A 56,130-nucleotide genomic window follows, 5' to 3' on the forward strand; every position below is an offset into this window, starting at 1 on the left:
GTCCACCTCGACCCGCTCCTGCATCACCACGCAGTCGGCCCCGTGGGGGAGCTCACCGCCGGTAAAGATCCGCGCGCAGCTGCCCGGGGCCAACGGTACGGCCGGAGAGCCGGCGGCGATGCGCTGACTCACCGGCAGCCATTGCCCGGCATCGCGGTGATTCAGGGCGTAGCCGTCCATGGCGCTGTTGTCGAAGCCGGGAACATCCAAGCGGGCGGTGACCGCCTCGGCCAGCACCCGCCCCGCGGCCGACTCGACGGCGAGCTCCTCGGCCGCCGTGGTCACGACGCCGTCGAGCAAGGCCGCCAGCGCCGCCTCGACGGGCTTGAGTTCAGCCATGCTGGCCTCGCTCGGGAATGACCAGGTTGGCGAAGTTGCAGGGTTTATGGCGGCTGTCGAGCTGCTCGGCGAGGATGCCGTCCCAGGCGGTGCGGCAGGCGCCGGTGGAGCCGGGCAGGCAGAACACCACGGTGGCATTGGCCAGCCCGCCGAGGCAGCGGCTCTGGATGGTGGAGCTGCCGATCTCCTGCCAGCTGAGGTGGCGGAAGAGCTCGCCGAAGCCCTCGATCTGCTTGTCGAGCAGCACCGAGACCGCTTCCGGCGTGGAATCGCGGCCGGTGAAGCCGGTCCCTCCGGTGGTCAGGATCACCTGGACCTCGGGGTCGGCGATCCAGCCCGCCACCACGGCCCGAATGCGGTAGACGTCGTCGATGACGATCTGCTTGTCGGCGAGCCGATGGCCGGCGCCGGTGAGGCGCTCGACCAGGGCCTGGCCGCTGCGGTCGGTCTCGTCGGTGCGGGTGTCGGAGACGGTCAGCACCGCCACCCGCAGCGGAATCATCGGATCGCTCATCTTATTTCTCGCCCTCGTTCGACGCCTGCGCCTTCTTGCGTGCCTGCCGCTCCTCGAAGGCCGCGAGCTGCTCCGGCGTGGCTTCCTGCTGGTACTTCGCCTTCCACTCGGCATAGGGCATGCCGTAGACATGGTCTCGCGCCGCCTCGTAGTCGAGTTCGGCGCCGCGCTCCTCGGCGGCGGCGACCAGCCACTTCGAGAGGCAGTTGCGGCAGAAGTCGGCCAGGATCATCAGCTCGATGTTCTGTACGTCCTTGTTGTCGTCGAGGTGCTTGAGCAGGCGACGGAAGGCCGCGGCTTCCAGCTCGGTGCGGGTGTTGTCGTCGAGATGCTGCATGGCGTGTCTCCCTGCATCTTGGTGGTGTTCGCAATGCTGCCAGCATAACAAAAGACACCGCCCGAAGGCGGTGTCGAAGCGTCGCGATGAAGCTGGTGGATCATCCCGAGCGGGGTGTCGGTTCTTCGCTGCCGCCGGAGGGCTGGCCACCGGCGGCGAGTCGTTCCTCGGGAATCGCCTGGTCCTTGACCTCCTCGTACCAGAGGTTGTGGTGGTCCCTGGCCCAGGTCTCGTCGACATAGCCGGTGGCCATGCCCTCCAGCGAGCCCTCCGAGCCGATGGTGCCGATGTAGATATGGCCCAGTGCCACGGCGGTCAGCCCCAGCGCGCCCACGGCGTGGATGATGTTGGCCCACTGCATGGTGTCGCGGCCCTGGCCGTAGTTGGGGAAGTCGAGCACGAAACCGCTGGCGATCACCACGATGCCCACCGTGGCCAGCAGCCAGAACCACACCTTCTCGCCGCCGTTGGCGAAGCCGGCATCGACATGTGCCTTGCCGACCATGCCGCCGCCCTTCTTGAACCACTCCAGGTCATGCTTCTTGGGCCAGTTGTGCTTCAGCACCCGGGCCAGCAGCACGATCAGCAGGATGCCGAACAGCGGGCCCAGGTAGTTGTGCGCCACCTTGGAGGCCGAGATCATGCCGGCCCAGACGGCGTCGCCGAACAGGGGGCGGAAGACGAACTTGCCGTAGAGCAGGTTGAGCCCGGTCAGCGCCAGGACGATGAACAGGGTCGCTACCGTCCAGTGGATCGCACGGACGACCAACGGCCAGCGCAGCAGCTTGCGACCGGTGCGCGGCGCACTGAGGTCCTTGCGGCCGACGATCACGTAGAACAGCGCGATCACCACGAGCATGCCGCCGATCGCGATCAGGCCGAAGGGCGAGACCCAACGGTTGCGCAACTGCCGCCAGGTCTCGCCGCTGGCGTTGACCAGGTTGTAGGTGGACTCGGCCCGGCTGTCACGGAAGTTGGGCCCGGTCTCACCGCTGCGTACCTGGCGCCAGGTCTCCGGCGACACGCCGCCGACCGCGGTGGCCGCCTCGCGGTCCGGGTCGGCCTGGGCCAGCGCCGGCTGGGTGACGCCCAGACCGACCAGCAGCACCAGGGCCAGCGCCGCCATCCGCCAGAGACCGGGCCATGCATGGGAAACGAACATGGTGCCTCCTTACCCCTGGTGGGTGGCGTCATAGGCGAGGTTGTCGGCGTCGGCGCGGGGGTTGCCCGACCAGGCGCCGTCCGGGTGGCCGCGCTGGACCACGCGCTGGCGGAAGATGTCGGCCACCGTCTGGGCATCGCCGGCGAGCAGCGCCTTGGTGGAGCACATCTCGGCGCACAGCGGCAGCTTGCCCTCACTGATGCGGTTGGCGCCGTACTTCTGGTATTCCTCCTCCCTGGTTTCCGCCGGGCCGCCGGCACAGAAGGTGCACTTGTCCATCTTGCCGCGCTCGCCGAAGGCGTTCTGCTGCGGGAACTGCGGGGCGCCGAAGGGGCAGGCATAGAGACAGTAGCCGCAGCCGATGCACAGGTCCTTGTCGTGGAGCACGATGCCGTCGTCGGTCTTGTAGAAGCAGTCGGTGGGGCAGACCGCCATGCAGGGGGCGTCGTCGCAGTGCATGCAGGCCACCGAGATCGACACCTCGGTGGGTTCGCCGTCGTCGAGGGTCACCACCCGGCGCCGCTGGATGCCCCATTCGACCTCGTTGGCGTTCTTGCAGGCGGTGACGCAGCCGTTGCACTCGATGCAGCGTTCCGCGTCGCACATGAATTTCATCTGAGCCATGGGAATCTCCTGGTTACGAGCGCAATCAGCTGGCCTTCTCGATACGACACAGGGTGCACTTGGTCTCCTGCATCTGCGTCACCGAGTCATAGCCGTAGGTGGTGGCGGTATTGGCCGCCTCGCCGAGTACATAGGGCGCGGAACCCTCCGGGTAGCGGCCGTGGAGGTTCTCGCCCTGGAAGATGCCACCGAAGTGGAAGGGCATGAAGGCTACCTCGCGGGCGACCCGTGGGGTAACCAGCGCCTTGACCCGCACCCGGCCGCCCTCGGCGCCCTCGACCCAGACGTCGTCGCCGTCGGCCACCGCCAGTTCGTTGGCCAGCGCCGGGTTGATCTCGACGAACATCTCCTGCTGCAGCTCGGCGAGCCAGGACATGGAACGGGTTTCCTCGCCGCCGCCCTCGAACTCGACCAGGCGGCCGGAGGTCAGGATGATCGGATAGCGATCCGAGTTGTCGTTGTCCTGGATGCTCTTGTAGAGCGTCGGCAGCCGGTAGTGGGAGGTCACGTCGTCCCAGGTGGGGTAGTCGGCGACCAGGTCGCGGCGGCTGGTGTAGAGCGGTTCGCGATGCTTGGGGATCGGGTCGGGGAAGGTCCAGACGTTGCAGCGCGCCTTGGCGTTGCCGAAGGGCGCGCACTCGTGGGCGATGGCCACCCGCTGGATGCCGCCGGAGAGGTCGGTCTTCCAGTTCCTGCCGTCCGCTTCCGCCTGCTCCTCCGCGCTGAGGTCGTCCCACCAGCCGAGGTCCTTGAGCATGGCGTCGGTGAACTCGGGATAGCCGTCGTTGAGCTCGGAGCCCTCGCTGAACACGCCGTCGGCCAGGATGTTCTCGCCGTTGCGTTCGATCCCGAAGCGGGCGCGGAAGGTGAGGCCACCCTCGGAGACCGGCTTGCTGGTGTCATAGAGGATCGGCGTGCCGGGATGGCCCATCTCGGCGGTACCCCAGCAGGGCCACGGCAGGCCGTAGTAGTCGCCGTCGGCGGGGCCGCCCTCGGCCTGCAGGGTGCGGAAGCTGAAGGTGTGCCAGTTCTGCTGGTGGGCCTTGAGACGCTCCGGACTCTGGCCGGTGTAGCCCACGGTCCACATGCCGCGGTTGAACTCCCGGGTGATATCCTCGATGAGCGGCTCGTCGCCGTTCATCTCGTAATTCTTGACCAGCTCGTCGCCGAAGCCCAGCTTGCGGGCCAGCAGGTACATGATCTCGTGGTCCGGCTTGGACTCGAACAGCGGCTCGATGACCTTGTCGCGCCATTGCAGCGAGCGGTTGGTGGCGGTCACGCTGCCGGTGGTCTCGAACTGGGTGGCCGCCGGCAGCAGGTAGACCCCGTCGCTGCGGTCGTGCATCACCGCGGCCACGGTGGGGTAGGGGTCGACGATGACCATCATCTCGAGCTGCTGCATGGCCTTCTGCATCTCGGGGCCGCGGGTCTGGGAGTTGACCGCGTGTCCCCAATAGAACATCGCCTTGAGCCGGGTACGCTGGGAGATGGCCTCCTCCTCCTCGAGCACCCCGTCGACCCAGCGCGACACCGTGATGCCATCGCTGTACATGGGCAGGCCGTCGGCGTACTCGGTCTGGTCGAAGCGGCTCTTGAGCCAGTCGAGATCGAGGTCCCAGACGCGTGCCCAGTGCTCCCAGGCTCCCTCGGCCAGGCCATAGTAGCCGGGCAGGGAGTGGGACATCAGGCCCAGGTCGGTGGCCCCCTGGACGTTGTCGTGGCCGCGGAAGATGTTGGCGCCACCGCCGGACTTGCCGATATTGCCGAGCGCCAGCTCGAGGATGCAGTAGGCGCGGGTGTTGTTGTTGCCGGTGGTGTGCTGGGTCCCGCCCATGCACCAGACGATGCAGCCGGGTCGGTTGTCGGCCAGGCGCTGGGCGGTGTCGCGCATGACCGCCTCGGGGACGCCGGTGATGCGCTCGACCTCGGCGGGCGGGAAGTTGGCCACTTCCTCGCGTACCTCGTCCATGGCGTAGACACGCTGGGCGATGTACTGGCGATCCTCCCAGCCGTTCTCGAAGATATGCCACAGCAGGCCCCAGATGAAGGCCACATCGGAGCCGGGGCGAATGCGCACGAAGCTGTCGGCCTTGGCCGCGGTGCGGGTGAAGCGCGGGTCGACGACGATGATCTGGGCGTGACTGCGCTCCTTGGCCAGCAGGATGTGCTGCAGGGCCACCGGGTGGGCCTCGCAGGGGTTGGAGCCGACGAACATGATCGCCTTGCTGTTCTGCATGTCGTTGAGCGAATTGGTCATCGCCCCGTAGCCCCAGGTGTTGGCCACCCCGGCGACGGTGGTGGAGTGGCAGATGCGCGCCTGGTGGTCGGTGTTGTTGGTGCCGGCCAGGGCGGCGAACTTGCGCATCAGGTAGGCCTGTTCGTTGTTGAACTTGGCCGATCCCAGCCAGTAGATGCTGTCGGGGCCGTGCTCCTCGGTCAGTGCCAGCACCCTGTCGCCGATCTCGTCGATGGCCTCGTCCCAGCTCAGCCGCTGCCACTCGCCGTCGACGAGTTTCATGGGATACTTGAGACGCCGGCTGGAATGGCCGTGCTGGCGGAGCGACGCCCCCTTGGCACAGTGGGCGCCGCGATTGATCGGGTGATCGAAGGCCGGTTCCTGCCGGGTCCAGATGCCCTCCTGGACCTCGGCATAGACCCCACAGCCCACCGAGCAGTGGGAGCAGATGGTGCGCTTCACTTCGACCTCGGCATCCGAGGCCGGCGTCTGGTCGGCGGCCTCGGCGCGGCGCATCATCGGGGCGCCCATGAAGCCGGCGGCGGCCAGGCCGCCGGTGGTGGCACCGCTGCGCTTGAGGAACTGGCGGCGGGATATGCCCAGCCCGGCAACCTTCGGGGCATCGCTTTTACGAGTCAGACGCATGGCTGTGATCTCCTGGCTGTCGAGCCGTCAGTCCCGCAGGGTGGCGTAGAAGGCGCGGATATGATCGGTCTCCCGGTATTGGCGGGAGGTGTCGGCCAGTGGTCCGGCGGCGGTCTCGGCCTGGACCAGGGTGACATGACCGACGGCGGCCGCTGCCCCGGCGGCGGCGGTACCGACTCCGAGGGTCTTGAGGAAACGGCGCCGCTGGGGGTTGCGAGTCTTGTTCATGGGAGTCTCCTCTGTCATGCCGTGGCCTTGAGCTGGTGTTGTTGTCGTGTTCATGGGCGCTCTCGCGATGATGGCGTTCAGGGCTCGACGAGCCTGACGGGGTCCTGCGCTGCCTCGCTGGCGAGCAGCGCCTCTTCCGTGTCGGTGAAGGCCCGGCCGAGACGGCCGAGCCGTGAATAGAAGGGCGACGCGACCGCGGCCAGGTCGGCCAGGCAGTGCCCGGCCCAGGGCGCCAGGTGGGTCATGAAGAACCGCGCCTCGGCGGGGGAGCGGGCCTCGATGAGCAGGGCCATCACCTCGCAGAGCGCGGCCAGGTGATCCTCCGGATCGCGGGTCCGTTCGTTGCGCTCGACGCCCAGCGCCTTGAGATCCCGGCGCAGGGTCACCAGCGCCGTGTCCATCAGTTCGCCGTTGCGGTACCAGGAGGCGTAGGGGGTCACGTCGCCCTGGATGACGCCGACGAGATGGCGGAAGTGGGCGCGGGTCAGTTCCTCGACGGCGGCGTCGCGTGCCGAGGCGATGAGCTCGCGCCAGTGAGTGGCGAGGGGGCTGTCGTCGTCCTCGACTTCCAGTCCGGCGAGCCAGTCGAGCAGGACGTGGTCCGGTGCCTCGCGCAACAGCCGCGCCAGCAGCCGGTAGACGTCGGCCCGCAGGGCATGGAACTCGTCGAGCTCGGTCGGGGGAAGGAGAGTGTCGGTCATGGGCTCACACCTTCAGTTGCGACTCGGGATCCCGCGCCAGTTCCCGCCACACATCCCGCACGCGGCAGTCCTCGCACATCTCCAGACGGGACAGGGCATCGCCGGCGAAGTAGGGATGGTCGGCGAGCTTGGCCTTGATCGTGGCGATGGTGCCGGCGGTGGCGAAGGGCTTGCCGCAGCGGATGCAGTCGAAGGCCTCCTCCTCGTGGCATACCCGGCGCTCGCTCCGGGCAGGGTCGGCCAGGAAGCCGGGGAGCAGGGTGATGGCATCCTCCGGGCAGGCCTCGGCACAGAGCCCGCACTGCACGCAGTCGGCCTCGCGGAAGCTCAGCCGCGGGCTGTCGCCGCCGGCCGCCAGGGCGGGGGTGGGGCAACCCGCCACGCAGGCCATGCACAGGGTGCAGGCGGCACTGTCCACGTCGAGACCGCCATAGGCGGCCCCCGCGGGCATCGCATGGCGCCGGCCGTCGGGTTTGCCACACTCGAGTAGTCGGGTCAGCACGGCGTTCAGGTGATCGCGCTTGCCGGCGGTATCGAAGGCCAGGGGTGTCTCGACCAGGGGCGGATGCGCCGGCAGGGCGTCGCGGCCGGCCGTGTCGCCGGCCTCGAGGCCGGTGACGCGCTCGGGCGAATGTCCCAGCGCCTCGAGCAGGGCCCGGGCCAGGGCGAGCTGGTCGTCGATGAAGGCGGTCAGCCGCTCGGGCATCCGGGGATGGCGCTGGACGCGTACTTCGGCGGCGCCGCCCGCCAGGGCGGTCAGCCATTGATCGTGGCCTGCGGCCCCCAGCTCCTCGAGCGGGACGTCGAGAACATGGCCGGCCGGATCGTCGTCGCTGGCCTGGTGGTCGGCTGCGACGAAACGCACTACCGGCAGGGTGCCGCCGGCCTGGCGATAGGCCTCGAGCCAGGCCAGCAGGGTCTCCTGCTGGCGATGCGTTTCCGGCAGCCGAAACTGGATGGCCCCCGTAGGGCAGGCACTGCTGCAGCTGCCGACGCCGTGGCAGCGGAAGGGGTCGATCTCGATCCAGGCCTCGATGCGCCCCTGCCGGCTGGCGATGGCATCGGCCGGGCAGACCTCCAGGCAACGGGTGCAGCCGGTGTTGCCGCTGGAGGAGTGCGCGCAGAGATCGTGGTTGAGCTGGAAATAGCGTGGCTTGTCGAACTCGCCCACCAGGTCGGCGAAGGCCTCGAGCCGGGCTGCACGATCGGGCTCGGCCCAGCGCAGGGTGACATAGCCGGGAGGCGGTAACTCCAGCGCCAGGATCGGAGTCTCGCCGAGGTCCAGCACCAGGTCGAAGTACTCGCGGTCGACCAGTGCCCGGCCCAGGTTCAACGGTTGCTCCCGGCCGAGCGTGACCGAAAAGCGTCCCAGATAGCCCTCCACGCGCAGGCTCGCGGCCTGCTCGCGGGTCAGGGTCTGGCAGGCTAGGCTGCGTGTGTCGGCGAGCAGGGTCTCGTCGTCGGCTTCCGTTTCCGGATCGGCGGGTCCGGTGATGGCGAGCGTGAGCGAGGCCAGCCCCCGCCCCCGGAGTTCCCGGGCGGCCCGGCGAGCGTCCCGCTCGTTGCCCAGGATCAGGGCGTGTCCCGCGCTCACATAGGCGACGCTGGACGGGGTGAGGTTGATAGGCCAGGAGATCCGGCGGTGCGCCGCCTCCCGCGCCAGACGGTTGCCGGTGTCGTCCACCGGTAGCATCTCGATGCGCTGGTTCATGCCACCTCACGGTCAGTGATACTTTGTTATTGTCTGGTAATGCTAATGTTGCAGTCTGGTTGGTTTTCGGCATCCTGCCAGACCATCCTTCGTCTAATCCTCCCTCGATGCGCCAGCCCCGTCGGACGAGTCGGCCTCCCGTCGAGCGTCGTCGGCGTTCTCGTCGGCACAGGCGGGCGTTTCCCGGCGACGCTCCGCTCCGTCTTCGGCGAGCTCGGCATCGTCGATCGCCTCGGGGGCATCGTCTGCCGTCTCGGGTTCGCTCGCCTGGCGGGTCCACTGCCTCAGACGCTGGGCCAGTTCGCCGGCCAGGGGCTTGAGGCGTTCCCGATAGTCGGCGTCGTAGTCGTCCAGGCCGTCGCGGATGCCGTAATGGTCGCCGGAGAACATCCGTCGCAAGGCGCGCCGGCGCAGGCCGTCGCTGACCCCCTGCCTCAGGAATGCCGTGAAGTCGCTGCCGGGGGGGAGGGTGTCGGGGTCGGGCAGGGTGTGGTCGAGACTGCCGGGCTCCGGGGGCGGGGGGGCCGGCGCCTCGGGGTCGACCGTCTCGATCTCCGGTGCCTGCTCGACCGCAGCGCGTGCCGTGTCGGGTGCCTCGACGCCATCGGTTTCCTCGCCCAGCTTGCGGCGCGACCAGCGGCTCAGGCGGCTCATGCGCTCTGCTCCCGGGCACGGCCCGCCCCCGGGCGTTTCTTCTTGCGTCCCTCGTCCGGGGCCTCGCCATGACGGGCGAGATAGGCCTCGAGCCAGGCCTGGAGCGCCAGCGGCATAGCCACCTCCAGCACCTGCTGCTCACCATCGAGCCAGGAAGCCGCGACGTCCTGGCTGGCCGTGATCGCCGAGGGACGAGGCTCGCCACTGCTCTCGCCGCAGCGCACGAACAGCTGGGGCGTGCCGGCGTCGAGGTTGAAGCGGTAGGCGGCGCGCTCGGTGAGGTAGAGCTGCAGCGTCAGCACCCAGGGACCGCCATCCCCGGGGGTCAGGTCGACGATCCGCCATTGGGTGGAGGGGAAGCCCTTGACACGCCGGGACTCGCTCGCCAGATCGAGACTCAGGGGGCGGTGGCTGCTGGCGTGGGTCATGGATGTCGCTCTCGCCAAAGTTGTCATTTCAGTAAAGACACTAGGCGGAGGGAATGCCATCATCGTCAATCAACGCTTTGTCCAGGAGCCGTGATGCACGACATCAGCCTGAGCCAGGCGCGCCTGCCCGCCACCCTGGAGATCGAGGTGCTCGACGAATACGGCGAGCCCCGTCGCCAGGCGATCGCCGCCGAGCGCGCCCTGACCGTCTACCTCAACAGGCGCGAGATCGTTACCCTGATGACCCTGGGGGCCGACCCCGAGGCCCTGGTGGTGGGCTACCTGCGCAACCAGGGATTTCTCGCCGAGCGCGAGCACCTCGCGGCGGTGCATGTGGACTGGGAGGTGGAGGCCGCCGCGGTGGTCACGCGGCATCTGCCCGAGGACCTCGAGGAACGATTGGGGACTCGTACCGTGACCACCGGCTGCGGCCAGGGCACGGTGTTCGGCCGCCTGCTCGAGGCCACCTCGCTCAAGGCCCTGCCGGCCACCCGGTTGCGCCAGTCGGTGCTCTACCGCCTGCTCGAGAACCTCGGCGCCTATAACGAGACCTACCGCAGCGCCGGCGCCGTGCACGGCTGCGCGCTGTGCCGGCAAGATGTGGTGCTGGACTTCGTCGAGGACGTGGGGCGTCACAACGCCGTCGATACCCTGGCGGGGCGCCAGTGGCTGGGGGAGGCGGCAAGCGCCGATGCGGATATCTTCTACACCACCGGCCGATTGACCTCGGAAATGGTGCTCAAGGTGGCCCAGATGGGCATCGCGGTGCTGGTGTCGCGCTCCGGCGTGACCCAGAAGGGGGTGGAACTCGCCGAGCGCTTCGGGGTGCTGCTGATCGCCCGGGCCAAGGGGCGTCACTTCCAGGCGATCAACGCCGGCGAGCGCCTCGACCTGGACGCCGTGCCCCCGCGGCGACCGGGCGACCGCCGCTAGGAGCCTACCTGGTCGTTCATGGAGAGTTCTCGCCCCGGGTGCAGACGGAGAGCACCACGGCATCCTCCTCGCTGAGCGACACCAGGGCGTGGCCCATGTCGCTGTCGAAGTAGATGCTGTCGCCCTGCACCAGCTGGAGTGGCTCGTAGAACTCGGTGTAGAGCAGGATCTCGCCGTCGAGCACCATCAGGAACTCCTCGCCGTCGTGGCGCACCCACTCGCTGAATTCGTCGAAGCTGCGCGCCCGCACGATGGTCTTGAAGGGGATCATGCGCTTCTGGGCCAGTTCACAGCTGAGCAGCTCGTGCTCGTAGGTGGGGGTGGGGTGCTGCTGGCCGTGGCCACGACGGGTCAGGTCGCGCCTGCCCATGGTGCGCGTCTGGGCCCGGGGCGGAGAGAGCAACTGCGGCAGGTCGATGCCGAGCCCGCCGATCAGTTTCTGCACGGCGGTAAAGGTGGGGGAGATCTGGTCGTTCTCGATCTTGGAAAGCGTCGAACGCGCCAGCCCGGTGCGCTGGCTCACGTCCTCCAGGGTCCACTGGTTGGCGAGGCGGATCTCCTTGAGTCGCTCACCGAGGCGCAGTGGCTCGACGAAGGGCTTGCGCCCCGAGGCGATGCGCAGGGCAGCGTCCTGATCGGTGGTGGCGGTCATGGGCGGTTCACTATCGGAAACAGAATTTCCACCAGCCTACCACAACGGCTGCCCCTCGCCTCGCATGAACGACCCGCAATGGTGGCGATTGCGACATGCCCAGCCGAAGGAATGACCGGTGGCGGGTTTCCCACCCGCAGGAAACGCCATCAGGTGTCGAAGGGTTGGCCGAGCAGGGCCTTGAGGTGTGCCTCGACGCTGCGCCCCAGGGATTCCAGGTGATAGCCGCCCTCGAGCACCGAGACCAGGCGGTTGTCGGCATAGAGGGCGGCGACCTCCATGGCCAGGCGGGTGACCCAGTGAAAGTCCTCGTCCTCGAGGCACAGCTCGGCCATCTCGTCCTCACGGTGAGCATCGAAGCCCGCCGAGACCAGCACGATCTCCGGCTTGAAGGCGTGCAGGGCCGGCAGCCAGTCGTCCTCGACGGCGCGGCGGAAGGCGGCACCGTCGGTGCCGGCCGGCAGCGGGGTGTTGACCACGTTCTGCCACTCGCTGCGCAGGTAGCGCCAGGGGTAGAAGGGGTACTGGAAGCTGGTGCAGACCAGCACCTCGGGGTCATCCTTGAAGATGTCGATGGTGCCGTTGCACTGGTGGACGTCGAAGTCGAGGATGGCGACCTTGCGGGCGCCGTACTTCGCCCTGGCGTGGGCCGCCCCCACCGCCACGTTGTTGTAGAAGCAGAAGCCCATGGCATCGGTGGCCTCGGCGTGGTGGCCCGGCGGGCGCACCGCGCAGAAGACGTTGTCGGCCTGGCCACGGAACACCTGGTCGACGCCGCGGATGACCGCGCCGGCCGCCATGCGTGCGGCCTGCAGGCTGTCGGGATTCATCAGGGTATCACTGTCCAGGGAGACGATACCCTGTTCGGGCACGCACTTGTCGAGTGCCTGCAGGTGTCGCAGCGGGTGCACCCGGGCGAGCTCCTCCCGGGAGGCTTCCCGGGCATCCGACTGCATGGTCTGCTGCAGCACCCCGGAGAGGGACAGCCGCGCCCGGATCGCCTCCAGTCGCAGGGGGCTCTCGGGGTGTTCGGGGCCCATGTGATGCAGCTGGCAATCGGGGTGGGTGATGAAGGCGGTGATCATGCGTGGGCTCCAGGGGGAATGGCGTCACGATAATCGTCGTCGCCCCTTGCACGACAGTGTCAATAGGTCGTACACAGGAGGCAACCATCGGAACCAGCCGTCACGGGAGACATCCCGGGGAGAGAGCCTTGAGCACCCGTTTCCTGCGCCACTTCTTCGAGCCGCGCACCCTGGCGGTGATCGGCGCCTCCGAGAAGTCCCATTCCCTCGGCGGCCTGGTGATCCGCAACCTCCAGGAGGCCGGCTTTCCCGGTGCCGTCTGGGCGGTCAACCCCAAGGGGTACGCATCGGTCTTCGGCCAGCCCTGTGTCGCTCGTGTCGCGCAGTTACCCGAGATACCGGACCTGGCGGTGATCTGCTCGCCGGTCGAGACCGTGCCGGGACGCATCGCCAGGCTGGGGCGCTTCGGCGTCAAGGCTGCGCTGGTACTCTCGGGCGGCGCCCATCTCGACGACGACCACGGCGACAAGGGCTCGATCCGCAGTCGCATGCTGGCGGCCGCCCGCGAGTCGGGGATCCGGGTGCTGGGGCCGGAGTGCATGGGGTTGATCGTGCCCGGGCGCAGGCTCAATGCCTCCTATGCCAGCCAGCCGGTCAAGGCGGGCCGGGTCGCCTACCTCGGCCAGTCCGGCATGCTCGGCAATGCCATGATCGACTGGGCCGCCGGGCGCGGCATCGGCTTCTCGCACCTGATCACCGTCGGCGACAGCGTCGACGTGATGCTCCCCGATCTCCTCGACTACATCAACCAGTATGCGCCGACCCAGGCCATCCTGCTGCACCTGGAGCGCATCCTCGATGCCCAGCACTTCATGACCGCACTGCGCGACGCCTCCCGGCATCGCCTGGTGCTGGCGATCAAGAGCGGGCGCACCGCAGAGTCGGACCTCACCGGCCTGCCGCCGACCCCAGGGGTGGCCAATCGCGACCAGCTCTTCGATGCCGCCTTCGCCCGGGCCGGGGTGGTGCGGGTCAATGACTCCGACGAGCTGTTCGACGCCCTGGAGACCCTGTCGCGAATGAAGCCGCTGCGCGGCGATCGTCTGGCCATCGTCTCCAACGGCCTGGGGCCGGCGCTGCTGGCCATCGACAAGCTGATCAGCGCCGGCGGCAAGCTGGCCGGCTTCAGCGAAGAGACCCACCGGGCGCTGCTCGAAGGCGGCTTCGACATGAGTCGCCCCGGCGACAACCCGGTGGACCTGGGGGGCAACGCCACCCCGGAGAAGCTGGTGGACGCCCTGGAGATCGTCGCCGCCGATGCCGGCGTCGACGCCGTGCTGGTGGTCCACGCCCCGACCCGACTGGCCCCGTCGAAGACCACGGCCCAGGCGATCATCGCCCATCGCAAGCGCTTCCGGCGCAACCTGCTGACCAGTTGGATGGGGCTGGAAGAGGCGCTGTCGGCACGCCACGAATGCAACCTGGCCGGGATTCCCACCTACCTCTCGCCGGAGAAGGCGGTGAAGGCCTTCATGCACATGGTCGATTACCAGCGTGTGCAGGCGCTGCTGCAGGAGACCCCGCCGAGCCTGCCGTTCACCACCACCGCGGACATCCGCCGGCGCTGCCGCACCCTGATCGCGGAGGCCCGGGCCAACGGGCGCGAGTGCCTGGCCCACTCGGAGACCGCCCAGGTGCTCGAGGCCTACGGCATCCCCGTGGCCCCCAGCCGCTACGTGACGACGCCGGAGGCGGGCGCGTCCGCCGCGGCGGACTTCGACGGTCCCATGGCGCTCAAGGTGGTGCACGAGGGCAATTGCCGGCCGTTCCGCTACCGCAAGCACCCCCACAAGCTCTCCGCCGGCCTGCTGCAGGACCTGGCAACGCCGCAACAGGTCGCCGAGGGCATGCGCCGGCTCGAGGAGAAGGTGGCCGAGAAGTTTCCCGCCTTCGAGATCCGCGAGTACTGTCTGCAGCCGATGCAGCGCGGCAAGCACTCGATGCAGCTCTGTGCCGGCATCACCCGCGACCCGGTGTTCGGGCCGGTGGTGGTGTTCGGCATCGGCGGCTACAAGGTCAACATCCTCGCCGACCGCCAGGTGGCGCTGCCGCCGCTCAACATGCGCCTGGCGGAGGACATGATCGGGCGTACCCATGCGGCGCGCCTGATCCGCGAACACTCGAGCGACCCGGGCCGGGACATCGAGCGGCTCTGCGAGATGCTGGTCAAGCTGTCGCAGATGGCCAGCGACCTGCTGGAACTGCGTGGCCTGGAGCTCAACCCGTTGCTGCTCAATCGCGACGGCATGGTGGCCCTGGATTTCGCCCTGGACCTGGGTGCCCCGGCACGTTTCGCGATCATGCCCTACCCGGAAGAGCTGCGCGAGTGGGTCACCCTCAGCAACGGCTGGGAGGTGGAGGTGCGGCCGATCCGCGCCGAGGATGCCCCGCTGATCACCAGTTTCCACACCCAGCTGTCCGAGGAGAGCATCCGCTTCCGCTATTTCCACAACAAGTCGGACCTGACCCAGCGCGACCTGTCGATCCTCTCCCACATCAACTATGACCGGCAGATGGCCTTCATCGCCGAGCACCCGCGGGACGACGGCAGCAAGGAGATGCTGGGCGTGGTGCGGGTGTGGAACGACCCGGACAACATCCGTACCGAGTTCTCGATCATCATCCGCGACGATCTCCAGGGGCTCGGCATCGGCAGCCTGCTGATGAACAAGATGATCGGCTACTGCCGGAGCGTCGGTACCCTGGAGATGATCGGCAAGATCATGGTCGACAACCATCCCATGCGGGCGCTGATGAAGCACCTGGGGTTCCGTTGCCGCTACAACATGGAGGAGCAGGTGGTGGATGCGGTGCTACGGCTCAATGAGCCGGAGAGCGAGTGGCAGCGGCATCGCCTGGAGAGCCAGCCCGACTGAGGAGGGGGCCCGCTGTGGGCAGGCCCGCGGATGGTCCGGCTCAGGGGGCCAGGCGGAAGTGGTTCCACTGGCCGTCGCGCCGCTCGTAGCGGATCCGGTCGTGCAGGCGGCTGGGCTGGCCCTGCCAGAACTCGATCATCTCGGGAATGACCCGGTAGCCGCCCCAGTGCACCGGCCGGGGAATCTCCTGGCCCTCGTAGGCCTGTTCGAAGCGGTGCTCGCGCTCCTCGATCCAGGTGCGGCCGGGAATCACCACGCTCTGGGTGGCGACCCAGGCACCCAACTGGCTGGCACGGGGGCGGCTGGCGAAATAGGCATCGGACTCCGCCTCGCTGACCTGCTCCACGCGCCCCTCGACGCGCACTTGCCGCGACAGCGAGGGCCACCAGAACACCAGGGCCGCATGGGGCACGTTGGTGAGCTCGCTACCCTTGTGGCTGTGGTAGTTGGTGTAGAAGACCAGACCCTGGGCGTCGACACCCTTGAGCAGCACCACCCGGGCATGGGGCAGTCCCTGGCTGTCGGCGGTGGCCAGCGTCATGGTGTTGCCGTCCTCGCCTTCCGCTTCCAGGGCCAGCGCCAGCCACTCGTCGAACAGCACCATGGGGTCGGTGGTGACCTGGGGCTCGTCCAGGTTTCCCCCCTCATAGTCGCGTCGGATATCGGCGATGTTGCGTGTCATGTCGTTCTCCTCGAGATTTGTTCCATGGTCGCCGCTCGCGGGGTAGAGCTCAACACCTTCATGGCAACGGCAGACGTTTTCTTGGGCCAGGGCAGCCGGCTAGGCGGCGCGCAGCTGTCGGCTGCGGAAGCGGGCATAGCCCATGCAGCCGGTGAACAGGGCCAGCGACACCAGGGCCTCGAGCAGGCCGCGCAGTCCCTGGCCCGGCAGGGTGGCGACCATCACCCCCTGGGTGAAGTAGAGCAGGCTGACGAAGGCCAGCCAGGCATGGCCCCGCGGTCGGCGGCCGAGGATCGACGGCAGGAACAGCACCAGCGGCAGCACGAAGGCAACCAGCGGCCCGAGGTGTCCCGCTTCACTCTGCACGGCGACACCCCGGTAGAGCATCAGCAGCAGCAGCAGGACATAGCTGCCGAGCACCAGCTGGCGGGAGCGTGCGGTGAGGGTATCGAGGCCGTGCCGGGCCTCGAGCCCTTCGAGCCTCTGTCTCATTGGGCCTCCCGGCGCATGGCGTCGAGGGCCAGGGTGAGCCTGGCCAGGCGGCGCCCCTGGGCGCGGACCAGGTGGCGCTCGAGATCGTCGAGCGGGCGGTCGCTGCGCTTGCCGGCCAGGTGGCTGGCGCCGTAGGGGGTGCCACCGCTGGTGGTGTCCATCACCTCGGTCTCGCTGTAGGGCAGGCCGGCATAGACCATGCCGTGGTGCAGCAGCGGCAGCAGCATCGAGATCAGCGTGGTCTCCTGGCCACCGTGCAGGCTGGAGGTGGAGGTGAAGGCGCTGGCCGGCTTGTCGACCAGGGCGCCACCCAGCCACAGCTCGCTGGTGCCGTCGAGGAAGTGCTTGAGTGGAGCGGCCATGTTGCCGAACCGCGTCGGGCTGCCGATGGCCAGGCCGGCGCAGTGGCGCAGATCGTCGAGGCTGGCGTAGACGGCCCCTTCGGCGGGGATCTCCGGGTCCACGGCCTCGCAGGTGGGGGAGACCGGCGGCACGGTACGCAGCCGGGCCTCGACGCCGCGGCATGACTCGACGCCGGCGGCGAGCTGTTCGGCCATGGCCCGGGTGGCGCCATGACGGGAATAGTAGAGGATCAGCACATAGGGCAGGGGGGCGCTCATCGGGGCTCCAGGGGCGAATGAGGGGAAGAGAAGGAGGCGGGCGCTCAGTGTCCGTCGATCAGGCCCAGAACATCCTCCGGGGGCCTGCCGATCACCGCGCGCTCGCCATCATCGGCGATGGGTCGCTGCATGAGCCTGGGGTGGGCGACGATCGCCGCGATGACCTGCTCCTGGTCCTGAAGGTCGACGTCCAGCGTCTTCCACTCCGGCTCGCCGGTGCGCACCAGCGCCGCGCCGTCGGCATCGAGTCGCGACATCAGGTCGCGCAGTTCGGCATCGTTCAGTGGGTCGTCGAGGTAGCGGCGTATCCTGACCTCGACGCCGCGCTCCTCGAGCAGGGCGAGCGCCTGGCGCGACTTGGAGCAGCGGGGGTTGTGGTAGAGGGTGATGGCGGTCATGCGGACTCCTTGGTCCCGGCGGGGAGGGGCGGGGCGGTGATCAGAGATAAAGTGGCGCTATTGTAGAAGGCCGCCAGGCCGGGTCACAACCGTGCCTCCGAGAGTGTCTCCTCGGGCAGGCGACGATAGACCCAGGCCTCGCGACCATCGGCGAGTGGCAGGACGACCCGTTCGTAGCGGAGCCCCAGTCGCTCGTAGCGGTCGAGCCGGGCGAGTTCGGTGGCGCTCACCTCGATCACCTCGCCTTCGACCCGCTCCCCCGGGGCCTCGCTGAGATCGAGCCCCTCGCGGCGGAAGCCTTCCAGCACAGCGGGTTCCGACTCGCCCATGCGGCCGATGACCACCCAGCGCACCAGTCCCGCGCGCAGGGTGCCGTAGACGAACACCTCATGGCGCCCCTCGGCGATGGCCGGCAGGTCGTCGGGCGGGTCATAGGTGAAGGGACTGAGCAGGGTCAGCCACAGCCAGCCCGCCACGGCGAGTGGCAGGCCGAGCAGGGTCAACAGCAGGAGGCGCAGTCGTGTCATGGTCGCTCCGGGCGCGCCGGTAAGAGACCATCGTGCCATGGGCGGGCGGCGCTGTCCGGCTTAAGCCGTCCGACAGGCTCTGCTAGGATGGAGATTCCCCTGACGACCGGGAGGTGGCCCATGACACAGTCGGCACGCGATGATCTGGATTTCAGGGCCCTGATGGATGATGTGCGCCCCCTCGGGCGGGCACGCAACCGGGCCGACCCCGGCCGTGCCGCGCGCGGCCCCAGCGAGGCCCAGCTGGCCCGCCGGGAGAGCGCCGCCGCCGAGCCGCAGGGCCGCGACTTCCTCTCCGACGACTTCGTCGACCTGCTGCCGCCCTTCGACCCGCTCGAGTTCCGCCGTGACGGCATCCAGCAGGGGGTGGTGGATCGCCTGCGCCATGGCGGTTATGCGGCTCAGGCCCACCTGCACCTGCTGCGTCGCCCCCTCGAGGAGTGCCGGCGGGCCCTGCCGCCCTTCATCCGGGAGGCCCGCGACCATGACCTGCGCTCGGTGCTGATCATCCATGGCCGGGGCCGCGAGATCGACAGCGCGCCCAACGTGCTGCGCTCCTACCTCGCCAAGTGGCTGGCCCAGTTCGAGGAGGTCCAGGCCTTTGTCTCGGCGGGGCAGGCCGACGGCGGCCTGGGTGCGACCTGGGTGATGCTGCGCAAGAGCGAGCGGGCCCGCTCGGCCAACCGCGAACGGCAGCAGAAGCGCCGCGGTTGACGGTCGGGGCTGATCCGGGGGCCGGCCCGGCAGTCAGGCGCCGCCGTTTTCGCGCAGGCGGCGCTCGAAGAGGGCCTCGGCCTGGTCCACTGCCGGCTGATAGCTGACGCTGAAGGCACCCAGGGCGCGCAGGGCGTCGTCGAGGTGCTGGTCCTCGCGCAGCGCCAGGGCGTCGAAGCCACAGCGGGTCATGTAGAACAGCTGGTCGACCAGGACGTCACCGATGGCGCGGACCTCGCCCTCGTAGCCATGGCGTTCCCTCAGCAGCCGGGCCAGGGAGTAGCCGCGGCCGTCGGTGAAGGCGGGGAAGTCGATGGCGACCAGCGGCGCGTGGGCAAGCTCCTCGGCCAGCTCGGGAGTGAGCTCGGTATCGCTGGCCAGCCAGGGCGCCAGGCCCTGGTCGTCACGGTGCGCCTGCCACAGCGCCAGGGGCACGATCACCGGGCGGCGGGCCGGCAGGCCCTCCTCGAGGCGCGACAGCGCCCATTCGTCCTGCTCCGGCTGGCCCATCTTGATCAGGGTGCGGGCGTGTTCCAGCTGTTGATCAGGCATAGACCCGCTCCTTGAACGGCTTGAGGCCGATTCGGCGATAGGTGTCGAGGAAGCGCTCGTCCTCATGCCGCTGCTCCACGTAGACCTGCAGCACCTTGTCGATCACCTCGGGCACGTCCTCGCGGAAGAAGGAGGGGCCGAGGATCTTGCCGAGCGAGGCGTCGTCGGTAGCGTTGCCGCCGAGCGAGATCTGGTAGTACTCCTCGCCCTTCTTGTCGACGCCGAGGATGCCGATATGGCCGACGTGGTGGTGACCGCAGGCGTTCATGCAGCCGGAGATGTTGAGGTCCAGCGGCCCCAGGTCGTAGAGGAAGTCGAGGTCCTCGAAGCGCTCCTGGAGCGCCTGGGCGATGGGGATCGACACCGCATTGGCCAGGCCGCAGTAGTCACCGCCGGGGCAGCAGATGATGTCGTTGAGGGTGCCCACCGTGGGGTTGGCCATGCCGAGCTCCTCGAGTTCCCGCCACAGGGGCTCGATCTCGTCCACCGGCACGTCGGAGAGCACCAGGTTCTGCTCGTGGGTGACCCGCATCTCGCCGAAGCTGAAGCGGTCGGCGAGATCGGCGACGGCCTCCATCTGGTCGGCGGTGACGTCGCCGGGGGCGTGCTCGCGACGCTTGAGCGACAGGGTCACCGCCTTGTAGCCCGGCACCTTGTGGTCGGTGACGTTGTTGGTGACGAAGCGCGAGAAGGCGCGGTTCTCGGCGCGTAACCGCTCGAAGTCGGCGATGGCGGCCTCGGCGACCGGACGCCGCTCGGGCTCGGGGAAGTGGGCGCGGGCGGCCTCCACCGCGGCCGCGGTGAGGGTCTGGGGGCCATCCTTGAGGTGGGCCCATTCGGCCTCGACGCGGCGGCGGAACTCCTCGATGCCCAGCGCCTTGACCAGGATCTTGATGCGCGCCTTGAACTTGTTGTCGCGGCGGCCGAACTGGTTGTAGACCCGCACGCAGGCTTCCAGGTAGGTGAGCAGGTGTTGCCAGGGCAGGTCCTCGCGCACCACGTCGCCGATCATCGGCGTGCGGCCCAGGCCACCCCCGGCGAGCACCTTCACCCGCAGCTCGCCGCGGTCGTCGTGCCACAGACGCAGGCCGATGTCGTGGACCTGGATGGCGGCACGGTCCTCGGCGGCACCGGAGACGGCGATCTTGAACTTGCGCGGCAGGAAGGCGAACTCCGGGTGCAGGGTCGACCATTGGCGGATCAGCTCGCACCAGGGCCGAGGATCCTCCACCTCGTCACCGGCGATGCCGGCGAACTGGTCGCTGGTGGTGTTGCGGATGCAGTTGCCGCTGGTCTGGATGGCGTGCATCTGGACTTCGGCGAGCTCGCCGAGGATATCCGGCACGTCTTCCAGGGCCGGCCAGTTGAGCTGCAGGTTCTGGCGGGTGGTGAAGTGGGCATAGCCACGGTCGTAGCGACGCGTTATGGCGGCCAGGCGCCTGAGCTGATGGCTGCCGAGCATGCCATAGGGAATGGCGATGCGCAGCATGGGTGCATGCTTCTGGATATAGAGGCCGTTCTGCAGTCGCAGCGGGCGGAACTCTTCCTCCCCGAGGCGGCCGGCCAGATGACGGTCCATCTGGTCCCGGAACTGGGCGACGCGCTCATCCACGAGGGTCTGGTCGTAGGTGTCGTACCGATACATTCAGGCGTGTCCTGCTGTCGGAGCGGGTGAAGGAGAATATGCCGTGAAGGCACCATACTCCTCTTCCTATATTCTATGAAAGAATAAATGATCATAGAATTCGAGTTAAGAGTTATTACGGTCGGGGTCAGACCTGCAGTTGCAACCAGCGCCGCCGCTGCCAGATCAAGGCGAACCAGGCCGAATTGAGGCAGCGATACCCCAGTTGCACCCACCAGATGCCGAGCAAGCCATGCTCCAGCACCACGCCGACCCACCACGCCAGCGGCAGGAACACCAGCCACTGCATGGTCAGGGTCGCCGTCATCACCATGCGGTTGGCGCCGGCGCCGAGCAGCGCCTGGGCCAGCACCAGGGCGGCGGCATCGAGCACGATCATGGCCGCGGTCAGCTGCAGCGGCACCCGGCCCAGCGTGATCAGCGCCGGGTCGTGCAGGAAGAGCCCCAGCACCGCGTCGGGGAAGAGCGCCATGGGCAGGGCCAGGGCCGCCAGGCAGGGCCAGGCCAGGTGGACCACCTCCCAGCCCCAGCGATGGGCGTCCCGGGGCGCCTGCCGCCCCAGCGCCTGGCCCACCAGGCTCATCGCCGCCATGCCCAGGCCCACCCCGGGCAGGATCAGCAGCAGCGACAGGTTCACCAGCACGTGCCCCACCGCCACGCTGGGCGTGTCGATGCGCCCGAGCATCCAGAACAGCACGGCATAGCCGGCGGCGAACCAGAGTTGCTGGAAGGAGTGGGGCGTGGCCAGGCGCAGGGTGGTGAACACGGTCAGCCGGCGCGGCAGGCCGGCCAGGAAACCGCTGGTGGTGGCGTGACGGGCGCTGAGCAGGGCCCAGATCGCCAGGCCGACGTAGAGCGAGAGGGCGGTACCGGCCCCGGCGCCGGCGGCGCCCATGGCCGGCAGGCCGAGATGGCCGAAGATCAGGCCGATGCTCGCGACCACGTTGACCAGGTGCATGATCAGGATGATGCGCAGGTAGATGCCGGTCTGCTGGATGCCGTTCCAGTAGCCGCGGAAGCAGAAGATCATCGCCACGGGCACCAGCGAGACCACCCGCCAGCGGAAATACGCCACCGCCACCGCATTGACCTCCGGGTCCTGGTTGATCATCGCCAGCAGCCGCGGTGCCTGCCACAGGCAGAGCAGTGCCAGCGGACCGGCGACCGCCAGGGCGATCAGCAGGCCGGCGTTGAGCGCCATGGCTCGCCGCCCCCAGTCCTCCTCGCCGTGGCGGCGGGCGGTCTGGGCCTGGACCCCGGAGGAGAGCCCGAAGACCACGGCGGTGATCAGGAACATGGCGTAGCCGCCGATGCCGACACCGGCCAGGGGAACCTCGCCCAGCGAGCCCACCAGGGCCGCATCGATCAGGTTGAGCAGGCTCTGGGAGAGCATCCCGGCGATGATCGGCAGGGCCAGGCGCAGGATCGTCTGGCGGCGGGTGGTCTCGGGCAGCATCCGTCTTCCGTCGGTGGTAGGGCGGGCCCGCCCGCGGACGGGCCCGGCGCCTGGCTCAGGCGGGGTCGTAGGAGAGCACAGGCGCGAGCCAGCGCTCGAGCTCCTCGAGCGTCATCTCCTTGCGGCGGGCCAGCACCTCGACCTGGTCGCGGGTGATCTTGCCCGTCGAGAAGTACTTCGACTGTGGGTGCGAGAAGTACCAGCCCGCGACTGCCGCGGCGGGCCACATGGCGAAGTTCTCGGTGAGGGCGAGGCCGCTGTGGACCTCGGCCTCGAGCAGCCGGAACAGGGTGGCCTTCTCGGTATGGTCGGGGCAGGCCGGGTAGCCCGGCGCCGGGCGGATGCCCTGGTACTTCTCGCCGATCAGCGCCGCGTTGTCGAGCGACTCCTCGGGCACATAGCCCCAGTACTCCTTGCGCACCCGCTCGTGGAGGCGCTCGGCGAAGGCCTCGGCCAGGCGGTCGGCCAGCGCCTGCACCAGGATGGCGTTGTAGTCGTCGCCGGCGGCCTCGTAGGCCTTGCTGAGTTCCTCGACGCCGTGGCCGGCGGTGACCGCGAAGCCGCCGATCCAGTCCGGCTTGCCGCACGGCTCCCCGTTGGCGTCATGGCGGGGCGCGATGAAGTCCGCCAGGCTGTGACACACCCCGTCGCGGTTCTTGGTGGTCTGCTGGCGGATATGGTGCAACCGCTCGATCACCTCCGTGCGCGACTCGTCGGCATACACCTCGATGACGTCGTCGTCGACGCTGTTGGCCGGCCACAGGCCGATCACGCCGCGGGCCTGGATGCGCTTCTCGTCGATCAGCTTGCGCAGCATCGCCTGGGCGTCCTGGAAGAGGCTGCGCGCCGCTTCGCCGACCACGGCGTCGTCGAGGATCTTCGGGTACTTGCCGGCGAGCTGCCAGCTCATGAAGAAGGGGGTCCAGTCGATGCGCTCGACGAGTTCGTCGAGGTCGTAGTCATCGAAGCTGATGAGGCCGGTGACGGCGGGACGGGGCGGGGTGTAGTTCGTCCAGTCGATCGCCGGCTTGCGCCGGCATGCCTCTTCGTAGCTGAGGTCGGCGGCCTTGGGGCGGCGGCGGGCATTGCGCTCGCGCACCGACTCGTACTCGGCGCGGATCTCGGCCACATAGGCCTCCTTGAGGCCCGGCGAGAGCAGCTTGCCGGCCACCCCCACGGCCCGCGAGGCGTCGGTGACGTAGATCACCGGATGCTCGTAGCCGGGCTCGATCTTGACCGCGGTGTGGGCCTTGGAGGTGGTGGCGCCGCCGATCAGCAGCGGGGTCTCGAACCCCTGGCGCTGCATCTCCCGGGCCACGTGGACCATCTCGTCGAGCGAGGGGGTGATCAGCCCGGAGAGCCCGATGATGTCGGCGTTCACGTCGCGGGCGGTCTGCAGGATCTTCTCGGCGGGCACCATCACGCCGAGGTCGATCACCTCGTAGTTGTTGCACTGCAGGACCACGCCGACGATGTTCTTGCCGATGTCGTGGACATCGCCCTTGACCGTGGCCATGACGATCCGGCCCTTGGCTTGCTGATCTTCTGTAGAGAGCTCGCTCTTCTCGGCCTCGATGTACGGGATCAGGTAGGCCACGGCCTGCTTCATGACCCGTGCCGACTTGACCACCTGGGGCAGGAACATCTTGCCGGCGCCGAACAGGTCGCCGACCACGTTCATGCCGTCCATCAGCGGCCCCTCGATCACCTCGATGGGGCGGTCGGCCCGCTGGCGGGCGAGCTCGGTGTCCTCCTCGATGAAGGCGGTGATGCCCTTGACCAGGGCGTGCTCGATGCGCTTCTCGACCTCCCAGGAGCGCCACTCGAGGTCCTCCTTCCGGGCGCCGCCGCTGCCGTCGCCCTTGTACTTGTCGGCGAGGTCGAGCAGCCGTTCGGTAGAGTCGCTGCGGCGATTGAGCACCACGTCCTCCACCGCCTCGCGCAGCTCGGCGGGCAGGTCGTCGTAGACGGCGAGCTGGCCGGCATTGACGATGCCCATGGTCAGGCCGGCGCGGATGGCGTGGTAGAGGAACACCGAGTGGATCGCCTCGCGCACCGGGTTGTTGCCGCGGAACGAGAAGGAGACGTTGGAGACCCCGCCGGAGACCAGGGCGTGGGGCAGGTGCTCGCGGATCCAGCGGGTCGCCTCGATGAAGTCGACGGCGTAGTTGTCGTGCTCCTCGATGCCGGTGGCGATGGCGAAGATGTTGGGGTCGAAGATGATGTCTTCCGGCGGGAAGTCGAGCTCGTCGACGAGGATGCGGTAGGCGCGCTCGCAGATCTCGGCCTTGCGGGCGAAGGTGTCGGCCTGGCCGACCTCGTCGAAGGCCATCACCACCACGGCGGCGCCGAAGCGCCGGCAGACGGTGGCCTGCTCGCGGAAGGCGTCCTCGCCCTCCTTCATCGAGATCGAGTTGACCACCGCCTTGCCCTGCACGCACTTCAGGCCCGCCTCGATGATCGTCCACTTGGAGGAGTCGATCATGATCGGCACCCGGGCGATGTCGGGCTCACCGGCGATCAGGTTGAGGAAGCGCACCATCGCCTCCTCGGACTCGAGCATCCCCTCGTCCATGTTGATGTCGATGAGCTGGGCGCCGTTCTCGACCTGCTCCAGCGCCACCTCGAGGGCGGTGGTGAAGTCCTCGTCGACGATCAGCCGCTTGAAGCGTGCCGAGCCGGTGACGTTGGTGCGTTCGCCGACGTTGACGAACAGCGAGTCGGCCTCGATGTTGAAGGGCTCCAGGCCCGACAGCCGGCAGGCACGGGGCCGCTCGGGCACCCGGCGCGGGGCCATGCCCTGGATCGCCCGGTGGATCGCCGCGATATGCTCGGGCGTCGAGCCGCAGCAGCCGCCGATGATGTTGACCAGACCGCTTTGTGCGAACTCGGCGACGATGGCCGCCATCTCCTCGGGGGTCTGGTCGTACTCGCCGAACTCGTTGGGCAGGCCGGCGTTGGGGTGGGCCGAGACGAAGGTGTCGGCCTTGGTCGCGAGCTCCTCCACGTAGGGGCGCAGCTCCTCGGCCCCCAGGGCGCAGTTGAGGCCGATCGAGAGCGGCCGGGCGTGGCGTACCGAGTTCCAGAATGCCTCGGTGGTCTGGCCCGAGAGGGTGCGTCCGGAGGCGTCGGTGATGGTGCCGGAGATCATCACCGGCAGCCGCTCGCCACGGGCCTCGAAGACCTCTTCCAGGGCGTAGATCGCGGCCTTGGCGTTGAGGGTGTCGAAGATGGTCTCGATCAGGATCAGGTCCGCGCCGCCCTCGATCAGCGCCTCGGCGGCCTCGACATAGTTCTCGCGCAACTGGTCGAAGGTGACGTTGCGCTTGGCCGGGTCGTTGACGTCCGGCGACAGCGAGGCGGTGCGCGAGGTCGGCCCCAGCACCCCGGCCACGTAGCGCGGCACGCCGGTCTCGGCGGCCACGGCATCGCATGCCGCGCGGGCCAGGCGCGCCGACTCGCGGTTGAGCTCGGGGACCAGGTCCTCCATGCCGTAGTCGGCCTGGGAGAGGCGGGTGCTGTTGAAGGTGTTGGTCTCGACGATGTCGGCGCCGGCCTCCAGGTACTCGCGGTGGATGCGGGTCACCAGGTCGGGGCAGGTCAGCGCCAGCAGGTCGTTGTTGCCCTTGAGATCGGAGGGCCAGTCGCTGAAGCGTTCACCGCGGAAATCGGCTTCCGCGAGGCTGGCATTCTGCAGCATGGTCCCCATGCCCCCGTCGAGCATCAGGATGCGCCGGGACAGGCTGTCGGTGAGCGTGGCGGTCAGGGCGGTGGGAACGGCGGCCATGGGTCGGGTCGATCTCCAGCGAAGTCACGGGTAGCCGGCCGGGCGGGCGCCTCTGGGCGTCTTCTTGGGCGGGCCGAGTCGGCCCGTATGTTAACAAATGCGGCGCCGCGAGGGCAGGGCCGATCAAAAGCCGACCAAAATGGTCGGGATTGTCTCGCGGGCCGGTTTTGCTTACCATGAGGGATATGTCACTTACGGCCTGCCCGACTGGGCCGCGGCCCGACCAGCGAGAACACCATGAGCGATAGCATCCAGATCACCGACAGCGCCCAGGACTACCTTGCCGAGCTGCTCGAGAAGCAGAACGTCGAGGGCATTGCCGTGCGTATCTTCATCACCCAGCCGGGGACGCCCTACGCCGAGACCTGCCTGGCCTACTGTCGCCCCGGTGAGGAGGAGCCCAGCGACGTGCGCCTGGACCTCGAGAAGATCGGCGTCTATCTCGACAAGCACAGCCTCCCGTTTCTCGAGGAGGCGGTGGTCGACTTCAACGCCGACCGCATGGGTGGCCAGCTGACCATCAAGGCGCCCAACGCCAAGATGCCCAAGGTCAACGCCGACAGTCCGCTGGAGGATCGCGTCAACTACATCCTCTACAGCGAGATCAATCCCGGTCTCGCCGCCCACGGCGGCGAGATCAAGCTGGTCGAGCTCACCGAGAACCAGGTGGCGGTACTGGCCTTCGGCGGCGGTTGCCAGGGCTGCGCGGCGGTCGACCTGACCCTCAAGGAGGGCGTCGAGCGGACCCTGATGGAGCGCATCCCGGAACTCGCCGGGATCCGCGACGTGACCGACCATACGGACACGACCAACGCCTACTACCGCTAGGAAGCACTGATTTCCTGCTGCGCTCGACGACCCACATGGATGTGGGAAGTGCGTTGATTTGTAGGGAACGAATCTAGCCATCCTGGCCGCCGGCGGTGCTCACAATCCTCATTGAGCACCCAGTCAACTCCGGTTGCTGCGCTCCGGCGGCGACCAGCCTCTCATCGCTCGCAACGCAAATCAGCGCTCCCTGTTAGTATCTGATCCTTTCTCTGAAGGCTCCGCTTCGGCGGGGCCTTCGTCGTTGTCGGGCTCGGCCTCGTCGGGGGCGGCCTCATCGCCCCGGGCCGTCACCGGGGTCTGCCAGAGGCAGCGGTTGAGCTGGGCCTCGAGCTCGCGCAGCCGCCGCGCCTGATCCTCCAGCAAGCGCTTCTGTTCGTCGATACGCGCCTGGAGCAGGGCCTGCTCGTGGCGCAGGGTGCTGGCCTGCTCCTCGGCACGGGCGCGCTCCCAGCCGGTCTCGCGGTGGCGCTTCTCCTCCTCGGCGAACTCGCGACGCGCTTCCTGGAGTTGCTGCTGCAGGCGTTCCAGTCGCGTTTCCAGTTGCCCTGCGCGTGCGGCATGGGCCTTTTCGGCCGCCTGTCGCTCCTGGCGCGCCTCGTCGAGCAGGGCCATCAGGCGGGCCTCGGCGCTTTCGTGGCGCTGCTCTTCCTGGGCCAGCCGCTCGCGTTGCTGCGTCTCGCGCTCCGTCAGTGCCAACTGGTGCTCGCGGGCCTGACGCTCGTTCTCCAGCTGCAGGCGCTCCAACTGCTCCTCGAGCTGCTCGGTGCGGGCGGTGAGGCGTGCCTGCTGCTCGGCCAGCGCCTCGCGCTCGGCCTCCCCGCGGGCGAGGGTGGCACTGCGCTCCTCCAGTCGTCGTTCGGTGCTGGCCAGGTGGCTGGCCAGGGCCGACTCGCGCTGCTCGGCATCCTCCGCCTGGCGCCGCGCCTCGGCGACCTCGTCCCGAGCGGCCTCGACCTGCCGGTTGGCCTCCTCGCGGTAGTGGGTCAACGCCTCCCCGGCGGCCTCCTGGGCCCTGTCCCACAGCGCCTCGGCCAGCGCCTGCAGCGCCTCGGGCATGCCCCGCGGCGGGGGCAGGTCGCGGTTCTCCTCGCGACGGGTGCGCCAGAGGCGGAGATGTTCGCTGATGGTGGTGAAGCTCCCGGTTCCCAGCACCTCGCGTACCTTCTGCACGCTGGGTGACTCGCCCCGGGCCAGCAGGTCATCGATCGCCCGCTGCACATCTTCGTACCGCACTCCACTGCGTGCCATGCCGTTCTCCTGGTCGGTCGCTCGGTCGGGTGGCACCGCCGAGGTCTCCGGGTGGCCGCCGCCCCCGGCTTCGGACGCAGGATACCCCATGCGGCCGTATCGTGGAAGATTATTACATAATACGTAAAATGTAATTTTATTTATTGCATGACGGGTAAAAGCAAGATTACGCGGCTTATCTTGATTAATTGGCGGCAGCGCCGGACAATCCGCCCGGCGATGCCGTGAGAACAAGCGGGAGGCGATGGGAGGAGCCGCATGCAACAGGACGGGAAAGGAGGGCTGGCCCCGGCGGAAGGTGACGTCATGCTGCCTGCCGTGGCGGGGAGGCGTCCGGCGGCGCATATCCAGGCCGGCAATGACGCCGAGGCCGTGGCGCGGTGGCTGGCGGAATACCGCGCGAGCCCGCGTACCCGGGCCGCCTATCGCCGCGAGGCCGAGCGGTTGCTGCTGTGGCTGGCCGTGCAGGGCAGGGGGCTCGGCGATCTCCGGCGCGATGACCTCGACGCCTTCGAGACCTTCCTCGCCGACCCGCGCCCGGTCGCGGAGTGGGTGGGGCCGTCGCGTCCGCGTCACAGCCCCGACTGGCGCCCCTTTCGCGGCCCGCTGTCGCCGGCCAGCCGCCGCCAGAGCCTGGTGATCCTGCAGGGGCTCTTCGCCTGGCTGGTCGAGGCCGGCTGGGTCGCCCACAATCCCTTCCGGCTGATGCGCGACAAGCGGCGACGGCTCGACAACCGCCAGGGCGGGATCGAGCGCTACCTGGAGAAGCCGCTGTGGGATTGGCTGTGGGGCTGGCTTTCCAGGCCACGGGAGGAGGGCGTCTCACCACGGCGCTGCTTCGAGGCCGAGCGCCGGCGCTTCGTGTTCGGCTTCGCCTACCTGCTGGCTCCGCGGATCGGCGAGATGGCTGCGGCACGCATGGGCGACTTCGTGCGCCGCGAAGGGCGCTGGTGGTGGCGGGTGATCGGCAAGGGCGACAAGGCGGCACGGATCCCGGTGCCGCCCGACATGCTGGTCCTGCTGGAGGCATGGCGCGCCGCGCTGGGGCTGCCGCCGCATCCGGGGCCGGATGACGACGGCCCGCTGCTGCGCGCCCTGGATGGCAGGCGCGGCCTCGGCGACAATCGGCTCTATCGGCTGATCCGCGAGACCTTCCGCGACGCCGCCGCCACGCTGGAGAGGGAGCGGGGGGAGGGCGCCCGGGCCGAGGTGCTGCGCCTGCGTCGCGCCACGCCGCACTGGCTGCGGCATACCGCCTTGACCCACCAGGCCCAGGCCGGGGTGGAGCTGCGCTACCTCGCCGGCACCGCACGCCACGCCCGGCTCGATACCACGGCCCGTTACCTGCATGCCGAGGACGAGGAGTGGCATCGTCAGCAGTCGGCGCACGGCCTGACGAGCTGTGCCGTTGTCAGCGATCGTGATGGCGATCCCGACACGTTATAATGGTGACAACCCCTTCAAAGGAGGCGTCATGAGTTCCGAGATCACCGCCGAACAGGCCCAGCGGGAGCTGCTGGATGAATTCGAGATGTTCGACAACTGGATGGATCGCTACCAGTACATCATCGACATGGGCAAGCAGTTGCCCGCCTTCCCCGAGGAGTGGAAGACCCCCGAGCGGAAGATTCAGGGGTGCCAGTCGAACGTCTGGATCCACCATCGCCACGAGGAGGGCGTCATCCACTTCGACGCCGTCTCGGATGCCGCCATCGTCTCCGGGCTGATCGCCGTGCTGATGCGCATCTACAACGACCGCCCGGCGACCGAGATTCGCGCCACCAGCCCGCACTTCCTCGGGGACCTGGGGCTCGACAAGCACCTGTCGCCGACCCGCAGCAACGGCCTGAACAGCATGCTGGCACGCATCTACGAGGTCGCGGAGCAGGAAGCGGCCTGAGCGGTCATCCCTGGCGGTGGCCATCATGCCGCCGGCAACGGAAGTTCTCGTCCAGCTCGTCGTCCTCGCGGCACAGTTGCTCGCTGGGCCCGCCCGGGACCGGGTCGATGCCGCCGTCGCTGCCGGGGTGGCAGCGCACGATGCGCCTCACCGCCAGCCAGCCCCCCTTGAACGGCCCGTGCACGCGTATCGCCTCCACCGTGTAGCGGGAACAGCTCGGCCAGTAGCGGCAGCGGGGGCCGAGCAGCGGGCTGAGCGTGAACTGGTAGGCCGTCACCAGCCCGATCATCACCAGCCCCAGGAGGCGTGCGGCCAGTCCCGGGAGGCGACGCCAGCGGCCGGCGAAGCGGGACACCTCGCTCACTCCTGCTTGCCGGACGCGCCGTAGAGGGTGGCCGGGTCGATCAGCGGGGCACTGGTGATGCGTGCGCGGTCCCCCTCGAGCGCCACATAGAAGCAGCTGCGTCGACCGGTGTGGCAGGCGGGACCGGTCTGCTCGACCTGCAGCAGCAGGGTGTCGCCGTCACAATCCAGCGCCGCACGCTCGAGATGCTGCTGCTGGCCGGACGATTCCCCCTTGCGCCACAGCTTGCCCCGGGAGCGCGACCAGTAGCAGACCCGCCCGGTCTTCAGGGTCTCCTCCAGCGCCTCACGGTTCATCCAGGCCATCATCAGCACCTCGCCGCTGTCGTGCTGCTGGGCGATGGCGGGGATCAGTCCCTCGGCGTTGAAGCGGACCGAAGCGAGAATCTCCTCCAGCGGGTGCCGGCTATCGACGCTGGCCTGCTCGAGGCGCTTGAAGGTGTCACTCATGCGGGCTCCTGTGTGCGAAGGGAAGGGCGGGGCACTCACTGCTTACCGGCGACCGCCTGCAGGCAGGCCTCGCAGTGGCCGAGCAGCTCGATGGTCTGACGGTCGACGCGAAACCCGAGGTCCCGGGCGCGCTGGGCCAACTGGGCATTGACGTCATCCAGGTGGAGTTCCTCGACCCGACCGCAATGGCGACAGATCAGCAACTGGAAGCCGTGGGCATGCTCGGGGCAGGGGCAGGCCACGTAGGCGTTGAGCGACTCGATGCGATGCACCAGCCCCTGGTCGATGAGGAACTCCAGGGCACGGTAGATGGTCGGCGGCCGGGCCGCGGCATGCTCCGTGGCCAACCTGTCGAGGAGGTCATAGGCCTTGAGGCCACCGGGTGAGTCGGCGATCATCTCCAGCACGCGTCGCCGAATCGGCGTGAAGCGAACGCCGCGGCGCTGGCATTGCCGTTCGGCCTGATGCATCAGGGCACGGGAGTCGGTCATGGCGGCCATGCGGTAGCTGAGTGGAATGCAATAGTCTACGCGTCGGGGGGCGGGGGAGCCAGTCGGCGCGTCAGCCCACGGCAACGGCAGAGGGTTCCGGCTCGGCCTCGCGCAGCTCGCTCTGGCGGGCAAAGTGCTGCTGGGCGAAGGCCACTCGCTGTTCGGGTGAGCCCCCTTCCGGCTGTCGCTCGATCAGGTCGAGGCGAGGCCTCAACCCCTCGCCGTTGGCCATCTGGATGGCCAGCCCGGGGCGGGCATTGAGCTCCAGCAGCATGGGGCCACGATCCCGGTCGAGCACCATGTCGGTGCCGAGATACCCGAGCCCGGTCATCTCGTAACAGCCGGCGGCGAGCAGCAGCAGGGTGCGCCAGTCGGGGATCCGCAGGCTGATCAGTTCGTGGCCCGTATCGGGATGATCGTGGCGGGTGCGGTCGAACTGCACGCCGCGGATGGCCGTCCCGCTGGTGATGTCGAGCCCCACACCCACCGCCCCCTGGTGCAGGTTGGCCTTGCCGTCGGAGTCCGCCGTGGAGAGGCGCATCATGGCCATCACCGGGTAGCCCTTGAAGACGATCACCCGGATGTCCGGTACCCCCTCGTAGGTGTACTCGGAGAGTCGCTCGTCGAAGTTGATCAGCGCCTCGACCACCGCCACGTCCGGCGACCCGCCCAGGGAGTAGAGCCCGGAGAGGATGTTGGAGACGTGGCGTTCGATGTCCTCGAGCCTGATCTGGGCGCCGCTGGGCTTGATGTAGACATCGCCGGCGCTCTGCTCGATGACCAGAATCCCCTTGCCGCCGCTGCCCTTGGCCGGCTTGATGACGAAGCCGTGGTGGCCCTCGAGCATGCCGCGCAGATGCTTGACGCCGAACTGGGTGGTCACGGTGCCGATCAGCGCCGGCGTGGTGATGCCATACTCCTGGGCCAGCAGCTTGGTCTTGAGCTTGTCGTCCACCAACGGATAGAGCCGCCGGTCGTTGTAACGACCGATATAGCGGATGTTGCGCCGGTTCATGCCGATGATGCCCTTGGCGCGAAGCTTGTCGGGGGTCGTCCACATGGGGCTCAATCCTCGGTGACGGGCTTGAAGCGGCGCAGCTCCAGCAGCCGGTAGCCGGTGTAGTTGCCGAGCAGCAGGATCAGTGCCATCAGTATCAGCTGGACCCCCAGGAAATTGAAGGTGATGTGGCGGATCCAGGGGTTGTTCATGGCCAGGTAGGCGAGCACCGCGGTGAGCAGGCTGCCGCCGCCCTGGATCAGCACCTCCTTGGGCCCCTCTTCCTCCCACAGGATCGACATCCGCTCGATGGTCCAGGAGAGGATGATCATCGGGAAGAAGGTGATGGTCAGGCCGGCATTGAGGCCGAAGCGGTAGGAGAGCACCGAGAACAGCGAGATGATGGCGATCACCGTGATGATCACCGCCGTGACCCTCGCCACCAGCAGGAGATTCAGGTGGGACAGGTAACTTCGGATCACCAGGCCCACGGCGACGACCAGCAGGAAGCCGACGAGCCCGGTGATCAGCGTGGTCTGGATGAAGGCCAGCGCAATCAGCACGGGCATGAAGGTACCCGAGGTCTTGATGCCGACCAGCACCCGCAGGATCACCACCACCAGCGCGCCGATGGGGATCAGCAGGATGGTCTGGAACAGTGCCTGCTCCTCGAGCGGGAGGCTGTGGATCGAGAAGTTGAGCAGGGTGTCGTCGGCCAACTGGTTGCGCACCGCGGCGGCGGCGGGCTGGTTGTGGGTGAGCATCGAGAAGCTGACCCGGGAGTTGGTTGCCCCCTGGACCTCCAGCACCGCCTGCCCGGCGGACTCCCAGAGCAGCAGGTTGTCGGGACGGCCCCGCGCTCCGGTCGCCGGGTTGAACAGTGCCCACTCGTCTTCGGCGAATACCTGCACCCACGAGGTCAGGCTCTGGCGCCGCCGGCCATCCTCGAGCACCAGGCCGCTGACCTCCCGGGCCGGCACCCCGGCCTGATTGAGCAGACGCACCAGCAGGGGGCTGCGCTCGAACTGCGTCAACAGCAGGCGGACGTTCTCGCCCTGGCGTTCGTCGCCGAAGTCGCGGATCAGCTCGCGGGCGAAGGAGAAGGCGTCGGCGCTGCGGCCCCAGGCTCGCTCGATTACCTGGGCCGCGGCGGTGTCGTAGGGGCGCTCCCAGACGATGTCGCGGCGCAGGGGCGGGGACTCGACCTCCGGGGCCCGCGATCCCGGGGCCACCAGCAGCTGCACCGTATAGTAGAGCTGCTGGCTGCCGGCCGCGTCGCGGATCGACCACTGGGCGCGCCGGCCACGCTCGTCCTCTAGGAAGGCCAGGCCATAGCCCGGAGAGGCGGTGTTCTCGGTCAGCAGGCGGTAGCCTTGCTGGTTGGTGGGCAGCGCCATATCGACCATGACCGGGCCACCCTGGGCGTTGAAATTGACCAGCGCCTCGACCTCCCAGACCTGGCGCTGTTCACCGGGCGTCCAAGGCACCTCGAGTTGTACGTGGCGATGCACGCTGATGGCGATACCGACCACCAGCAGCAGGCCGACGATCAGATAGAAGGGCAGTCGTGACATGGGTCATCCTTGGAAGGGGCGGGCGGCTGGCCAGCCGGCGTTTCAGGCTTCTTCGTCATCTTGGTCCCCGGCCTCGTCGTGTTCGGCTTCCTCTGCCGGACGGCCGCCGGGGAACTCCGGTCGTTCATGTAGATAGCTCTCGGCCACATCGATCACCGCGATATCCATCAGGAATCGCCGCCCCAGCAGCACCGGGTAGTTGAGATGTGAGCGATCGTTGAGGGTGAACTCCACCGTCTCCCGTATCGGCCCCAGGGTCATCAGCAGGCTGACCACCGGCCGCGACGTCTGGCCGGCCGCCTGGAGGACACGCACGCGACGCTCTACCGGTGCCTCGATCCAGTCGTCACGGACGCCTTCGACCGCCACGTCATTCTCGCCCAGGCCGAGCTTGAAGCGGACCCAGTCCTCGCCGTCACGCTCGAAGCGGGTGATGTCGGTGGCCGATAGCGAGGAGGTGTTGGCGCCGGAGTCGACCCGTGCCTTGAGGTAGGTACCGACATCGGGCAGGCCGATCCATTCACTGCGACCGACCACGGCCTTGTTGGCCAACCCGAGTTCATCGGCCACGCACTCGCGTGACACGACGACCGGCTCGCCATCGACACGCTCCAGCCGCTCGATATCGGCCCGCAGGTGGCGCAGCAGGCTGCCGAACTCCCGCAGGTCGGTATCCCTCAGCTCCTGGCGCTGGACCTGGGTGGCCAGCAGCTCGTGCTGCGCATCACAGCGCGAGACCATCTCGGTCTCCAGGCGGTCGATACGCGTCGCGAATTCATCGGGTGTCAGTACCGGTTCCGGCTCGGGTCGGTCGCTCGGAGTCGCGCAGCCGAACAACAGCAGGGCGAGGGACAGGGCACCGGTGTGCAGCAGGGGTTGTCGCATGGGGTGAGGAAGATCCTGTAAGTGGTGGCGTGATGATAAGGAGTCGCTGGCTGCCTTGTCCAACGCCACATACCGGGCCGTCGAGGTTGGGTTGACCCCGCAAGGGGACATCGCCCCATGGATAATTTAACATAATATACATTATGCGAACTGATGGCGGTCGAATGAGCCGCACGGCAAGTGTCGCTCGCCGGTCCGGTATCCGACACCGTGTCCAACCAATGGTGCAGCCCGATGCCCCTGTATCGGCCCCGGGGAATCCTGCCGGCCCCAGATGGCATCGCCCCCGGCTCATGCGAACCGGGGGCGATGGCCGAAGCGCTTCACGCCACTGGAGCTCAGAGCGGCTTGGCGTCGTCGGCCTCGGCCGGTGCGTAGGAGCCGTCTTCGCGATGTACCTCGTGCCCCGTCAGGCCTGGCGTGAAGACGCAGGCCAGGTGCATGGTCTTGCTGGCACGCAGCAGGTGCTCGTCGTGCTGATCGAGGATATAGATGTCACCCGGCTTGATCGGCCAGATCTTGCCGTCGGCCAGGGTCTCCACTTCGCCTTCGCCCTCGATGCAGTAGACCGCCTCGAAGTGGTGCTTGTAGTGGATATGGGTCTCGGTGCCTTCGTAGATACGGGTGATATGGAAGGAACAGTTGCCGCCATCGTCGGCCAGCGACAGGCGGGTACTGTCCCAGTTGCCGTTCTCGGCCTTGACCAGGCGGTCGGTCTGGCGCGCTTCCTCGAGATTGCGAACGATCATGGTTGAACTCCGATGTGCAAGGTGTCGATGACCGGGCCGCCGCTCGATCGGCGAACGGCCCTTCAGATTATCAGCGTAGCGCCTGTTTGACGCTGGCCTCGAGGATATCCAGGCCTTCCAGCAGATCCTCGTCGGTGATGGTCAGCGGGCACAGGCACTTGACCACTTCGCCGTCCTGGCCACTGGTCTCGATCACCAGGCCGTTCTCGAAGGCCTTGGCGGTGATCTTGTCGGCGATCTCGCCGTTGCCGACGTCGATGCCGCGCATCAACCCGCGGCCACGCTCGGAGGCCTCGATGCCTTGCTCGCCGATCCAGGCGGCGATCTTCTGGAAGCGGTCGGCGACCACCCTGCCCTTGCGCTGGACGTCACGCTCGAAGCTGTCGTCGCTCCAGTAATGGCGCAGGGTCGCGGCGGCGGTGGTGAAGGCCAGGTTGAAACCGCGGAAGGTGCCGTTGTACTGCCCTGGCTTCCACTTGTCGAGCTCGGGGCGGATCAGCACGTGGGCGAACGGCAGGCCGTAACCGGAGAGCGACTTGGAGTTGGTGACGATGTCGGGGGTCACACCGGCATGCTCGAAGCTGAAGAACTTGCCGGTACGTCCACAGCCGGCCTGGATGTCGTCGACGATCAGCAGGATGTCGTGGGCGCGGCAGATGCCTTCCAGGCGCTGGAGCCACTCGAGGCCGGACACGTTGATGCCGCCCTCCCCCTGCACCGTCTCGACCAGCACGGCGGCCGGCACGTCGAGGCCGCCGGACTTGTCGCCGAGCAGCTTCTCGAAGTAGTCGAGGGTATCGGTGTGCTCGCCGAGGTAGCCGTCATAGGGCAGGAAGGCCGCCCCCTGGGTGGGTATGCCCCCGGTGGCCTCGCGGAACTTGCGGTTGCCGGTGGTGGCCAGGGCCCCCATGGTCACGCCGTGGAAGCCATTGGTGAAGGTGACGATGTTGTGACGGCCCTTGGCCACGCGGGCCAGGCGGATGGCCGCCTCGACGGCGTTGGTCCCGGTCGGCCCCGGGAAGTGCACCTTGTACTCCAGGCCCCGCGGCTTGAGGATCAGTTCCTCGAGGGTCTCGAGGTAGTCGCGCTTGGCGGCGGTCCAGAAGTCGAGGCCATGAACGATGCCGTCGCTGGCCAGGTAGTCGAGCAGCGCCTGTTTGATCTTGGGGTTGTTGTGGCCGTAGTTCAGGGTGCCGGCACCGGCGAGAAAGTCGATGTACTCGCGACCGTCCTCATCGGTCAGGCGCGCATTCAGGGCCTTGGTGAAGACCACCGGAAAGGAGCGGGAATAGGTCCGGACTTCGGATTCCATGCGTTCGAGGATCTGGGTCTGCATCGGGCGACCTCCTTGGGAGAAGACGAATCGGATAGGCATGGCGAGGCCGGCCAGCGGCCACACGCCAGGCAGGATAGTGCGGGGTGATTCAGAGACGATCGGTCTGGAAGGGACCGATACGCACCAGGTTCTCGGGGTCGTGCTCACCACCGAGCTGATCGGTGGAGAAGTACTCGCGACTGTTGAGCGGCGCCTGCCAACGATCGGCCAGGCGACGAAACAACCCCCAGGAGGCCTGGTTGTCGGGGGTGATGGTGGTCTCGAGATGGTGGACCTCGGCCAGCTCGGGGCGGGACATGACGGCCTCGACCAGACGGCGCGCCAGACCGGTGCCGCGGGCCTTCTCGCCCACCGCCACCTGCCACAGGAAATAGGTGTCCGGGGCATTGCTCTTCACGTAGCCGGAGACGAAGCCGACAATCTCGCCCTCCTCGTTGGTGGCCACCGCGCAGGTGTCACGGAACTGGGTGGCCAGTAGCAGGTAAGCGTAGGCGGAATTGACATCCAGCGGGGGACACGACTTGACCAGCTCGTAGATTCCCCAGCCGTCATCGGGGTTGGGCTTGCGGATGAACAGGGGCATCGCGTCGAAGCCGACCACGGCATCGGCGACGCTCGGGCGCGCCAACTGGGCTGAGGGTGTAAAGGGCTCGGTGGTTGCATTCATGACGGTGTTTCGCTGTAGCGAATTTCCCAACATTATAACAGCGGCTTATCACATTTCAAAGCAAGCATTATCCTGCTGCCTGCTATCCATAATAGAAAATTATACTAGGCTCGACCATGCACCGAGTCGGCGCCTCTCTCCAAGAGTCTAGTCCGTTTCATGTGTCAGGCCGGTGACGATTTTCCCCTTTCCGTAACGTCGACGGGCCGCCCACGAGGCGGCCCGTGGGCGGCGTGTGATGGTCGATCCGCGACTCAGCGGCGGGTCGGGGTCCGCAGGGTGACGAACTCCTCGGCGCCGGTGGGGTGAATCCCCACGGTGGCGTCGAAGTCTGCCTTGGCGAGCCCCGCACGCACGGCGATGGCGATCCCCTGGATCACTTCCCCCGCCTCCTCGCCCACCATGTGGGCACCGACGACCACGTCGCTCTCGTCATCGACGATCAGCTTCATCAGGCAACGCTCGCTGCTGCCGGACAGGGTGTGCTTCAGGGGACGGAAGTCGGTGGTATAGACACGGATATCGCCGTACTGCTCCCGGGCCTGCTCCTCGGAGAGTCCCACGGTGCCGATATTGGGATGACAGAACACCGCGGTGGCGATGTTGCGGTAGTCGAGCGGAGTCTTCGGCGGCGCCTCGCCGAAGTGGTGCTGCACCAGGTGCATCGCCTCGGCCAGCGCCACCGGGGTCAGCTCCGGACCGCCGGTGACGTCGCCCAGCGCCAGGATCGAGGGTACCGAGGTCTCGAAGCGGTCGTTGACCCGCAGGTGGCCAGTGTCGGTCAGTTCGAGACCGTCCAGGCCGAGCCCCTCGAGGTGCGGCCTGCGGCCGGTGGCGGCCAGCACCGCATCGACCTCGAGCCGCTCACCGTTGGTCAGGGTCACCAGCAGCCCTCCATCGAGCCGCTCGATCGCCTCGATGTTGGCCTCGAAGTGCAGGTTGACGCCCTTCTTGGCCATCTCGTCCCGGGCGAACTCGCGCACCTCATGGTCGAAGCCGCGCAGGAACAGCTCGCCGCGATAGACCAGGTGGGTCTCGCTGCCCAGGCCGTTGAAGATGCTCGCGAACTCCACGGCGATGTAGCCACCGCCGAGCACCAGGAAGCGGCGCGGGAAGGCGTCGAGGTCGAAGATCTGGTTGGAGTCCAGCGTCAGCTCGCTGCCCGGGAACTCGGGCACCCAGGGCCAGCCGCCCACGGCGACCAGGATCCGGGCGGCACTGATGGTCTCGCCGGCGACCTCCACCCGATGCGCGTCGAGCACCCGGGCGCGGCCGTTGATCAGGCGTACCCCGGCGGCGTCGAGCAGGCGGCCATAGATGCCGTTGAGTCGCTTGATCTCGCCGATCTTGTTGTCGCGCAGGGTCGCCCAGTCGAACTCGGGCGCCGCCGGCAGCCGCCAGCCGAAGCCGCCGGCATCCTCGAAGGCGTCATGGAAATGGGCCGCTTGGGAGTAGAGTTTCTTGGGCACGCACCCCACGTTGACGCAGGTACCGCCCAGGTAGCGATCCTCGGCCACGGCGACTCGGGCTCCGGTCGCGGCCGCGGTGCGGGCGGCACGCACGCCGCCGGAGCCCGCACCGATGACGAAAAGATCGTAGTCGAACTCGGACACGTGATTCTCCTGATCGGGAAGGGCCGCCTGGCGGCCCTGGAAACGGAATGCGGCGATGATACCAGCCCCGCCGCCCCCTCGGGAGAGTCGGCGGTTGACCGCTCGCGGGTGTGGCGGTAAAAGGGGCTGCCGCCTCCACCCAACACCGCCACTCGAGGAATGCCGCCATGAACAACGACATCCAGGACCTGCTCGAGAACAACCGCGCCTGGGCCGAGCGCATGTGCCAGGAGGATCCCGGCTTCTTCTCGCGACTCTCGCAGCAGCAGAACCCCGACTACCTGTGGATCGGCTGCTCCGACAGCCGGGTACCGGCCAACCAGATCATCTCGCTGCCCCCGGGCGAGGTGTTCGTCCATCGCAACGTGGCCAATCTGCTCCATCACAATGACCTCAATGCCCTGTCGGTACTGCAGTACGCGGTGGAGGTACTCAAGGTGCGCCACATCATGGTGGTCGGCCACTACGGCTGCGGCGGGGTACGCGCCGCGGTCGAAGGTGGCGACAACGGCATGGTGGACATCTGGCTGCACTCGGTACGCGAGCTCTATGCCCGCCACCGCGATGAGCTGGCCCCCCTCGACCGGGATGCCCAGATCGACCGCATGTGCGAGCTCAATGTCCAGGCTCAGGTCACCAACCTGTGTCGCACCAAGATCGTCCAGCACGCCTGGCAGCGCGGCCAGGAGCTGGCGGTGCACGGCTGGGTCTATGGCCTGGCCGACGGACGCGTCAAGGACCTCGGCTGCACGGTCTCCGGCCTCGACCAGGCCACCACCCTCTATCGCATCGACCGGCTGACCCCCACCGGCGACTGAGGGCGAAGCAGGCGCCACTTGCCGCGCTGCCGTGCCGATGCAGGCCGCGCATGAGGCCAGTCATTATTTCGATTGTCTCCGCCAGAACCGGCTCACTAAGGTAGTTCCCGTCGATAGAAGGCATAACAACCTTTCACAAGGGAACAACATGAGCTTCAAGAAGACCGTACTGGCCTGCATGATCGGCGCCGCCGCGGCGAGCGCCCTCCTCCCCGCCAGCGTCTCCGCCGAGACCCTGCGCATCGGCTACAGCGCCGATCCGGAGACACTGGATCTCCACGAACAGCTCTCCGGCGGCATGCTGCGTCTTTCGCATCTCGCCTTCGATCCGCTGGTACGCTGGACCAAGGACTTCGATTTCGAGCCGCGCCTGGCCAGCGACTGGGAACAGGTGGACGAGACCACGCTGCGCATGACGCTGCGTGAGGGCGTGACCTTCCATACCGGCAATGCCTTCACCGCCGAGGACGTGGTGTGGACCATCGAGCGACTCCAGCAAAGCCCTGACTACCGGGCCATCTTCGAACCGATCGCCGAGGCGCATGCCGTGGATGCCCACACCCTCGAGATCACCACCCATGAGCCCTACCCGCTGCTGCTCAACCTGGCCACCTATATCTTTCCGCTGGATCGCGAGTTCTACACCGGCACCACCGACACCGGTCAGGACAAGGCGCAGATCGTCAAGGCCGGCAACTCCTTCGCCTCCCGCCACCTTTCCGGTACCGGGCCCTTCGTCGTCACCGAGCGACGCCAGGGGGTGAGGGTCGAGTTCGAACGCTTCGCCGACTACTGGGACGAGGGCAGCGAGGGAAATGTCTCGCGCATCGTGCTGACCCCCATTGCCGAGAATGCCGCGCGGGTCGCCGCCCTGCTCTCCGGCGGTGTCGACTTCATCGATGCCGTGCCACCCAACGACCTGGATCGGGTCCGCCAGGCACAGGGGGTCGACCTCGTGGAGATCTCCGGCACCCGCATCATCGGTTTCCAGCTCAACGAGGAGCGTGTCGAGGCCTTCCGCGATCCGCGGGTCCGCCAGGCTGTGGCCTATGCCATCAACCAGGAAGGCATCGCCGACCGCCTGATGCGCGGTTTCGCCACCCCGGCCGCCCAGTTCTCCCCGAGCGGCTACTCGGGTCACAACCCCGAGCTGCCCCCGCGCTACGATCTGGAGCGGGCCGGGCAGTTGATGGAAGAGGCCGGTTACGCCGACGGCTTCGGCATCGACATGATCGCCCCCAACAACCGCTACGTGAACGACGCCCAGATCGCCCAGGCGATCGCCAACATGCTGGCGCGCATCAACATCGACGTGAACCTGCGCACCATGCCACTGGCCCAGTACTGGCCGGAGTACGACACCCGCAGCTCTGACGCGGCGATGATCGGCTGGCATGCCGACACTGAGGACAGCGCCAACTTCTTCCAGTACCTGACCGCCTGTATCGATGCCGAGACCGGTGCCGGCCAGTACAACTACGGCGGCTACTGCAATACGGAACTCGACGCCCTGGTCGCCCGGGCCGACGGCGAGACCGACATGGAGGCGCGCAACGCCATGCTGCGCGACGCCGAGGCGATGCTCCATGAGGACGCCGGCTTCGTCATGCTGCACTGGCAGAATCTCGCCTATGGTGCCCGCGAGGGGGTGGCCATCGAGCCGGTGGTCAATGCCACCGACTTCCCGTACCTCGGTGACCTGGTCATCGGCCGCGACTAGCCCCGGCCCCGCATCGCCCGCCCCGGATCGGGGCGGGCGGTTTTCGTCCGCCCCCTCCCTGACAGGCAAATGCCATGATCGCCTTCCTGACCAAGCGGCTGATGCACGCCCTGCTGGTGATGTTCGTCATCAGCGTCATCGCCTTCGCCATCCAGGATCATCTGGGTGATCCCATCCAGCAGATGGTCGGCCAGTCGGTACCGGAGAGCGAACGCGCCGCCCTGCGCCACCAGTTGGGGCTCGACGCCCCCTTCCATGTCCAGTACCTGCGTTTCGCGGGCAATGCCCTGCAGGGCGACTTCGGCTACTCCTACTTCTATCGCGAGCCGGCCCTGGAGGTGATCGCCCGCCACCTGCCGGCGACCCTGGAGCTGGTGTTCGGTGCCACCCTGCTGATCGTGCTGCTGTCGGTGCCCATCGGCGTCTACAGCGCCATCCGGCCGCGCTCGCTGCTCTCGCGTTTCTTCATGGGGGTATCGATCGTCGGCATCTCGATCCCGGTGTTCCTCACCGCCATCATCCTGATCCAGATCTTCTCCATCGGCGTCACCGTGACCCTCTTCCCCGAGTCCTCCGCCTGGGGAGGCTGGCTCAACGCCGCGCTGTCGACCCGCGGCAGCATGCCCTCCTTCGGCCGGGGACAGGACCTGGTGCACGTGGTCGGCCACTGGGACACCAACCTGGCCAGCCTCGGCGGCCTCAAGCACCTGGTGCTGCCCTCCATCGCCCTGGCCTCGATCATGCTGCCGCTGTTCATCCGCCTGATCCGCGCCGAGATGATGGAGGTGCTGCAGTCGGAGTACGTCAAGTTTGCCCGGGCCAAGGGGATCGCCCCGCGCCGCATCCACTTCCTGCATGCGCTGAAGAACACCATGTTGCCGGTGATCACCGTCGGCGGGGTGCAGATCGGCACCATGGTCGCCTACACCATCCTCACCGAGACGGTCTTCCAATGGCCCGGCCTGGGGCTGATGTTCCTCGATGCCATTCATCGTGCCGACATTCCGCTGATCGTCGCCTACCTGATGATCGTCGGCGTCATCTTCGTGATCACCAACACCCTGGTCGACCTGATCTATGGCCTGGTGAACCCCACCGTCAAACTGACAGGCAAGCCCGCATGACGACCTCGACTCCCGCCGCGAGCCGCTGGCAGCGGCTGCGCGACTCCTACCTGCTCTACAGCTTCAAGCGCGACTGGGGGGCCCAGTTGTGCCTGGCGATCCTGCTGGCCCTGGTGACCATGGCGCTGCTGGCTCCCTGGCTGGCCCCCACCGATCCCTACGACCTGGCCCAGATCGATATCCTCAACTCGGAGTTGCCCCCGTTCTGGATCGATGGTGCCGATACCCGCTATGCCCTGGGCACCGATGCCCAGGGACGCGACCTCTGGTCGATCATACTCTACGGCACCCGGGTGTCGCTGCTGATCGGCTTCGGCGCCGTGCTGCTCCAGGCCCTGCTGGGGGTGGTGTTCGGCCTGCTCGCCGGCTACCTGGGCGGCCGCATCGACGCCTTCCTGATGCGCCTGGCCGACATCCAGCTGTCGTTCTCCACCCTGATGGTGGCCATCGTGGTGGGGGCCGTGGTCAAGGCCACCCTGGGCGGCGGCTTCTACAGCAACCATGCGGTCCTGATGCTGATCCTGATCATCGGCCTGGCCGAGTGGCCCCAGTACGCGCGCACGGTACGCGCCTCGGTGCTGGGCGAGAAGCGCAAGGAGTACGTGGACGCCGCCAAGGTGATGGGGCTCGGGAGCCGGCGGATCATGTTCCGCCATGTATTGCCCAATACCCTGACGCCGATCTTCGTCATCTCCACGGTGCAGGTCGCCAACGCGATCATCTCCGAGGCCGCCCTCTCCTTCCTCGGCCTGGGGATGCCCGAGACCCACCCCTCGCTGGGCTCGCTGATCAAGGCCGGCTTCGACTACCTGCAGTCCGGCTCCTGGTGGATCACCCTGGTCCCCGGGGCGGTACTGGTGGTGCTGGTGCTGTCGATCAACCTGCTCGGCGACTGGCTGCGTGACGTCATGAACCCCCGTCTCTACAAGGGCTAAGGAGCATCCCATGGCACTTCTCGAAGTTCGCGACCTGGACGTGCGCTTCGCCCTGCGCCAGGGCGAGGTACGCGCCCTGCGCGACGTCAATTTCACCCTGGACCGGGGCGAGCGCCTGGGAATCGTCGGCGAATCCGGCGCCGGCAAGTCGGTGGTCGCGTTCAGCCTGCTCAACCTGATCGCCAGGCCCGGCCATATCGCCGGCGGCAGCATCCGCTTCGACGGCCAGGAACTCACCGGCCTCGGCGAGCGCGGGCTGCGCCGGATCCGCGGCAACCGCATCTCGATGATCTTCCAGGACCCGCTGATGACCCTCAACCCGGTACTCTCGATCGGCGAGCAGATGGTCGAGTGTCTCAAGGCCCACCGCCGGATCTCCCGCCGCGAGGCACGGACCGTCGCCCTGCACAAGCTCCAGCAGGTACAGATCCCATCGCCGGCGACGCGCCTCGACCAGTACCCCCACGAGCTTTCGGGGGGCATGCGCCAGCGGGTGATCATCGCCATCGCCCTGCTGCTCGATCCGGACATCATCATCGCCGACGAGCCGACCACCGCCCTCGATGTCACCATCCAGGCCGAGATCATGGCGCTGCTGCGGGAGCTGTGCGAGAAGCACAACGTCGGCCTGATCCTGATCACCCACGACCTGGGGGTGGTCAGCCAGGTCACCCAACGCATGCTGGTGATGTATGCGGGCCGGGTCATCGAGCAGGGGCCGACCCGGGAGATCATCAACGACCCCCAGCACCCCTACACCCAGGGGTTGATGAACGCCCTGCCCCAGATGGCCACCCCGGGTAGCCACCTCAACCAGATCCGCGGCAGCATGCCATCGCTGTCCCAACTGCCCCCGGGCTGCGCCTTCCATCCGCGCTGTGACTTCATGCACCGTGCCGATGGCAGCGCCCGTCACGCCTGTGCCGAGCGGGTGCCCGACTTCGTCGCCTCCGGCAACTGCCGGGTGGCCTGCCATATGGTCGCGGAGATGCTGGCCCTGGACGCCAGGCCCGCCGAGGAGGAAGCCCGATGACCACCCTGACCGAGGCCCAGGCCCAGCACGTGGCCTCCCCCGGGTCTCCCCCCCCTCTGCTGGAGGTCCGCGGTCTCCGGAAACGCTTCTCGCTCTCCGGCGACTTCCTCGACCAGCTGCGCTTCAAGGGTGGACGCCTGGTGCGTCACCGGGAGTTCGTGCATGCCATCAATGGCGTGGACCTCGCCATCCAGCGCGGCGAGGCACTCTGCGTGGTGGGCGAATCGGGCTGCGGCAAGTCCACGGTGGCGCGCACCGTGATGGGACTGATCTCGCCCTCCGCCGGCGAGATCCGCTACGCCGGCGAGCGCATCGACCGGCTCTCGCCCAAGGCCCTGCTGCCCTACCGCAAGCGCATGCAGATGATCTTCCAGAACCCCTACGCCTCGCTGAATCCACGCATGACCATCCAGCAGACCCTGGAGGAGCCGATTCGCCTGCATCATCCGGACTGGGACCGCCGGCGGGTCCGGGACAAGGTGACCGAGGTGATGGCCGCGGTGGGCATCGAGCCGGACTGGGGGGGGCGTTTCGGCCACGAATTCTCCGGCGGCCAGCGGCAACGCATTGCCATTGCGCGAGCCTTGGCGGTCGATCCGGAGTTCATCGTCGCCGACGAGCCGATCTCGGCGCTGGACGTCTCGATCCAGGCCCAGGTCCTCAACCTGCTGATGGATGCCCAGCGCGAGCGCGATCTCACCTACCTGTTCATCACCCATGACCTGGCGGTGGTCGAGCACTTCGGCACCCGAGTGGCGGTGATGTACCTGGGCACGGTCTGCGAAGTGGCCACCACGGCGACGCTGTTCGCTACCCCTCGGCACCCCTATACCCAGGCGCTGCTGTCGGCGATCCCCCGGCTGGAGGACGACCGGCCCCAGCCGATCAGGCTGACCGGCGAGGTGCCGACTCCGGTGAACCTGCCCTCGGGCTGTGTCTTCCATGGTCGCTGCCCCCATGCCGAGCCGCGCTGCCGCCGGGAGGTGCCGGTACTGCGACCCCAGGCCGACGGCAGCCGGGTGGCCTGCCATGCCGTGGAGGAAGGGCGGCTATAGTCTCCCCGACAGCTTGATGGCATTATCTACTGATTTTTACAACAACAACGAAAATATATTCGGAAGAAATGGTAAATCATGGAAGTTCGTTGGTTGGAAGACTTCATCGCCCTGGCTCGCACCCGACACTTCTCGCGGGCGGCGGAGGAGCGCCATGTTACCCAGCCGACCTTCTCCCGGCGCATCAAGCTGCTGGAGGAGGAGATGGGCACCAGCCTGGTCAATCGCCAGACCCTGCCGCTCTCCCTGACTCCCGCCGGTGAGGAGTTCCTGGGGCTGTGCGAGCAGGTGAGTCAACGGCTACGCGATACCCGGGAGCGGCTGGCGCGCCTCGCCGAGGCCCAGGCCAACCGGCTGCGCCTGGCTGCCCCCCAGAGCCTGCTGGGCCACTTCCTGTCGGAGTGGCTCGACGGTTATCACGGTGAGCCTCCCCTGGAGCCCTACCTGCGCGCCACCGGCTGGCTGGTGGATGACTACTTCCAGGCGCTGGCCCGTGGGGAATGCGACCTGGCGCTCTGCTACTGGCCGCGCCACGATGAGCTTCCGGCGGTGGACCGCCAAGGCTGCCAGTATCGGCTGGTCGGTCACGAGCGCCTGGTGCCGCTATCGGTGCCGGATGGCGAGGGCCGCCCTCGCTTTCGCCTGGGCACCGGCCCCCGGGAGGCGCTGCCGTTGATCGCCTTCCACCCGCGCGGGCTGATGCGGGCCGCCATCGATGCTCACCTGACGCGACTCGGCGAGGCGCCCGGTTTCCGGGTGCTCAACGAGAGCATCCAGAGCGGCAATATCAAGGAACTGATCGGCCTGGGCTACGGCCTGGGCTGGCTGCCGGAACGCCTGGTGCGCCCGGCCCTCGAGCACGGCGAGCTGGTGCTCGCCGGCGATGCCCGCTGGCAGGTGCCGCTGGAGATCCGCCTCTACCGGCACCCTGCCCCCCGCCACTCGGGCCTGGAGGCCCTGTGGCAGAGCCTGCCCACCCGGGTCGATACTGATGATGTTCCCTAACCCCTCGATGACCCATGACCCATGACCGATGACGGAGTCCGTGATGATCGCCCCCGACCTCGCCGCCGCCCAAGGGCGCCACCTGGACGCCCTGGCCCGGGCCTACGCCGACATCCTGGGCACCGAAGGCTACGATGGAGTGCTGCTCTACAGCGGTCATGCCCACCGCCACTTCGCCGATGACCAGACCGCCAGCTTCGCCGCCTACGGCCATTTCCTGCACTGGGTGCCGATGGCCGGCCTGGCGCACAGCTGGCTCCTGGTTCGCCCGGATCACCGGCCGACGCTCTACTTTCACGCCCCGGAAGACTTCTGGCACCTGATGCCTCGGCTGCCCGAGGAGGCCTGGGTCGAGGCCTTCGAGGTCGAGTTGCGCGCCGAGACGCCCCCGCCGTCGCTGCCCGCCGGGCGTTTCGCGGTACTCGGCGAGGTCAGTGCCGCGCTGGCCTCGGCGCTGGGCGCCGAGGCCAACCCCGAGGCATTGACGGCGCGCCTGGACGAGCTGCGCGTGCGCAAGAACGACTACGAGGTAGCCTGCCTGCGCGAGGCCAACCGGCGGGCCCTGGCCGGCCACCGGGCGGCCAGGGAGGCCTTCCTGGCCGGTGGCGCCGAGCTCGACTGTCAGCTCGCCTACCTGGGGGCCACCCGCAGCCGCGAAAGCGACCTGCCCTATCAGAACATCGTCGGCATCAATGCCCACGGCGGCGTACTGCACTATCAGCACTACGACATCGACACGCCGGCCAGGCGCAACGGCCTGCTGCTCGACGGGGGGCATCGCTACCGGGGGTACTGCGCCGACATCACCCGTACCTGGCCCGGCCCCGATGCAGACCCGATCTTCGCCCCACTGGTCGAGGGCGTTACCGCGCTGCAGCGGCGGCTGGTCACGGCACTGCGCCCCGGGCTGAGCTACGTCGCACTCCATGAGCAGATGCATGCGGGGCTCGGCACGCTACTGGTCGAGCACGGCCTGGTACGATGCTCCGCGGACGCGGCGGTAGCCACCGGCATCACCCGCGCCTTCTGCCCACACGGCCTGGGGCACCTGCTCGGCCTCCAGGTCCATGACCCGGGCGGACGGGTCGCCGCCGACGGCACGCCGCTCTCTCCACCGGCCTGCCATCCGGCCCTGCGCCTGACACGGGAACTGGAAGCGGGGATGGTGGTCACCATGGAGCCGGGGCTGTATATCATACCCATGCTGCTCGAGCGGTTCCGGGACAGCCGCGACATCGACTGGCAGCGGGTCGAGAGGCTGGCCGACCACGGCGGCGTCCGCATCGAGGACAACGTGCTGGTCACCGCCCAGGGGCCCGACAACCTGACGCTTCACGACGCCGAGTGACACCGCCATGTCCGGCCGATTGCATCTCGCCACCTTCCGACCACCGCCGGGGCTCGCCAACCGCCACGTCCAGACCCTGCTGCCGCGGCTGCTGCCGCGTCCCGGCGTGAAGCGCGACGTCGAGCTCCTCGAGCTGCCGGATGGCGACTTCGTCGAGCTGGCCTGGGCGCACCCGGCCCCGGCCCGGGAAGACGCCCCCCTGTTCCTGCTCTTCCACGGGCTGGAGGGTTCCTTCGCCTCGCCATACGCGCGACTGCTGCTGGCCACGGCCGCGAGGCTGGGCTGGCGCCCCGTGCTGATGCATTTCCGTGGTTGCGGCGACAAGCCCAACCGGCTGCCACGGGCCTACCATAGCGGCGATACCGCCGATGCCTACTGGCTGATCGGTCATCTCGCCCACCGTTACCCGCGCGCCCTCAAGGTCGCGGCCGGGGTCTCGCTGGGGGCCAACATGCTGGTCAAGCTGGTCGCCGAACAGGGGGGCGATGGCCTCGACCTGGCCGGCGCCATCGCCATCGGCGCCCCGCTGGACCTGGCGGCCTGCGCCGATTCCCTGCACCAGGGGTTCTCCCGCCTCTACGAGCGCCATCTGCTGGCCTCGCTGAAGGCCAAGGTCGCACGGCGGCTGCGGGCCGGTGAGCTGCCGTTGCCGCTGGATCGACGCCGGCTCGCCGGACTCGACAGCCTGCGCGCCTACGACGACGCCGTCACCGCGCCGCTGCACGGTTTCGACGGCGCCGCCGACTACTACCGACGCGCCTCGGCCGGCCCGCTGCTCGGCGAGCTCGAACTCCCCACCCTGCTGCTTCACGCCGATGACGATCCCTTCATGCCGGCGGGGTTGTTCGAGCGCCTGCCACACCCCTCGGCATCGGTACGCGTGGAGATCGCCCGGCATGGCGGCCATGTGGGCTTCATCGAGTGGCGCGACGGGGGCCTGCGGTCCTGGCTGTCACGCCGGGTGGGCCGGCAACTCGAGGACTGGGCCAGCCCCGCGGGCCAGGAGGCATGGCCGGACCGACTCCGGGTCACCCGATCGGACAGCTGATGCCGGTACCGCGCAGGCCGCAGTAGCCCCCGGGGTTCTTGTCCAGGTACTGCTGGTGGTACTCCTCGGCGTAGTAGAACGCCTCGAGCGGAGCGATCTCGGTGGTGATCCTGCCGCCGCCGGCTCGCTGCAGTGCTCGCTGATAGGCATCGCGGGTGCGCTTGGCCACCGCCAGCTGGTGGTCATCGGTTGCGTAGATCGCCGAACGGTACTGGGAGCCGATGTCGTTGCCCTGGCGGTCGCCCTGCGTCGGGTCATGGGCCTCCCAGAACACCTGCAGCAGCCGCTCGAGATCCAGCTCGGCGGGATCGAAGATCACCCGCACCACCTCGGCATGGCCGGTCTGGCCGGTGCAGGTCTCGTCATAGGTCGGGTGCGGCGTGACGCCGCCGGCGTAGCCCACCGCCGTGACGTGGACGCCGGGCAGCCGCCAGAAGAGCCGTTCGGCCCCCCAGAAGCAGCCCAGGCCCAGTACGATCTCGCGCAGGTGCTCCGCGAACGGCGGGACCAGGGAGCGCCCATTGACGCCATGAATGCCGCTGATCTTCATCGGCGTATCGCGCCCCGGCAGGGCGCGGGCAGGGTCGATTCTCATCGCGAGCGGCTCCTCTTGTGCCTGTGTGGTCGGGTCGAGTCAGTCGTTCGGCGTGGGCGGTCTCCCCGGCCGGCTGAAGGTGTAGACGAGATCCACCGCCTGTGCGACACCGGACACCGCCTCGAGGTAGAGGTTCCGCCACAGGGTGTAGCGCAGCGTCAGCTCGGCGATCGGCGAGAAGACCCCCACCCCGTAGCTGACCCGCAGGTCCTCGGTGAGCTGGCCGCTCACCCGCACCTGGCTCTCGTCGCCGACGCCGGCGGTCTCCAGTGTCAGGTCATCGATGCCGAAGGCCTCGCCGATGGCACCCACCGCGCCACCGGTGCGACCCAGGGTCAGGCCCAGCAGCGCCGACGCCAGTGCCCCCTCGGCATCGCCGTCCTCGGGCGGGCGCCCGCGCAGCAGGTAGGAGAGTGCCCGCGCCTCATCCATCGCCGGCTCGGAGAACACCCGCATCTGCGGCTCGGCGGCGGTGCCGGTGACTCTCAGGCCGGCGATCACCTCGTCCTGGGTCACCGCGGGGTTGCGGATCGCCTCGAAGTTGAGCAGCGGCTGGTCGGGTGGCCCGCTGAACAGCAGCTCGCCCCGGCGAATCAGCAGATCCTGGCCATAGGCGCGGAAGCGCCCGTCGACCAGGTTGACGTCACCGAACAGCTGCACCGGTCCGTTCCGCTGGCGCACCTCCAGGATGCCGGCCAGGCCCGACTCCAGGCCATAGGCCTCGAGGTGCATGTCCGGTCCGAGCCGCAGGTCGATCTGCACGTCCACGGCCATGCCGGCCTCGGCCAGTGCCCGGGCCGCCGAGGCGTCGGCGCCCTCCTCGCCCTCCTCGCCCTCCTCGGCGGCCCGTTCGGCCCGGCGTTCGGCACGTATCTCGTCGCGGCGGGTGATGATCACCTCGTCCGGGCTCGGCGTCACCGCCGACTCCGGCATCTCGCCGATCTCAAGCCGCGCCCAGGGCACCTGGACCTCACCGCGGACCCGCAGGCGATCCGGCTGAACCCGTACCCGCAGGTCCGGGGCGACCCGCAAGCGGCCAAATTCGGGCAATACCGCCAGCAGTGGCCGCTCGCGGGCCTCCAGGTCCACGGCGATGCGCCAGTCGTCGGGGCTCGGCCAACTGGCATCGCCGTCGATCTCGAGTCGTCCCTCCTCGACGGCGACGAACCCGTTGATCCGGCCCTGGTCACCGGCCAGGCGCACCTCGAGCTCGCCGTCACGCACCTCCAGCGGCACCTCGCCCCCGACCACCTGCAGGCCGCTGAGCCCGATGGTGCCATCGAGCACCGGCGCCTCGCGGCTGCCACCGATTCGCACCTCCCCTTGCAGCGTCCCTTCCAGGGTCTCCATGCCGGCCACCAGGGTGCGATAGCGCGAGAGCTGGAAGTCGTCGAGTGAGAACCGGCCGTCCAGGTTGCCGCTACCGATAGGATCCTCGATGCGCAGCACCAGGCCCAGGTCGCCGGCCTCGGCAAGGCTAAGCGCAAGGTCGAGATCGGCACTCGCCTGGTTGGCCTCGAGGCTTGCCGTGAGTCGCGAGGGGGGCAGTTCCCAGGGCTGGCCGTAGGCATCCAGGCCACGCACGGTGAGTTCGCTGGCCAGCTCCAGATCGGCCTGCCAGCGGGTGCCGCCCTGGCGCCACTCGGCGAGCAGCGTGGCATCGGTGGCGCCGGCCAGCTCCCAGTCCTCGGGCACCAGCGCCTCGATCAGCGACATCGGCAGCTCGCGGATCGCCAGCGCCACCTGGCCGCGTTCCATCGAGGCCTGCATGGGTTCCTCGAGGCACAGGTCGCCACCCTGCTCGCGCCCCAGGCAGAAGGGTTGCACCCGTATGCTGCCGTCCGGCAGGTCGGCCTCGAAGGCCAGTGCCTCGGCCAGGCGGATATCGCCGTGGTCGGTATCGACCTCCAGCGGGAGCAGGCGCCCGGCATAGCGCCGACGATCGGCCCCCATGCCCCCTTCGAGGGCCAGGGCGACGCGGGAGAGTGGCATGCCCCGGCCAGCGGTGGCATCCAGGGTCAAGCGATGGGCGGAGAGCCGGCCGTCGAGGCGCAGGCCGACCTCGCTGAAGCGCTGACCGGCGACATCGAGGTGCTCGATATCCAGGCCCAGGTCCAGCGCGGGATCCTCCATGCCGCTGACCCGGCCGACGAGGCGCAGCCGCTCGAGGCGGTGCTCGGCGAAGCGCAGCGCCTGGCCGGTGAGGTCCAGGTCGAGCCGAGGGGACTCGAGGGTGCCGGAGCCGGTGAACTCGCCGGCCAGGCTGCCCGAGAGTGCGTCATGCAGGTTGGCCAGGGCCGGCAGGTTCAACTCACCGGCGAGGTCGATGGCGCGTTCGCTCACGCCGCCGGCGGCGGTCAGCCGGTTGTCGCCCTGACGGAAGTCCAGGGCGTCGATCCGCCAGCGCATCTCGCTGTCGCCGGCGAGGCTCGCCCGCAGCGACATCGGCAACTCCTGCAGCTCGCCATCGATGGCGAGCCGGGGGACCCGCAGCTGCCAGCCCGCCGGGGACTGGACGAAGGCCAGTTCGGCATCGCCATCCAGCCGTCCCGTGATGCCGTCGACGAAATCGCCGGGGTCGAGGTTGTCCAGGCGGACCACCGCCTCGACGCCGAGTTCGTCGACCCAGTCGACCCGGCCGCGTGTCACCACCGAGGCGCGACCGAGACTCGCCGAGAGGGGCGTCCAGGCGAAGTGCTCGCGATCCCCGGTGCCGGTGAGGGCCACCCGGGTATAGGGGATCTCGGGCCCCTCCGCCATCAGCGAGGCGGCGACCCGATAGGCCAGCAGGCTGCCCTCCAGGCGCAGGGAGAGGTCCTCCACCAGGTATGGCTCCGCCGGCGCGGCGGTGGCCTCCTCCGCGGCTTCGTCCCGCGTGGACAGCGCCCCGGGGAAAGGCCACTGGATCAGGTCGCTCTCCAGCGAGGCCCTGAACGGCAGGGTCGGGTCAAGGGCGTCCAGGCGGGCATCGAGGGAGGCGGTGACCGGCCCGGAGAGCCCCAGGCGGACGACGAGATCGCCGAGATCGCCGTCGAGTGCCAGCTCGACGCGCTCCCCGGCCAGTTCGGGCATCGCCTCGGGCAGCCAGAGCGCGGCCTCGAGCCTGGCCTCGAGGGGGTAGTCGTCACGCAGCGCGATGCTGGCCGTCAAGCTGGCGTCGGCGTCCACCGTCGTCACCTCGAGCGGGGCGATCTCGATCCGGTGACCCTCGCCGGTCAGGGCCAGGTCCAGGCGCCGCACACGGTAATCCATGGGGCCGGCGACGGCGACGTCCTCCACCCGCACCTCCGGGGCCTCGATCCGCAGCGGCAGACGCACCTCGGGCAACTCGCGTCGCGGCTGCTCCTCCAGCGGCAGGCCGGCCAGCCCCTCGAGTTCGGCCGCGGCCGCCGCCGGCAGCGGCGAGCGTACCGCGATGGCGCCATCGATCGCCTCGGCACCGAGCCGCGGCCCCTCGTGCTCGGCCTCGCTGAGGGCGAGGCGGGCTCCCGCCGACAGTGGCAGCAGCACCCGCATGCCGGCCAGTCGCGTCGGCAGCAGCATCAGGGTGCTCGCCTCGGCCACCGCGCCGGTACGGAAGCGCTCCCAGCTCACCCGGGTGCCATCGGCAAACTGCACCTCCACGTCGAGCAGGGCGAGGGAACGGATCTCCACCGGGAAGGGTAGCGAGATCGACTCCAGCGGTGCCGCCGGTTCACGGTCGTCTGCCTCGTCGGCCTCCGTCTCGGCCAGGCGGATCCGGGCGCCCTCGACGACGAGGGCATCGAGGCATAGCCGTCCGCCCAGCAGGCAGTCGTCGGCCCAGGCGAGTTCGATACGCTCGGCGGCGATCCTGGCCGGGCCCGCCTCGAGGCGCAGCCCATGCAGGACCAGGGTGTCGAGCGGGGCGCCCTCGGCGGCCTCGAGCTCATAGAAGCCGCGCTTGGCGCCTTCCTCGAGCAACAGCCCGGTGCCCCAGGGCGACAGCACCAGGCCCAGGAGCAGCACGGCGAGCCCGAGCAGCCAGAGGGGAAGCAGGATCAACAGGCGAAGGAACGCCCAGCACAGCCGCCGGGCCATCAGAACTCCGGGCCGATGGCGAAGTGAATGCGCCACGAATCGTCCTCGTCATCGAAGGGGTGAGCGATATCGAACCGGATCGGACCGACCGGCGAGATCCAGCGCACGCCGAGACCGGCGCCGGTATTGAGGGCATCGGGCCCCCACTCCTCGAAGGCATCGCCGGTGTCGACGAAGGCGGCACCCCACCAGGCTCCGGTGATCCGGCGTTGCAGTTCGGCGCTGGCGGTGAGCAACTGCTGGCCACCGGTCAGGCGCCCCTCCTCGTTGCGCGGCGCCAGGCTCTCGTAGGCGTAACCGCGGACGCTGCGGTCACCGCCGGCGAAGAAGCGCAGCGAGGGGGGGATCTTGTCGAAGTCGTCGGTCTCGATGGCGCCGAAACCGAGCCGGGTGACGAAGCGCGTATCCTCGCCGAACATCCGGATCCACTGGGTTTCGCCGGTCATGCGCAGGAAGTCGGCGTCGGACCCCCACATGCCATCGGACACCTCGAAGGCGATGCGCTGACGGTCCCCCCAGCTCGGGAAAGTGGGATTGCGGGTCCGGGTGCGCGACCAGCTGATGCCGGGATAGAGGAGCCACACCTGCTCCTCCTCGCCCCCCTGGGTGAAGTCCTCGTAGGTGGTGCGTACATAGAGCGTCTGGACCCAGAGGTTCTCGAACTCCCAGCGCCGGGCGGCTTCCACGGTCGCCTCCAGGGAGCGGGTATCCTCGTTGTCGCGGTGACGAAAGCCGTACTGGAAGCGATAGCTGTCGCGCAGCGGGTCGGCCAGCGGCATGTTGTAGGTGCCGGTGAAGCGTTGCTCGGGCGCGGAGAGGAACAGGTTGTGGTCGAGCCCGTGTCCGTAGCGGTTGATCCAGGGCTGGTTCCAGGCGAAGCGGGTGCGAGGCCCCACGTCGGTGGCGTAGCCCACACCGACCTCGAACTTGTGACGATCGGCCGGGGTCACGCTGATGTCGATGGGCACCTCGGGTCGGTCGGGGCGATGCAGCGCCGTGGCCCCCTCCAGCGCCAGGCCGCTCAGCCGCGGGCCGTCGGCGTCCGGTGCGGCCGGCGGCTGGCTGGCCAGTTCGCCACCGGCGACCTCCACCTCGTTCCAGAACCCGACCCGGGGCTCCGGGAGGGCCAGGCTCGCCGCCTCGCCAAGCCGCGGGCGCACGGCAATGGAGCCGAACCAGCCGGTCTGCCCCAGACGCTGGTTGTAGCGGGCCAGTTCGCCGGCGAGATAGGGATCGCCGGGCGAGAACGGCAGCATGCGCCGCAACCGCTCTTCCTCGATATGACTGCCGTCGATGGTGACCTCGCCGAAGTGGTGGCGAGGTCCGCTGTCCAGGGCCAGGTAGAGCCGGGCACTCTCGGCATGGGGGCGTACCTCCATGCGGCGGTCGACGAAGCGCCAGTCGAAGTAGCCGCGCTCCAGCGAGAGGTTGGCCAGTCGGCTACGCAGCCGATCGTAGGGCGCATGTACCAGAGGGTCGCCCTCGGCCAGCGGAAAGGCCTCGACGGCCTCGCGGAACCTCGGGTCCTCGGCGGCATCGCCCTCGATGCGAATGTCGAGGGTCTCGATCCTCACCCGCGGCCCCGGTTCGATCATCAGCTCCACGTACCCGGGCGGATCGCCCTCGGGCAACTGATGAACGACCTGGGGCGAGTAGTAGCCGTAGACCCGCAACGCCTCGCGGGTGCGTCGCTGCACCTCGCCCTCGATCCGCGAGCGGCTGTACCGCGCGGCTTCGAGGCCATCCAGGTAGTAACGGACATTCTCGGCAACATCGCCGTCCACGCCCTCGATGCGCGCATCGAGCCCCATTGCCGAGTGAGTCATGCCAAGACACAAGGCCGCTGCACCCAGGCGTGTGACCACGCGATTATCCATATCAACGGCTTCCCAAGCTTGGCGTTGACACCCTTGCCTCAGCGCTGCAGGGCCTCGATCCGGGCACTCAGAGCGAGCTGCGAGCGACGCAGCTCACCAAGCTCGGCTTCCAGCGCGCCCAGCCTGCCCGCCATGGCATCGGAGCGCTCCGCATCATCATCCCGTGATGCCACCGCGGCTTCAACCTCATCGACGAGCCCCGCCACCCGTGCGGCAAGCTCGTCGAGCCGTTCCTGCAGCTGGCGCTCCTCGCGGGTCAGCCGCTCCTCGAGATCGCCGTGGGCCGTCGCCAGCTCCTCATGGGCGGCCTCGAGGCGGCCCAGGGCCTCGCCCTGGCCCGCCTCGGCTTCCAGCGACGTCAGCCGTTCATCCAGGTCGGCGAGGCGCTCGCCATCACGCTCGCGGGCATCG

Annotated in this window: 51 protein-coding genes and 1 pseudogene (1 of these 52 only partly in view); 15 read left to right on the forward strand and 37 right to left on the reverse strand. The window is 68.3% G+C overall.

Annotated features, from left to right (window positions below; translation table 11 throughout):
* From C1H66_RS04905 to C1H66_RS04955, 11 genes and pseudogenes are all read right to left on the reverse strand, one after another.
* Positions 1–339: pseudogene (locus tag C1H66_RS04905) on the reverse strand (molybdopterin molybdotransferase MoeA); the annotation flags it as partial.
* Positions 332–853, reverse strand: a complete 522-nt coding sequence (gene moaB, locus C1H66_RS04910; protein ID WP_102626787.1) for a molybdenum cofactor biosynthesis protein B — start codon at positions 851–853, stop codon at positions 332–334. The pseudogene C1H66_RS04905 and the gene moaB, both read right to left, overlap by 8 nt.
* Position 854: 1 nt before the next feature.
* A complete protein-coding gene (locus C1H66_RS04915; RefSeq protein ID WP_102626788.1) occupies positions 855–1,190 on the reverse strand; it encodes a DUF1244 domain-containing protein in 336 nt (111 codons plus the stop codon).
* Between the two features lie 100 nt (positions 1,191–1,290).
* A complete protein-coding gene (locus tag C1H66_RS04920) occupies positions 1,291–2,316 on the reverse strand; it encodes a formate dehydrogenase subunit gamma (RefSeq protein WP_370741271.1) in 1,026 nt (341 codons plus the stop codon).
* 45 nt (positions 2,317–2,361) lie between these two features.
* Complete coding sequence (gene fdh3B / locus C1H66_RS04925) at positions 2,362–2,976, reverse strand: formate dehydrogenase FDH3 subunit beta (protein ID WP_102626790.1); 615 nt, start codon at positions 2,974–2,976, stop codon at positions 2,362–2,364.
* A 25-nt stretch (positions 2,977–3,001) separates the two neighbouring features.
* Positions 3,002–5,857, reverse strand: coding sequence for a molybdopterin-dependent oxidoreductase (locus C1H66_RS04930; RefSeq protein ID WP_102626791.1), 2,856 nt, complete (start codon positions 5,855–5,857; stop codon positions 3,002–3,004).
* 27 nt (positions 5,858–5,884) lie between these two features.
* Complete coding sequence (locus C1H66_RS04935) at positions 5,885–6,085, reverse strand: twin-arginine translocation signal domain-containing protein (RefSeq protein ID WP_102626792.1); 201 nt, start codon at positions 6,083–6,085, stop codon at positions 5,885–5,887.
* 77 nt (positions 6,086–6,162) lie between these two features.
* A complete protein-coding gene (locus C1H66_RS04940; protein ID WP_102626793.1) occupies positions 6,163–6,786 on the reverse strand; it encodes a TorD/DmsD family molecular chaperone in 624 nt (207 codons plus the stop codon).
* Positions 6,787–6,790: 4 nt separating this feature from the next.
* Positions 6,791–8,497, reverse strand: a complete 1,707-nt coding sequence (locus C1H66_RS04945) for a 4Fe-4S binding protein (RefSeq protein WP_102626794.1) — start codon at positions 8,495–8,497, stop codon at positions 6,791–6,793.
* A gap of 93 nt (positions 8,498–8,590) precedes the next feature.
* Positions 8,591–9,151, reverse strand: a complete 561-nt coding sequence (locus tag C1H66_RS04950; RefSeq protein WP_102626795.1) for a DUF3306 domain-containing protein — start codon at positions 9,149–9,151, stop codon at positions 8,591–8,593.
* Positions 9,148–9,579: a DUF3305 domain-containing protein gene (locus tag C1H66_RS04955; protein WP_102626796.1), complete on the reverse strand. Its 432-nt coding sequence runs from the start codon at positions 9,577–9,579 to the stop codon at positions 9,148–9,150. The genes C1H66_RS04950 and C1H66_RS04955 overlap by 4 nt, the downstream gene beginning before the upstream one ends.
* A gap of 93 nt (positions 9,580–9,672) precedes the next feature.
* Here C1H66_RS04955 and C1H66_RS04960 point away from each other — a divergent pair, with 93 nt between their 5' ends.
* Positions 9,673–10,512 carry a formate dehydrogenase accessory sulfurtransferase FdhD gene (locus tag C1H66_RS04960; protein ID WP_102626797.1) on the forward strand — a complete coding sequence of 280 codons (840 nt, stop codon included), beginning with the start codon at positions 9,673–9,675 and terminating at the stop codon, positions 10,510–10,512.
* Positions 10,513–10,528: 16 nt separating this feature from the next.
* Here the strand turns inward: C1H66_RS04960 and C1H66_RS04965 are convergent, their stop codons facing one another.
* Together C1H66_RS04965 and C1H66_RS04970 are read right to left on the reverse strand one after the other, a co-directional pair.
* Positions 10,529–11,164 (reverse strand): helix-turn-helix domain-containing protein, encoded by a 636-nt coding sequence (locus C1H66_RS04965; protein WP_102626798.1) that lies wholly within the window; start codon positions 11,162–11,164, stop codon positions 10,529–10,531.
* Positions 11,165–11,313: 149 nt separating this feature from the next.
* Entirely contained in the window at positions 11,314–12,249 is a 936-nt protein-coding gene (locus C1H66_RS04970) for a histone deacetylase family protein (RefSeq protein WP_102626799.1), read from the reverse strand.
* A 128-nt stretch (positions 12,250–12,377) separates the two neighbouring features.
* Here C1H66_RS04970 and C1H66_RS04975 point away from each other — a divergent pair, with 128 nt between their 5' ends.
* Positions 12,378–15,125 carry a bifunctional acetate--CoA ligase family protein/GNAT family N-acetyltransferase gene (locus C1H66_RS04975; RefSeq protein WP_102626800.1) on the forward strand — a complete coding sequence of 916 codons (2,748 nt, stop codon included), beginning with the start codon at positions 12,378–12,380 and terminating at the stop codon, positions 15,123–15,125.
* A gap of 40 nt (positions 15,126–15,165) precedes the next feature.
* On the opposite strand, the gene pdxH is transcribed toward C1H66_RS04975, so the two are convergent.
* The 5 genes from pdxH to C1H66_RS05000 all read right to left on the reverse strand — a co-directional run bounded on the left by pdxH (position 15,166) and on the right by C1H66_RS05000 (position 17,844).
* Positions 15,166–15,807: a pyridoxamine 5'-phosphate oxidase gene (gene pdxH, locus C1H66_RS04980; protein WP_102626801.1), complete on the reverse strand. Its 642-nt coding sequence runs from the start codon at positions 15,805–15,807 to the stop codon at positions 15,166–15,168.
* 99 nt (positions 15,808–15,906) lie between these two features.
* Positions 15,907–16,299 (reverse strand): DUF2069 domain-containing protein, encoded by a 393-nt coding sequence (locus C1H66_RS04985; RefSeq protein ID WP_102626802.1) that lies wholly within the window; start codon positions 16,297–16,299, stop codon positions 15,907–15,909.
* Entirely contained in the window at positions 16,296–16,919 is a 624-nt protein-coding gene (wrbA, locus tag C1H66_RS04990; RefSeq protein ID WP_102626803.1) for an NAD(P)H:quinone oxidoreductase, read from the reverse strand. Before wrbA ends, C1H66_RS04985 begins: the two co-directional genes overlap by 4 nt.
* Positions 16,920–16,963: 44 nt before the next feature.
* Positions 16,964–17,317 (reverse strand): arsenate reductase (glutaredoxin), encoded by a 354-nt coding sequence (gene arsC / locus C1H66_RS04995; RefSeq protein WP_102626804.1) that lies wholly within the window; start codon positions 17,315–17,317, stop codon positions 16,964–16,966.
* 83 nt (positions 17,318–17,400) lie between these two features.
* The gene (locus C1H66_RS05000; protein WP_102626805.1) at positions 17,401–17,844 is read right to left on the reverse strand and encodes a gamma-glutamylcyclotransferase family protein; all 444 of its coding nucleotides are present in this window, start codon (positions 17,842–17,844) and stop codon (positions 17,401–17,403) included.
* Positions 17,845–17,964: 120 nt separating this feature from the next.
* Between C1H66_RS05000 and smrA the strand changes: the two genes are divergently transcribed.
* Entirely contained in the window at positions 17,965–18,558 is a 594-nt protein-coding gene (gene smrA / locus C1H66_RS05005; protein ID WP_102626806.1) for a DNA endonuclease SmrA, read from the forward strand.
* A gap of 33 nt (positions 18,559–18,591) precedes the next feature.
* Here the strand turns inward: smrA and C1H66_RS05010 are convergent, their stop codons facing one another.
* The 4 genes from C1H66_RS05010 to metH all read right to left on the reverse strand — a co-directional run bounded on the left by C1H66_RS05010 (position 18,592) and on the right by metH (position 25,998).
* Positions 18,592–19,110, reverse strand: coding sequence for a DUF934 domain-containing protein (locus C1H66_RS05010; RefSeq protein ID WP_102626807.1), 519 nt, complete (start codon positions 19,108–19,110; stop codon positions 18,592–18,594).
* On the reverse strand, positions 19,103–20,755 hold the full coding sequence (locus tag C1H66_RS05015; RefSeq protein ID WP_102626808.1) for a nitrite/sulfite reductase: 1,653 nt from the start codon (positions 20,753–20,755) through the stop codon (positions 19,103–19,105). Before C1H66_RS05015 ends, C1H66_RS05010 begins: the two co-directional genes overlap by 8 nt.
* A 127-nt stretch (positions 20,756–20,882) precedes the next feature.
* The gene (locus C1H66_RS05020) at positions 20,883–22,211 is read right to left on the reverse strand and encodes an MATE family efflux transporter (protein WP_102626809.1); all 1,329 of its coding nucleotides are present in this window, start codon (positions 22,209–22,211) and stop codon (positions 20,883–20,885) included.
* 55 nt (positions 22,212–22,266) lie between these two features.
* A complete protein-coding gene (gene metH / locus C1H66_RS05025; protein ID WP_102626810.1) occupies positions 22,267–25,998 on the reverse strand; it encodes a methionine synthase in 3,732 nt (1,243 codons plus the stop codon).
* Positions 25,999–26,235: 237 nt separating this feature from the next.
* Here metH and nfuA point away from each other — a divergent pair, with 237 nt between their 5' ends.
* The gene (gene nfuA / locus C1H66_RS05030; RefSeq protein WP_102626811.1) at positions 26,236–26,826 is read left to right on the forward strand and encodes a Fe-S biogenesis protein NfuA; all 591 of its coding nucleotides are present in this window, start codon (positions 26,236–26,238) and stop codon (positions 26,824–26,826) included.
* A 180-nt stretch (positions 26,827–27,006) separates the two neighbouring features.
* Here nfuA and C1H66_RS05035 read toward each other — a convergent pair whose 3' ends face one another.
* Complete coding sequence (locus tag C1H66_RS05035; protein WP_170064085.1) at positions 27,007–28,077, reverse strand: DNA-binding protein; 1,071 nt, start codon at positions 28,075–28,077, stop codon at positions 27,007–27,009.
* Positions 28,078–28,335: 258 nt separating this feature from the next.
* Between C1H66_RS05035 and C1H66_RS05040 the strand changes: the two genes are divergently transcribed.
* A complete protein-coding gene (locus C1H66_RS05040) occupies positions 28,336–29,523 on the forward strand; it encodes a tyrosine-type recombinase/integrase (RefSeq protein WP_370741267.1) in 1,188 nt (395 codons plus the stop codon).
* Positions 29,524–29,551: 28 nt separating this feature from the next.
* Positions 29,552–29,977, forward strand: a complete 426-nt coding sequence (locus tag C1H66_RS05045) for a SufE family protein (RefSeq protein WP_102626814.1) — start codon at positions 29,552–29,554, stop codon at positions 29,975–29,977.
* A gap of 4 nt (positions 29,978–29,981) precedes the next feature.
* Here the strand turns inward: C1H66_RS05045 and yidD are convergent, their stop codons facing one another.
* The 10 genes from yidD to gorA all read right to left on the reverse strand — a co-directional run bounded on the left by yidD (position 29,982) and on the right by gorA (position 39,102).
* A complete protein-coding gene (gene yidD / locus C1H66_RS05050; RefSeq protein ID WP_102626989.1) occupies positions 29,982–30,266 on the reverse strand; it encodes a membrane protein insertion efficiency factor YidD in 285 nt (94 codons plus the stop codon).
* 71 nt (positions 30,267–30,337) lie between these two features.
* Positions 30,338–30,790, reverse strand: a complete 453-nt coding sequence (gene hisI, locus C1H66_RS05055; RefSeq protein ID WP_102626815.1) for a phosphoribosyl-AMP cyclohydrolase — start codon at positions 30,788–30,790, stop codon at positions 30,338–30,340.
* Positions 30,791–30,825: 35 nt separating this feature from the next.
* Positions 30,826–31,281: a transcriptional repressor gene (locus C1H66_RS05060; protein ID WP_102626990.1), complete on the reverse strand. Its 456-nt coding sequence runs from the start codon at positions 31,279–31,281 to the stop codon at positions 30,826–30,828.
* Positions 31,282–31,351: 70 nt separating this feature from the next.
* Positions 31,352–32,341, reverse strand: a complete 990-nt coding sequence (locus tag C1H66_RS05065) for an alpha-L-glutamate ligase-like protein (protein ID WP_102626816.1) — start codon at positions 32,339–32,341, stop codon at positions 31,352–31,354.
* A gap of 5 nt (positions 32,342–32,346) precedes the next feature.
* Positions 32,347–33,852, reverse strand: coding sequence for a UUP1 family membrane protein (locus C1H66_RS05070; protein WP_102626817.1), 1,506 nt, complete (start codon positions 33,850–33,852; stop codon positions 32,347–32,349).
* A gap of 42 nt (positions 33,853–33,894) precedes the next feature.
* A complete protein-coding gene (locus C1H66_RS05075) occupies positions 33,895–34,737 on the reverse strand; it encodes an ATP-dependent zinc protease family protein (protein WP_102626818.1) in 843 nt (280 codons plus the stop codon).
* Positions 34,738–35,075: 338 nt separating this feature from the next.
* Positions 35,076–35,486: an ectoine synthase gene (locus C1H66_RS05080; protein ID WP_102626819.1), complete on the reverse strand. Its 411-nt coding sequence runs from the start codon at positions 35,484–35,486 to the stop codon at positions 35,076–35,078.
* 70 nt (positions 35,487–35,556) lie between these two features.
* Entirely contained in the window at positions 35,557–36,822 is a 1,266-nt protein-coding gene (gene ectB / locus C1H66_RS05085) for a diaminobutyrate--2-oxoglutarate transaminase (protein ID WP_102626820.1), read from the reverse strand.
* Positions 36,823–36,910: 88 nt separating this feature from the next.
* The gene (gene ectA / locus C1H66_RS05090; RefSeq protein ID WP_102626821.1) at positions 36,911–37,489 is read right to left on the reverse strand and encodes a diaminobutyrate acetyltransferase; all 579 of its coding nucleotides are present in this window, start codon (positions 37,487–37,489) and stop codon (positions 36,911–36,913) included.
* A 254-nt stretch (positions 37,490–37,743) separates the two neighbouring features.
* The gene (gene gorA / locus C1H66_RS05095; RefSeq protein ID WP_102626822.1) at positions 37,744–39,102 is read right to left on the reverse strand and encodes a glutathione-disulfide reductase; all 1,359 of its coding nucleotides are present in this window, start codon (positions 39,100–39,102) and stop codon (positions 37,744–37,746) included.
* Between the two features lie 167 nt (positions 39,103–39,269).
* On the opposite strand from gorA, the gene can reads away from it, so the two are divergent.
* The 9 genes from can to C1H66_RS05140 all read left to right on the forward strand — a co-directional run bounded on the left by can (position 39,270) and on the right by C1H66_RS05140 (position 49,188).
* A complete protein-coding gene (can, locus tag C1H66_RS05100; protein WP_102626823.1) occupies positions 39,270–39,920 on the forward strand; it encodes a carbonate dehydratase in 651 nt (216 codons plus the stop codon).
* Between the two features lie 148 nt (positions 39,921–40,068).
* Complete coding sequence (locus C1H66_RS05105; RefSeq protein WP_102626824.1) at positions 40,069–41,640, forward strand: ABC transporter substrate-binding protein; 1,572 nt, start codon at positions 40,069–40,071, stop codon at positions 41,638–41,640.
* A gap of 74 nt (positions 41,641–41,714) precedes the next feature.
* Positions 41,715–42,764 carry an ABC transporter permease gene (locus C1H66_RS05110; protein ID WP_102626825.1) on the forward strand — a complete coding sequence of 350 codons (1,050 nt, stop codon included), beginning with the start codon at positions 41,715–41,717 and terminating at the stop codon, positions 42,762–42,764.
* Positions 42,761–43,699 (forward strand): ABC transporter permease, encoded by a 939-nt coding sequence (locus C1H66_RS05115; protein WP_102626826.1) that lies wholly within the window; start codon positions 42,761–42,763, stop codon positions 43,697–43,699. The genes C1H66_RS05110 and C1H66_RS05115 overlap by 4 nt, the downstream gene beginning before the upstream one ends.
* Before the next feature lie 10 nt (positions 43,700–43,709).
* Positions 43,710–44,732 carry an ABC transporter ATP-binding protein gene (locus tag C1H66_RS05120; RefSeq protein ID WP_102626827.1) on the forward strand — a complete coding sequence of 341 codons (1,023 nt, stop codon included), beginning with the start codon at positions 43,710–43,712 and terminating at the stop codon, positions 44,730–44,732.
* Complete coding sequence (locus C1H66_RS05125) at positions 44,729–45,787, forward strand: ABC transporter ATP-binding protein (protein ID WP_102626828.1); 1,059 nt, start codon at positions 44,729–44,731, stop codon at positions 45,785–45,787. Before C1H66_RS05120 ends, C1H66_RS05125 begins: the two co-directional genes overlap by 4 nt.
* A 78-nt stretch (positions 45,788–45,865) precedes the next feature.
* Entirely contained in the window at positions 45,866–46,792 is a 927-nt protein-coding gene (locus tag C1H66_RS05130) for a LysR family transcriptional regulator (RefSeq protein ID WP_102626829.1), read from the forward strand.
* Positions 46,793–46,835: 43 nt separating this feature from the next.
* Entirely contained in the window at positions 46,836–48,140 is a 1,305-nt protein-coding gene (pepQ, locus tag C1H66_RS05135) for a Xaa-Pro dipeptidase (RefSeq protein ID WP_102626830.1), read from the forward strand.
* 7 nt (positions 48,141–48,147) lie between these two features.
* Positions 48,148–49,188: a hydrolase gene (locus C1H66_RS05140; protein ID WP_102626831.1), complete on the forward strand. Its 1,041-nt coding sequence runs from the start codon at positions 48,148–48,150 to the stop codon at positions 49,186–49,188.
* On the opposite strand, the gene msrA is transcribed toward C1H66_RS05140, so the two are convergent.
* The 4 genes from msrA to C1H66_RS05160 all read right to left on the reverse strand — a co-directional run.
* Positions 49,169–49,783 carry a peptide-methionine (S)-S-oxide reductase MsrA gene (gene msrA / locus C1H66_RS05145; RefSeq protein WP_102626832.1) on the reverse strand — a complete coding sequence of 205 codons (615 nt, stop codon included), beginning with the start codon at positions 49,781–49,783 and terminating at the stop codon, positions 49,169–49,171. The genes C1H66_RS05140 and msrA overlap by 20 nt on opposite strands.
* Positions 49,784–49,822: 39 nt before the next feature.
* Positions 49,823–53,842: an autotransporter assembly complex protein TamB gene (tamB, locus tag C1H66_RS05150; protein WP_102626833.1), complete on the reverse strand. Its 4,020-nt coding sequence runs from the start codon at positions 53,840–53,842 to the stop codon at positions 49,823–49,825.
* Complete coding sequence (gene tamA / locus C1H66_RS05155; protein ID WP_240618216.1) at positions 53,842–55,668, reverse strand: autotransporter assembly complex protein TamA; 1,827 nt, start codon at positions 55,666–55,668, stop codon at positions 53,842–53,844. Before tamA ends, tamB begins: the two co-directional genes overlap by 1 nt.
* 89 nt (positions 55,669–55,757) lie before the next feature.
* Positions 55,758–56,130: the end of a coiled-coil domain-containing protein gene (locus tag C1H66_RS05160; RefSeq protein ID WP_102626835.1), read on the reverse strand. 539 nt of this gene lie beyond the right edge of the window; 373 of the gene's 912 nt are visible here — the last part of the coding sequence; the start codon falls outside the window, past its right edge; the stop codon is at positions 55,758–55,760.

The organism is Halomonas heilongjiangensis (assembly GCF_002879645.1).
GTDB classification, from domain to species: domain Bacteria; phylum Pseudomonadota; class Gammaproteobacteria; order Pseudomonadales; family Halomonadaceae; genus Halomonas; species Halomonas heilongjiangensis.

Bases quoted from the DNA above. Each gene is read 5' to 3' on its own strand.
- tamB (WP_102626833.1), bottom strand. From the start codon at position 53,842: ATGGCCCGGCGGCTGTGCTGGGCGTTCCTTCGCCTGTTGATCCTGCTT.
- metH (WP_102626810.1), bottom strand. From the start codon at position 25,998: ATGGCCGCCGTTCCCACCGCCCTGACCGCCACGCTCACCGACAGCCTG.
- ectA (WP_102626821.1), bottom strand. From the start codon at position 37,489: ATGAATGCAACCACCGAGCCCTTTACACCCTCAGCCCAGTTGGCGCGC.
- nfuA (WP_102626811.1), top strand. From the start codon at position 26,236: ATGAGCGATAGCATCCAGATCACCGACAGCGCCCAGGACTACCTTGCC.
- C1H66_RS05020 (WP_102626809.1), bottom strand. From the start codon at position 22,211: ATGCTGCCCGAGACCACCCGCCGCCAGACGATCCTGCGCCTGGCCCTG.
- C1H66_RS04930 (WP_102626791.1), bottom strand. From the start codon at position 5,857: ATGCGTCTGACTCGTAAAAGCGATGCCCCGAAGGTTGCCGGGCTGGGC.
- pepQ (WP_102626830.1), top strand. From the start codon at position 46,836: ATGATCGCCCCCGACCTCGCCGCCGCCCAAGGGCGCCACCTGGACGCC.
- can (WP_102626823.1), top strand. From the start codon at position 39,270: ATGAACAACGACATCCAGGACCTGCTCGAGAACAACCGCGCCTGGGCC.
- C1H66_RS04935 (WP_102626792.1), bottom strand. From the start codon at position 6,085: ATGAACAAGACTCGCAACCCCCAGCGGCGCCGTTTCCTCAAGACCCTC.
- C1H66_RS05060 (WP_102626990.1), bottom strand. From the start codon at position 31,281: ATGACCGACTCCCGTGCCCTGATGCATCAGGCCGAACGGCAATGCCAG.
- C1H66_RS04965 (WP_102626798.1), bottom strand. From the start codon at position 11,164: ATGACCGCCACCACCGATCAGGACGCTGCCCTGCGCATCGCCTCGGGG.
- C1H66_RS05070 (WP_102626817.1), bottom strand. From the start codon at position 33,852: ATGTCACGACTGCCCTTCTATCTGATCGTCGGCCTGCTGCTGGTGGTC.
- hisI (WP_102626815.1), bottom strand. From the start codon at position 30,790: ATGAGTGACACCTTCAAGCGCCTCGAGCAGGCCAGCGTCGATAGCCGG.
- wrbA (WP_102626803.1), bottom strand. From the start codon at position 16,919: ATGAGCGCCCCCCTGCCCTATGTGCTGATCCTCTACTATTCCCGTCAT.
- C1H66_RS05035 (WP_170064085.1), bottom strand. From the start codon at position 28,077: ATGGCACGCAGTGGAGTGCGGTACGAAGATGTGCAGCGGGCGATCGAT.
- tamA (WP_240618216.1), bottom strand. From the start codon at position 55,668: ATGACTCACTCGGCAATGGGGCTCGATGCGCGCATCGAGGGCGTGGAC.
- C1H66_RS04960 (WP_102626797.1), top strand. From the start codon at position 9,673: ATGCACGACATCAGCCTGAGCCAGGCGCGCCTGCCCGCCACCCTGGAG.
- C1H66_RS05080 (WP_102626819.1), bottom strand. From the start codon at position 35,486: ATGATCGTTCGCAATCTCGAGGAAGCGCGCCAGACCGACCGCCTGGTC.
- C1H66_RS05125 (WP_102626828.1), top strand. From the start codon at position 44,729: ATGACCACCCTGACCGAGGCCCAGGCCCAGCACGTGGCCTCCCCCGGG.
- C1H66_RS05105 (WP_102626824.1), top strand. From the start codon at position 40,069: ATGAGCTTCAAGAAGACCGTACTGGCCTGCATGATCGGCGCCGCCGCG.
- C1H66_RS05130 (WP_102626829.1), top strand. From the start codon at position 45,866: ATGGAAGTTCGTTGGTTGGAAGACTTCATCGCCCTGGCTCGCACCCGA.
- arsC (WP_102626804.1), bottom strand. From the start codon at position 17,317: ATGACCGCCATCACCCTCTACCACAACCCCCGCTGCTCCAAGTCGCGC.
- C1H66_RS04970 (WP_102626799.1), bottom strand. From the start codon at position 12,249: ATGATCACCGCCTTCATCACCCACCCCGATTGCCAGCTGCATCACATG.
- C1H66_RS05065 (WP_102626816.1), bottom strand. From the start codon at position 32,341: ATGTGGACGACCCCCGACAAGCTTCGCGCCAAGGGCATCATCGGCATG.
- C1H66_RS05115 (WP_102626826.1), top strand. From the start codon at position 42,761: ATGACGACCTCGACTCCCGCCGCGAGCCGCTGGCAGCGGCTGCGCGAC.
- C1H66_RS04985 (WP_102626802.1), bottom strand. From the start codon at position 16,299: ATGAGACAGAGGCTCGAAGGGCTCGAGGCCCGGCACGGCCTCGATACC.
- C1H66_RS04915 (WP_102626788.1), bottom strand. From the start codon at position 1,190: ATGCAGCATCTCGACGACAACACCCGCACCGAGCTGGAAGCCGCGGCC.
- msrA (WP_102626832.1), bottom strand. From the start codon at position 49,783: ATGAGAATCGACCCTGCCCGCGCCCTGCCGGGGCGCGATACGCCGATG.
- fdh3B (WP_102626790.1), bottom strand. From the start codon at position 2,976: ATGGCTCAGATGAAATTCATGTGCGACGCGGAACGCTGCATCGAGTGC.
- C1H66_RS04955 (WP_102626796.1), bottom strand. From the start codon at position 9,579: ATGACCCACGCCAGCAGCCACCGCCCCCTGAGTCTCGATCTGGCGAGC.
- C1H66_RS04940 (WP_102626793.1), bottom strand. From the start codon at position 6,786: ATGACCGACACTCTCCTTCCCCCGACCGAGCTCGACGAGTTCCATGCC.
- C1H66_RS05140 (WP_102626831.1), top strand. From the start codon at position 48,148: ATGTCCGGCCGATTGCATCTCGCCACCTTCCGACCACCGCCGGGGCTC.
- moaB (WP_102626787.1), bottom strand. From the start codon at position 853: ATGAGCGATCCGATGATTCCGCTGCGGGTGGCGGTGCTGACCGTCTCC.
- ectB (WP_102626820.1), bottom strand. From the start codon at position 36,822: ATGCAGACCCAGATCCTCGAACGCATGGAATCCGAAGTCCGGACCTAT.
- pdxH (WP_102626801.1), bottom strand. From the start codon at position 15,807: ATGACACGCAACATCGCCGATATCCGACGCGACTATGAGGGGGGAAAC.
- C1H66_RS04920 (WP_370741271.1), bottom strand. From the start codon at position 2,316: ATGGCGGCGCTGGCCCTGGTGCTGCTGGTCGGTCTGGGCGTCACCCAG.
- C1H66_RS05045 (WP_102626814.1), top strand. From the start codon at position 29,552: ATGAGTTCCGAGATCACCGCCGAACAGGCCCAGCGGGAGCTGCTGGAT.
- C1H66_RS05110 (WP_102626825.1), top strand. From the start codon at position 41,715: ATGATCGCCTTCCTGACCAAGCGGCTGATGCACGCCCTGCTGGTGATG.
- yidD (WP_102626989.1), bottom strand. From the start codon at position 30,266: ATGATCGGGCTGGTGACGGCCTACCAGTTCACGCTCAGCCCGCTGCTC.
- C1H66_RS05040 (WP_370741267.1), top strand. From the start codon at position 28,336: ATGCAACAGGACGGGAAAGGAGGGCTGGCCCCGGCGGAAGGTGACGTC.
- C1H66_RS05120 (WP_102626827.1), top strand. From the start codon at position 43,710: ATGGCACTTCTCGAAGTTCGCGACCTGGACGTGCGCTTCGCCCTGCGC.
- C1H66_RS04945 (WP_102626794.1), bottom strand. From the start codon at position 8,497: ATGAACCAGCGCATCGAGATGCTACCGGTGGACGACACCGGCAACCGT.
- C1H66_RS05015 (WP_102626808.1), bottom strand. From the start codon at position 20,755: ATGTATCGGTACGACACCTACGACCAGACCCTCGTGGATGAGCGCGTC.
- C1H66_RS05010 (WP_102626807.1), bottom strand. From the start codon at position 19,110: ATGCCTGATCAACAGCTGGAACACGCCCGCACCCTGATCAAGATGGGC.
- smrA (WP_102626806.1), top strand. From the start codon at position 17,965: ATGACACAGTCGGCACGCGATGATCTGGATTTCAGGGCCCTGATGGAT.
- C1H66_RS05000 (WP_102626805.1), bottom strand. From the start codon at position 17,844: ATGACACGACTGCGCCTCCTGCTGTTGACCCTGCTCGGCCTGCCACTC.
- C1H66_RS05075 (WP_102626818.1), bottom strand. From the start codon at position 34,737: ATGCGACAACCCCTGCTGCACACCGGTGCCCTGTCCCTCGCCCTGCTG.
- C1H66_RS04950 (WP_102626795.1), bottom strand. From the start codon at position 9,151: ATGAGCCGCCTGAGCCGCTGGTCGCGCCGCAAGCTGGGCGAGGAAACC.